General features: G+C 49.2%; 48 protein-coding genes. 31 read left to right on the top strand and 17 right to left on the bottom strand.

What is annotated here, in order from left to right:
* Positions 1 to 67: 67 nt before the first annotated feature.
* Complete coding sequence (locus DWX68_RS12975; RefSeq protein ID WP_117796620.1) at positions 68 to 988, bottom strand: LysR family transcriptional regulator; 921 nt, start codon at positions 986 to 988, stop codon at positions 68 to 70.
* A gap of 211 nt (positions 989 to 1199) precedes the next feature.
* Here DWX68_RS12975 and DWX68_RS12980 point away from each other — a divergent pair, with 211 nt between their 5' ends.
* The 3 genes from DWX68_RS12980 to DWX68_RS12990 all read left to right on the top strand — a co-directional run bounded on the left by DWX68_RS12980 (position 1200) and on the right by DWX68_RS12990 (position 4740).
* Complete coding sequence (locus tag DWX68_RS12980) at positions 1200 to 2063, top strand: DUF6282 family protein (RefSeq protein WP_117796621.1); 864 nt, start codon at positions 1200 to 1202, stop codon at positions 2061 to 2063.
* 13 nt (positions 2064 to 2076) lie between these two features.
* Complete coding sequence (locus DWX68_RS12985) at positions 2077 to 3390, top strand: SLC13 family permease (protein WP_117796622.1); 1314 nt, start codon at positions 2077 to 2079, stop codon at positions 3388 to 3390.
* Between the two features lie 351 nt (positions 3391 to 3741).
* Positions 3742 to 4740: an isocitrate/isopropylmalate dehydrogenase family protein gene (locus DWX68_RS12990; protein WP_118482328.1), complete on the top strand. Its 999-nt coding sequence runs from the start codon at positions 3742 to 3744 to the stop codon at positions 4738 to 4740.
* 141 nt (positions 4741 to 4881) lie between these two features.
* Here the strand turns inward: DWX68_RS12990 and DWX68_RS12995 are convergent, their stop codons facing one another.
* Positions 4882 to 6555, bottom strand: coding sequence for an AAA family ATPase (locus DWX68_RS12995; protein ID WP_118629796.1), 1674 nt, complete (start codon positions 6553 to 6555; stop codon positions 4882 to 4884).
* Between the two features lie 274 nt (positions 6556 to 6829).
* Entirely contained in the window at positions 6830 to 8830 is a 2001-nt protein-coding gene (locus DWX68_RS13000) for a LacI family DNA-binding transcriptional regulator (protein WP_117796625.1), read from the bottom strand.
* Between the two features lie 381 nt (positions 8831 to 9211).
* Between DWX68_RS13000 and DWX68_RS13005 the strand changes: the two genes are divergently transcribed.
* The 5 genes from DWX68_RS13005 (at position 9212) to DWX68_RS13025 (ending at position 15406) form a co-directional block, all read left to right on the top strand.
* Complete coding sequence (locus DWX68_RS13005; protein ID WP_117796626.1) at positions 9212 to 10240, top strand: sugar ABC transporter substrate-binding protein; 1029 nt, start codon at positions 9212 to 9214, stop codon at positions 10238 to 10240.
* 99 nt (positions 10241 to 10339) lie between these two features.
* A complete protein-coding gene (locus DWX68_RS13010) occupies positions 10340 to 11848 on the top strand; it encodes a sugar ABC transporter ATP-binding protein (RefSeq protein ID WP_117796627.1) in 1509 nt (502 codons plus the stop codon).
* Positions 11848 to 12834: an ABC transporter permease gene (locus DWX68_RS13015; protein WP_107001726.1), complete on the top strand. Its 987-nt coding sequence runs from the start codon at positions 11848 to 11850 to the stop codon at positions 12832 to 12834. Before DWX68_RS13010 ends, DWX68_RS13015 begins: the two co-directional genes overlap by 1 nt.
* A gap of 36 nt (positions 12835 to 12870) precedes the next feature.
* The gene (locus tag DWX68_RS13020; RefSeq protein ID WP_118629798.1) at positions 12871 to 14346 is read left to right on the top strand and encodes a glycoside hydrolase family 32 protein; all 1476 of its coding nucleotides are present in this window, start codon (positions 12871 to 12873) and stop codon (positions 14344 to 14346) included.
* A gap of 97 nt (positions 14347 to 14443) precedes the next feature.
* Positions 14444 to 15406 carry a carbohydrate kinase gene (locus DWX68_RS13025; protein ID WP_182432194.1) on the top strand — a complete coding sequence of 321 codons (963 nt, stop codon included), beginning with the start codon at positions 14444 to 14446 and terminating at the stop codon, positions 15404 to 15406.
* Positions 15407 to 15522: 116 nt separating this feature from the next.
* On the opposite strand, the gene DWX68_RS13030 is transcribed toward DWX68_RS13025, so the two are convergent.
* The 8 genes from DWX68_RS13030 to DWX68_RS13065 all read right to left on the bottom strand — a co-directional run bounded on the left by DWX68_RS13030 (position 15523) and on the right by DWX68_RS13065 (position 24585).
* A complete protein-coding gene (locus tag DWX68_RS13030; RefSeq protein WP_118629800.1) occupies positions 15523 to 17277 on the bottom strand; it encodes a [FeFe] hydrogenase, group A in 1755 nt (584 codons plus the stop codon).
* On the bottom strand, positions 17271 to 19112 hold the full coding sequence (locus DWX68_RS13035; RefSeq protein ID WP_107001723.1) for an NAD(P)-binding protein: 1842 nt from the start codon (positions 19110 to 19112) through the stop codon (positions 17271 to 17273). The genes DWX68_RS13030 and DWX68_RS13035 overlap by 7 nt, the downstream gene beginning before the upstream one ends.
* Positions 19113 to 19478: 366 nt before the next feature.
* Complete coding sequence (locus DWX68_RS13040; protein ID WP_118629802.1) at positions 19479 to 20666, bottom strand: J domain-containing protein; 1188 nt, start codon at positions 20664 to 20666, stop codon at positions 19479 to 19481.
* Between the two features lie 158 nt (positions 20667 to 20824).
* The gene (locus tag DWX68_RS13045; protein ID WP_118293946.1) at positions 20825 to 21343 is read right to left on the bottom strand and encodes an Hsp20/alpha crystallin family protein; all 519 of its coding nucleotides are present in this window, start codon (positions 21341 to 21343) and stop codon (positions 20825 to 20827) included.
* Between the two features lie 294 nt (positions 21344 to 21637).
* Positions 21638 to 22996 carry an MATE family efflux transporter gene (locus DWX68_RS13050; protein WP_118629804.1) on the bottom strand — a complete coding sequence of 453 codons (1359 nt, stop codon included), beginning with the start codon at positions 22994 to 22996 and terminating at the stop codon, positions 21638 to 21640.
* On the bottom strand, positions 22989 to 23438 hold the full coding sequence (locus tag DWX68_RS13055) for a MarR family transcriptional regulator (RefSeq protein ID WP_118629806.1): 450 nt from the start codon (positions 23436 to 23438) through the stop codon (positions 22989 to 22991). The genes DWX68_RS13050 and DWX68_RS13055 overlap by 8 nt, the downstream gene beginning before the upstream one ends.
* Before the next feature lie 153 nt (positions 23439 to 23591).
* A complete protein-coding gene (locus tag DWX68_RS13060; protein ID WP_117796635.1) occupies positions 23592 to 24032 on the bottom strand; it encodes a peptidylprolyl isomerase in 441 nt (146 codons plus the stop codon).
* A gap of 115 nt (positions 24033 to 24147) precedes the next feature.
* Entirely contained in the window at positions 24148 to 24585 is a 438-nt protein-coding gene (locus DWX68_RS13065) for a transcriptional repressor (RefSeq protein ID WP_118629808.1), read from the bottom strand.
* Positions 24586 to 24835: 250 nt separating this feature from the next.
* Here DWX68_RS13065 and DWX68_RS13070 point away from each other — a divergent pair, with 250 nt between their 5' ends.
* The 5 genes from DWX68_RS13070 to DWX68_RS13090 are packed head-to-tail and all read left to right on the top strand — an operon-like array spanning position 24836 to position 29798.
* Entirely contained in the window at positions 24836 to 25852 is a 1017-nt protein-coding gene (locus DWX68_RS13070; RefSeq protein WP_117796637.1) for a metal ABC transporter substrate-binding protein, read from the top strand.
* Positions 25853 to 25868: 16 nt separating this feature from the next.
* Positions 25869 to 26534, top strand: a complete 666-nt coding sequence (locus tag DWX68_RS13075) for a metal ABC transporter ATP-binding protein (protein WP_117796638.1) — start codon at positions 25869 to 25871, stop codon at positions 26532 to 26534.
* The gene (locus DWX68_RS13080; protein ID WP_118629810.1) at positions 26531 to 27334 is read left to right on the top strand and encodes a metal ABC transporter permease; all 804 of its coding nucleotides are present in this window, start codon (positions 26531 to 26533) and stop codon (positions 27332 to 27334) included. The genes DWX68_RS13075 and DWX68_RS13080 overlap by 4 nt, the downstream gene beginning before the upstream one ends.
* The gene (locus DWX68_RS13085) at positions 27331 to 28899 is read left to right on the top strand and encodes a permease (RefSeq protein ID WP_117796640.1); all 1569 of its coding nucleotides are present in this window, start codon (positions 27331 to 27333) and stop codon (positions 28897 to 28899) included. The genes DWX68_RS13080 and DWX68_RS13085 overlap by 4 nt, the downstream gene beginning before the upstream one ends.
* Positions 28896 to 29798: a TIGR03943 family protein gene (locus DWX68_RS13090; RefSeq protein WP_118629812.1), complete on the top strand. Its 903-nt coding sequence runs from the start codon at positions 28896 to 28898 to the stop codon at positions 29796 to 29798. Before DWX68_RS13085 ends, DWX68_RS13090 begins: the two co-directional genes overlap by 4 nt.
* A gap of 150 nt (positions 29799 to 29948) precedes the next feature.
* Here the strand turns inward: DWX68_RS13090 and bsh are convergent, their stop codons facing one another.
* A complete protein-coding gene (gene bsh, locus DWX68_RS13095; RefSeq protein WP_118629814.1) occupies positions 29949 to 30923 on the bottom strand; it encodes a choloylglycine hydrolase in 975 nt (324 codons plus the stop codon).
* Positions 30924 to 31213: 290 nt separating this feature from the next.
* Between bsh and DWX68_RS13100 the strand changes: the two genes are divergently transcribed.
* From DWX68_RS13100 to DWX68_RS13110, 3 genes are all read left to right on the top strand, one after another.
* Positions 31214 to 32356 carry a M20/M25/M40 family metallo-hydrolase gene (locus tag DWX68_RS13100; RefSeq protein ID WP_118629816.1) on the top strand — a complete coding sequence of 381 codons (1143 nt, stop codon included), beginning with the start codon at positions 31214 to 31216 and terminating at the stop codon, positions 32354 to 32356.
* A gap of 408 nt (positions 32357 to 32764) precedes the next feature.
* Positions 32765 to 33034, top strand: coding sequence for a hypothetical protein (locus DWX68_RS13105; RefSeq protein ID WP_118492978.1), 270 nt, complete (start codon positions 32765 to 32767; stop codon positions 33032 to 33034).
* Between the two features lie 59 nt (positions 33035 to 33093).
* On the top strand, positions 33094 to 33369 hold the full coding sequence (locus tag DWX68_RS13110) for a hypothetical protein (protein ID WP_107001717.1): 276 nt from the start codon (positions 33094 to 33096) through the stop codon (positions 33367 to 33369).
* 109 nt (positions 33370 to 33478) lie between these two features.
* Here DWX68_RS13110 and coaBC read toward each other — a convergent pair whose 3' ends face one another.
* A complete protein-coding gene (coaBC, locus tag DWX68_RS13115) occupies positions 33479 to 34672 on the bottom strand; it encodes a bifunctional phosphopantothenoylcysteine decarboxylase/phosphopantothenate--cysteine ligase CoaBC (RefSeq protein ID WP_118629818.1) in 1194 nt (397 codons plus the stop codon).
* Positions 34673 to 35274: 602 nt separating this feature from the next.
* Between coaBC and DWX68_RS13120 the strand changes: the two genes are divergently transcribed.
* A complete protein-coding gene (locus DWX68_RS13120) occupies positions 35275 to 35898 on the top strand; it encodes an ECF transporter S component (protein ID WP_107001715.1) in 624 nt (207 codons plus the stop codon).
* 6 nt (positions 35899 to 35904) lie between these two features.
* Positions 35905 to 36669, top strand: coding sequence for a type III pantothenate kinase (locus tag DWX68_RS13125; protein ID WP_107001714.1), 765 nt, complete (start codon positions 35905 to 35907; stop codon positions 36667 to 36669).
* A 389-nt stretch (positions 36670 to 37058) separates the two neighbouring features.
* Here DWX68_RS13125 and sstT read toward each other — a convergent pair whose 3' ends face one another.
* A complete protein-coding gene (sstT, locus tag DWX68_RS13130; RefSeq protein WP_118629820.1) occupies positions 37059 to 38282 on the bottom strand; it encodes a serine/threonine transporter SstT in 1224 nt (407 codons plus the stop codon).
* Positions 38283 to 38700: 418 nt separating this feature from the next.
* On the opposite strand from sstT, the gene DWX68_RS13135 reads away from it, so the two are divergent.
* From DWX68_RS13135 to DWX68_RS13155, 5 genes are all read left to right on the top strand, one after another.
* Positions 38701 to 39210 (top strand): QueT transporter family protein, encoded by a 510-nt coding sequence (locus DWX68_RS13135; protein WP_022359584.1) that lies wholly within the window; start codon positions 38701 to 38703, stop codon positions 39208 to 39210.
* Positions 39211 to 39435: 225 nt separating this feature from the next.
* Complete coding sequence (gene murC / locus DWX68_RS13140; RefSeq protein ID WP_118466999.1) at positions 39436 to 40827, top strand: UDP-N-acetylmuramate--L-alanine ligase; 1392 nt, start codon at positions 39436 to 39438, stop codon at positions 40825 to 40827.
* 548 nt (positions 40828 to 41375) lie between these two features.
* Complete coding sequence (locus tag DWX68_RS13145) at positions 41376 to 42440, top strand: DnaD domain protein (protein WP_118492973.1); 1065 nt, start codon at positions 41376 to 41378, stop codon at positions 42438 to 42440.
* Entirely contained in the window at positions 42427 to 43419 is a 993-nt protein-coding gene (locus DWX68_RS13150) for an ATP-binding protein (RefSeq protein WP_118482233.1), read from the top strand. The genes DWX68_RS13145 and DWX68_RS13150 overlap by 14 nt, the downstream gene beginning before the upstream one ends.
* Positions 43420 to 43528: 109 nt before the next feature.
* Positions 43529 to 44710, top strand: coding sequence for a ribose-phosphate pyrophosphokinase (locus DWX68_RS13155; protein WP_118466995.1), 1182 nt, complete (start codon positions 43529 to 43531; stop codon positions 44708 to 44710).
* Positions 44711 to 44832: 122 nt separating this feature from the next.
* On the opposite strand, the gene DWX68_RS13160 is transcribed toward DWX68_RS13155, so the two are convergent.
* The 3 genes from DWX68_RS13160 to asnS form a co-directional block, all read right to left on the bottom strand.
* Positions 44833 to 46692: an AAA family ATPase gene (locus DWX68_RS13160; RefSeq protein WP_118629822.1), complete on the bottom strand. Its 1860-nt coding sequence runs from the start codon at positions 46690 to 46692 to the stop codon at positions 44833 to 44835.
* A 5-nt stretch (positions 46693 to 46697) separates the two neighbouring features.
* On the bottom strand, positions 46698 to 47768 hold the full coding sequence (locus DWX68_RS13165) for a DNA repair exonuclease (RefSeq protein WP_118473002.1): 1071 nt from the start codon (positions 47766 to 47768) through the stop codon (positions 46698 to 46700).
* A gap of 127 nt (positions 47769 to 47895) precedes the next feature.
* Positions 47896 to 49287 (bottom strand): asparagine--tRNA ligase, encoded by a 1392-nt coding sequence (asnS, locus tag DWX68_RS13170; protein WP_107001706.1) that lies wholly within the window; start codon positions 49285 to 49287, stop codon positions 47896 to 47898.
* A gap of 350 nt (positions 49288 to 49637) precedes the next feature.
* Between asnS and DWX68_RS13175 the strand changes: the two genes are divergently transcribed.
* The 8 genes from DWX68_RS13175 to spoVG all read left to right on the top strand — a co-directional run bounded on the left by DWX68_RS13175 (position 49638) and on the right by spoVG (position 57516).
* Positions 49638 to 50501 (top strand): DUF6282 family protein, encoded by an 864-nt coding sequence (locus DWX68_RS13175; protein WP_107001705.1) that lies wholly within the window; start codon positions 49638 to 49640, stop codon positions 50499 to 50501.
* Positions 50502 to 50543: 42 nt separating this feature from the next.
* Complete coding sequence (locus DWX68_RS13180) at positions 50544 to 51623, top strand: TRAP transporter substrate-binding protein (RefSeq protein ID WP_118482237.1); 1080 nt, start codon at positions 50544 to 50546, stop codon at positions 51621 to 51623.
* A gap of 23 nt (positions 51624 to 51646) precedes the next feature.
* Complete coding sequence (locus DWX68_RS13185; protein WP_118482238.1) at positions 51647 to 52147, top strand: TRAP transporter small permease; 501 nt, start codon at positions 51647 to 51649, stop codon at positions 52145 to 52147.
* The gene (locus DWX68_RS13190; protein ID WP_243027794.1) at positions 52144 to 53433 is read left to right on the top strand and encodes a TRAP transporter large permease; all 1290 of its coding nucleotides are present in this window, start codon (positions 52144 to 52146) and stop codon (positions 53431 to 53433) included. Before DWX68_RS13185 ends, DWX68_RS13190 begins: the two co-directional genes overlap by 4 nt.
* A gap of 138 nt (positions 53434 to 53571) precedes the next feature.
* Positions 53572 to 54546, top strand: a complete 975-nt coding sequence (locus tag DWX68_RS13195; RefSeq protein WP_118629826.1) for a LysR family transcriptional regulator — start codon at positions 53572 to 53574, stop codon at positions 54544 to 54546.
* A 256-nt stretch (positions 54547 to 54802) separates the two neighbouring features.
* Complete coding sequence (locus DWX68_RS13200; protein ID WP_118629828.1) at positions 54803 to 56077, top strand: glucose-1-phosphate adenylyltransferase; 1275 nt, start codon at positions 54803 to 54805, stop codon at positions 56075 to 56077.
* Positions 56074 to 57195: a glucose-1-phosphate adenylyltransferase subunit GlgD gene (glgD, locus tag DWX68_RS13205; RefSeq protein ID WP_022359575.1), complete on the top strand. Its 1122-nt coding sequence runs from the start codon at positions 56074 to 56076 to the stop codon at positions 57193 to 57195. Before DWX68_RS13200 ends, glgD begins: the two co-directional genes overlap by 4 nt.
* A 36-nt stretch (positions 57196 to 57231) precedes the next feature.
* Complete coding sequence (gene spoVG, locus DWX68_RS13210) at positions 57232 to 57516, top strand: septation regulator SpoVG (protein ID WP_118467740.1); 285 nt, start codon at positions 57232 to 57234, stop codon at positions 57514 to 57516.
* Positions 57517 to 57671: the final 155 nt, after the last annotated feature.

Consider the following 57671-nt stretch of genomic DNA (forward strand, 5'->3'; position numbering starts at 1 on the left):
CAGAACGTTTGTTGAATGGGATTAACCCATCAACACGTTTTGTCCTATAACCCGCTTTTTAAGAAAATTACCTCCGCAGCAGCTCCGGCGCCATCTCCTGAAACAGCTTCGCGAGCGCCATCGCCGCCCGCGAGCGGTATTTTCCGGCGGGCCAGGCGAGCGCCAGATCGAGGAAAATACCATCTTTCCCGATCCGCAGATAGCGGAACTCATCCCGCATGATGCGGCAGGAACGGTAGGTAAACGCGAGTCCGACCCCCTCCCGCGCCATCGCCGCAGCAAAAGAGGCGGAGAGGTAGGTGTCGAGTCCCAGAGGTTCCACACCCGCCTCGCGCAAGGATCGGCGGGCAGTCCGTCCGAGGACGGTGCTGGGCGGGCCCAGAATATATTCAAATGGTGCGGTGTCCTTTAGGTCGATCCACATCTGTTCCGGATCCGATTCGCATGGCTTCGCAAACCTCATGACCGGGTGATCGGCGGTAGTGGCGATCATGATCTCATCCCGCATCAGGGAATCCACACCGTGTTTGATTCGAACCGGCGGCGCGGCGATCAGCGCCAGATCTAAAAGTCCCTCTAAAATCTTATTTTCCAGATCAATGCTGTCCATCTCACAGATCTCCACATGAACCCGTGGATACAGGGCATGGAATTTTTTCAGAACCGGCGGCAGCAGGTACGTCCCCCGGTAGGTGCTGATGCCGAAGATGACGGTGCCGCCCTTTAAATTTTCAATATCCGAAGCCTCACTGCGCGCCTCCTGGTACTGCTGTAAAATCTGTCTGGCATGGAAAATAAACGCCTCCCCGGCAGAGGTTGGACGGACTCCGCGGGCTGTGCGGACGAAAATCGGCGTTCCCAGATCCTGTTCAAATAGGCGGACTGCCTGACTTAAGCTTGACTGCGCCATAAACAATTTTTCGGCCGCGCGGGAGATGCTCCCCTCGTTAGCGACGGTTACGATATAGTCTAGTTCTTTTAAATCCATGAGAATCCCCCTCACGAGATATCGGAATTTTCGATATCTGGTATAATAAATCTTGCCTTTCTCCTATAACAAAAATAGTATAAGATAAAAACAAGCAAAAATCAATGGCAGAGACTGAAGCAGCGGCTGGAAAATCGAATAGGAATCCGGCGAGGGAACGCAGCTTTGAAAAAGCCTCTGTGGACGATTACAAATAGGAGGAATAAGCAAGATGAAGCAGGATTTAATGAAGGGCATTATAGATATGCACGTTCACACGAATCCCGATCTGCGTCTGCGGGCGTATGATGATTTCGAACTGATGGAGGCAGCTATCCGGGTTGGGGCACGCGCTATCGTCATCAAGACGCATCAGGGAACCACGATGGATCGGGCCTATCTGTGCAACCGCCACAACGAGATTGTACACGGGAAAACGAACAATTTTACGATGTTTGGCAGCATTACCTTAAACAAGGTAGTCGGCGGCATCAATCCGAAGGCAGTCGATGTGGCGCTTCGTCTGGGTGCTAAGGTAGTATGGCTTCCGACCCAGTCGGCAAAAAACCATATGCAGAAGATGAATCAGGATCTGAGCCAGTGTGTGGAAGTAGTGAAAGATGGTAAAATTGTACCGGAGCTGCGTTCAGTGTTGGAGCTGATTCGTGACCACAACGCTGTACTGGGAACCGCACATATTGCACCGGAGGAGATTTTCACTGTTGTGGAAGCTGCCCGGGATATGGGAGTAAAAAACATCGTTGTAACGCATCCGGAATGGTGGATTGTAGGCATGAGCCATGAGGATCAGCTTCGTCTGGTAAAGGATTATGACGTTATCTTAGAGCGCTGCTATGCACAGAACATGGGTGGCGGAAAGTACAAGAGCAATCTGGCAGATAACCTGGAGCTTATCAAAGAAGTTGGCTATAAAAATGTCATGGTTGATACCGATGGTGGCCAGACAGAAAACCCGCATTGGGAGCTGGCACTGGCGGAATATATGCAGTATCTGGTAGATCATGGAATTTCGGAGGAGCAGGTGTACCATATGACACACACTATTCCGGCAAAACTGTTGGGCATCGAAGAATAGGGGGACGCATCATATGTTAAGTGCAGTTTTGGTGGCATCCATTGCGGTTGCCGTTATATTGGGATATAAAACGAAAATCAATACGGGATTTTTCTGTATTGCCTTTGCATACTTGATTGGTTGTTTTGGCATGGGATTAAAAACAAAAGAGCTGATTGGCTTCTGGCCGGTCAGCACCATGTTTGTCATCCTGTCAGTATCACTGTTTTATAACTTTGCAGCTGTGAATGGAACACTTGAAAAAATGTCGGCCAGTCTTCTCTATATGTGTCGTAAATTTCCGGGTATGCTTCCCTTTGCGTTATTTTTTGTAGCAGTTGTGCTTTCTGTTATGGGCGCTGCATACTTTACCGTTCTGGCATTCCTGGCACCGATTACCATCCTTATCTGTGAGGAAGCAAAGATGGACAAGCTGACCGGTGCGGTGGCGATCAACTGCGGTGCACTGGCAGGCGGAAACTTCCCCACGGCTTCGCTGGGCGTCGTATTCCGCGGTCTGATTGATACCGCTTATGAAGCTGAACCGGCCATTGAAGCAACGAATTCCTTTGTAGATGAAATGAAAATTTTCGCCTTTGCAATTGTATTTTCCCTGATTCTGATTGCGATTTTCCGCTTTGGCTTCAAGAGTAACCGCGGTATCGGAAAGGGCGTAACCTTTAACCGTCCGGAACCGTTTGATAAAAAGCAGAAAACAACCCTGCATTTAATGATTCTGATGATGGTAATTGTCCTGGTATTCCCACTCTTAAAGATGGCAGTTCCTGGTAATGAACTGATTGGAAAAATTGCTGGAAAGGTTGATGTAGGACTGGTGGCATTCTGCTTTACCATCATTGCACTGCTCTTTGACCTGGCACCGCAGAAGGAAGTGATTGCACGTGTTCCGTGGAACACCATCCTCATGATTGCCGGAGCCGGCATGCTTATCGCCGTTGCAGTTCAGGCCGGTACCATTGATGCATTATCCGCATGGATTGGCTCTAATGTTCCGACAGCCCTGATTCCGCTGGCATTCAGCTTTGTAGGTGCATTTATGAGTTTCTTCAGCTCTACAACAGGTGTTGTAGCACCGGCCCTGTTCCCGCTGATTCCGGGACTTGCAGCAGCCACCGGATTAAATCCGGCAGCACTTTTTGCCTGCACAATTCTTGGTGCCCAGAGCAGTGCTATCAGCCCGTTCTCATCCGGCGGCAGCCTGATTCTTGGTTCCTGCGGAAACGAGGAGGACCGAAATCACTTATTCAACCGTCTTCTCTTTGTAGCAGTACCTATCAGCGTTATCTGCTGTGCGGTATATAACCTGATTGTAGCAGTTGTTCTGTAAGGGAAATTTTATCTCAGTCGAGAAGACTCCCACATCTTCAGGTGGTGAGTAATAGCAAATTTGTCTCAGTGGAAGCCTTGTCTCCGACTGAGATAAACGCTCCGCGAGGATGCGCAGTGATTCTGTAAAGAATATGTCAGCTTACGCTGACCAGAATCACGCGCCAAGTCTCACGGGCGTTCGACTTGAATGAGAAGATGTTTGTTCGAAAAGCTGTCAGCCTGTTCTGGCAGCTTTCGATGAAATATGAAGATTGGAAGTAACTGTTCAGTAGGTCTGCGCATTTACTGCGCGTGACTGTGAAGGTACTGAACAGTTACGATTGGGAAAATCAAGAAGGAGGATAAAGAAATGAGTCATAAAATTACAGTATTTCGCGGCGATGGTATCGGTCCGGAGTTAGTTGATAATGTGTTAAAGATTTTAAAAGCGGCAGATGCACCGCTGGAATATGAAATTTTCAATGTTGGTGAGGATGAGTGGAAACGCAATGGTGCCCTGATTCCAGAGGAAGCTTATGCTTCTTTCGAGCGCACCAAAGTACTCTTAAAATCCCCGATTACGACTCCGGTTGGAAAAGGATTCCGCTCCCTGAATGTAACACTTCGCGGACAGTATGATCTGTATGCCAATATCCGCCCGGTTAAGTCTAACGCGGCAGTAAAAACTCCATTTGAGAATGTGGATATCGTGATTTTCCGCGAAAATACAGAAGGTCTTTATGTTGGTGTAGAGGAGCAGGTAAATCCGGATACGGTTCATGCAATTAAGATTGTTACAAGACAGGCCAGCGAGCGCATTATCCGCGATGCATTTGAGTATGCGAAAAAGAACGGACGGAAGAAAGTAACCTGTATTCATAAGGCAAATATCCTGAAAATGTCCGATGGCATGTTCCTTTCCATCTTTAAGGAGATCACAAAGGAATATCCGGAGATTGAAGGCGATGATAAAATCATCGACAATACCTGCATGCAGCTTGTTATGAACCCGAACCAGTTTGATGTTATGGTAATGCAGAACCTGTACGGAGATATTCTTTCAGACCTGTGCAGCGGTCTGATCGGCGGGCTGGGTCTGGTTCCATCCAGCAACATCGGTTCTGACTATGCTATGTTTGAGGCCGTACACGGCAGCGCGCCGGATATTGCAGGAAAGCACCTGGCAAATCCGACTGCATTCCTGTGGTCTGCCTGCATGATGCTAGAGTACTTAGGTGAAAATGAGACCGCCGGACGCATCCGCAAGGCTGTGGATGAGGTTCTGGCAGAAGGCAAGCACCTGACAAGAGATCTGCATGGAACTGCAACCACCGAGGAATATGTGGACGCAGTGATTGCGAGACTGTAAGAATTTAATAAGTGAAGATGTAAGAAGGGGCTGTTGCACAAACCGTGCAGCAGCTCCTTTTGGCTATAAAATAGGGTTATCGGCCAGCATATTTGTAAATGCGACAGACGCCCTATTTGTGTATAAAAACAGATGCCAGCATTATTTACCTATCCCCTTTACCATACACCGTTTCTTGAAGAAAGAAATTCCATAACAGAAAATTTTATCATAATTTCCCTCAAATTCTTTTGCATACATGCGTTCATCGATCTGGCGCAGGGCTTTGTCGCAGTCATCGCTGAGTTTTTCAAATGTTTTCGAATATTTCGCCTCGAAAATCGCCATTCGTCCACCGTGCAGATCATATACAACCACATCGCTTCGTCCTTCGCCATGCTCACGGTTTGATTCTACCACATATCCGGCTCCGGCAAAAATTCCGGCTAAAAAGGCGTGATAAAAATCTTCTTTATAATCATGGTAGCTGATTGTCATACGCAGCAGGGCATTCATCTCCTGTGTGAGCAGGTCGGTGTTGCCGTGCCATACAGCATAAAATAATTGTTCCCGATTCCAGGTTTTGGCGCTGTCGTTAAACCATTTTAAAATGGTACTTTCGAAGATTTCCCGGATTTCAGCATTCGGAATCATCAGGGCAGTTAAACCATCTGGAAGGTTATCGATGCGAGCCTGCGTCAGATAGCCGGTAAGATACAGGATACTCCACAGATTATCTTCGGAGGAATGGAGGTAATCATACGTCAGATTTTCTTCCACATGCTGAAGAATATAGCCTCCGGAAAGAAGCGCCTCCAGCTTCATCGTGATATTGCTTCCGGCATAGTCGATAAACGAACGGATGATCGCGTTATCGCTGGTATTTTTCCAGTAACCGATGGGTCTTGCATCTGGCTTTTTCTGGCAGTCGAGAAGATAATTCATTACATCCCACGGACAGTAGACATCCGAAGCACCGAAGTGATAGCCGTCATACCACGCCTTGATTTGCGAAGCCCGATCAAGCATATCAGCATCCAGAAGAAGCTTTTCCATGTCAGCCTGGGTAAATCCAAAATATTCATCCAGTGAAGAAGAGGAAATAGTGTCGGAAACAAAATTGTTGGTTCCCGTAAAGATACTTTCCTTTGCGATTTTCAGACAGCCGGTAATAGTGGCAAAACGCAGGGTACTGTTATCTTTCAGTGCTGTACTCATGAGAGATTTCATCAGTTCCAGCATCTGTGGATAATAACCATTTGCGCTGGCTTTGGCAAGCGGCACATCATATTCATCCAGAAGCAGAATGACGGGTTTCTGGAAATGTGCCTGCATCATACGCATCAAGAGCAGAATGCTGGTTTTTAACATAGTATCTGTCGGCTTTCCATCGACAATATCGGCAAGCTGTATAAATTCTTTTCGATCATTTTCATTAACTGAAGGGCTGTCTGCCAGATAGCTGTGTTCATTGCAGAGACGGGCAATCTGGGAGCGGAGCATATCCCTGGCAGAAGCATAATCCAGTCCGTCTACATCCTTAAAGGTCAGAAAGAGCGTTGGAAATTGATTCATCCATGCCTGGCATAGATCTGGGCGAGATTCGATTTGAAGTCCGGTAAAAAGATTCTGGCTTTTTTTTCGAATATCAAAAAAATTGGCAAGCATACTCATCGCCAGTGTTTTTCCAAAACGACGCGGGCGGGTAATCAGGGTGACTTCCGAGTTATTCGTCAGAAGATCAGCGATCAGCCCGCTTTTGTCAATATAATAATAGCCGTTTTCGCGCAGCTTTTTAAAATCAGAAATACCAACAGGGATTTTTAAGGGTGTCATCGACGATGCTCCTTTCGGAAGATACGGAATTGTTACGAATAACTTTATCATATCATGGGGGGAGGTGGTTGGCAAGATTTTAAAAGAAAGCGGGATGCGCTCATGTTCGGAAGAGGTGTATGGGGTTGAAAAATAGCTACTGACCCATCTGCTTCTCCCGTTACTGTTCACACACGTGTGCCCAGCAACGGGATTTTGCCGATGCTACGCATTCCAAATCGGCAAAATCTGCTGTCGGAACTGTATCGTACGGAATTTTCAGTTCAGAAAATTCCTACCTGTGAACTGTTACCTTCTCCCCCAGCTCCTCCGGCAGTGCCTCAAAGAAAATATCCTTCCAGGCACGTTTCAGCTGTTTTTCATGAACCACATAGGGCTGCACGCCGATATATTTGGGGACGTTATTGCTGACAAGGGATTTGGCGACTGCAAGAGCAGCCGCTTTTCCCTGGTCATATGGTCTCTGGGTGCTGAGTCCTTTTACAAATCCTTGATTCATTTCTTCTGCAATCTCAAAATCCAGATCTGTGGTAAAGACAGCAATATCTGTCCGGTTCAAAGCTTTCAGGGCCTTGATGGCGAGCAGGGCGGGGCGGTCCCAGCTCACATAGAGCGCCTGGATATCCGGGTGCTCGTTTATCATCTCATAGCATACCTTGTAGGCATTTTCAATTTGAATAAATCCCTTTCTGGCAGTGATTTCAATGTCGGGATAGGATTCCCTTAATATTTTTTCGGCACAGTTATCACGCTCGGTAGTGCCGTAAAACATGGCGCCGTGGATGATGAAGCCGACTTTGGCGTGCGGTTTTTCTTTCAGGTATTCGCCGATCATGCGCCCTGTATTGGTGCCATTTTCCCGCTCATTGACGGAGATACAGGAGACGTAATTGTTCCGGCTGAAATTCTGCGGGACATTGCTTAAAAAGACCAGCCGCGTCATTTTGGACAATTCCTGAAATGCCGGACCCGTCTGGACATCGTCGGTGGGGATGGCGATGACGGCGTCCGGGTGTTGCATTTTGATGCTTTCGAGCTGCATATTCTGGAGGGCAGGATCAAAATGGGCGTCCATGGTGGAAATAATATCGATTCCGTACTGTTCCAGTTCATCCCGGATGCCTTTCTGATGCAGGGCAGCCCAGGCGGTTCCAGTGTAGTGGAAGGAGATGGCGACGCGGTAATTTCCAGTTCGCAAAAGCTGTTTTTCCTCCTTGGAGAGGCGGATGCTGTCCGGGGAGACGGCGTGTTCACCGAGCGGACCGTTGTCGATGATCCGGGTGGAATCACGCAAAATCAGCTCTACATCTGCATAGCGGGTCAAAGGCGCGCCGGAGAGGTGGTTGATCTCGTCAAAGAGTGCCTGCGAGGCGAGTTCTGCCATCTGGTCGATGTCCCGGTGGATGCAGGATAGCGGTGGGGCGGTCAGCTCGCACCAGAGCATATCGTCAAATCCGATGATGGAAATATCGCGCGGACAGTCTTTTCCCAGCTCCCGCAGCGCCTTGAGAAGAAACATAGTCAGCCGGTTTCCACCGGCGATGATAGCGGTGGGGAGATACCGGGTGATGCTTTTCTGAATATTCAGGCTGATGGTATCACTGGACTGATACAGATTGATCTCCGCGATGCAGGAACTGCTCAGGGTATGGTTGGCGGAGAGAAGCGCCCGCTCATATCCGGCAATCTTGTCCTGTTTGGCGAGGCTGTCTGTTTTTTCTACCAGAAACAGCACATTTTCGTGTCCGCTCTCAAAAAAATAGGAAGTAGCGGAGTGAAATGCTTTGGTGTAATCAAAAAGGATCCGTGGAGTGACATCGTCATCGATGAATCGTTCGACACAGACAAACGGGATACCGGATTCATAGAGAAATGAATAGGCAGCCGGATTGCTGCTTGCCGGGGAGAGAAAGATGCCGATGGTCTTGGCACTGGAGATTAAGTTTTGCAGGATGCTTTTCTCCTCTTCCAGGTTGTCGTTGGTGACGGCGGTGTAAAACTGATAGCCCTGGCTGGTCGCGTAGGACTGCAGCTGATTGCACAGATCGCAGTAGAGCGCGCTCTTGATATTTGGAAAGACAGCGACAATCTGTGAACTGCGTCCGCTGCGGATTTTACGCACCTTTTTTTTGATTTTTTCAGAATATCCACTTTCTTCAATAATAGCTTCGATTTTATCCACCAGTTCCGGGCTGACATAGCGCGTATGGTTGATAACATGGGAAACGGTGGCGATGGAGACGCCTGCCTTTGCGGCGATTTCTTTGATGGTCATAAAACTCCCCCTTGCTGGTACGGATTTAGTCCGGCGGTTCCTGCGCGGCTGGATTTGGATTTGCCGCAGTTTTATATTTCTGTTTTTGATTATAGCACAAAAATTGGGGTAAAACGATAAGATGAATGAAATTTACGTAAAAAATTAAAAGGAACGGTAGAAATGCATAAATATCAATAAAACAGGATGAATATATCGCTGAAATTAGTGCAATATGCCACAAGAGTATTGACGAAAGGGCATGGAATAGAGTAATATCTAGATATCAGACAGGGAGACTCCTTCCAGAGAGAAAAATTTTTACGTAAAAATAAAAAGAAAACTATAACAATCCGTTTGAAATGCACTAAACAGTGACGAAGTAAGAGGAGGATCAGATTTATGAAAAAAAGTCTTAGATTTACAGTAGCAGGTCTTTCAGTTTGCATGATGGCAGCAATGCTGGCAGGATGCGGCTCTTCCGGCAGTACCGATACAACAGCGGCAGCTGATGCTTCTGAGGCAGCGGCAGATACGCAGGAAGCTGAGGCAAAGACCAGCGATTTATCGTTTGCATTCTGTACGAATACTTTAAACAATACTTTCCAGAGTTCCATTGATGCAAAGCTCAGCGAGCTGTGCAAGGAAAACGGCATTTCCTACACCTGCCTGGATCCAGATTATGATTTAAACAAGCAGCTCAGCCAGTTATCTGACTGTGCAAACAGCGGTTACGATGCAGTGTTTGTTATCCCGGTTGACTCCGCAGGTATTACCTCCGGACTGGCTGAGATTGCAGACGCAGGCATTCCGATTTTCAACGTAGATACCGCAGTCATCGATGATGATATCGAACAGTTCGTGACACAGTTCGTTGGAACCAACGCATACATGGCAGGTCAGTTAGTGGGCGAGCAGATGACGAAAGATTATCCGGATGGCGCAAAGATTGCAGTTCTGGATTTCCCGTCCAATGAAAGCTGCGTGGATCGTGTCAATGGTTTCCTTGAGGGTCTTGGCGATCAGAAGGATAAATTTGAGATTGTAGCACAGCAGGATGGCGGTGCAGCGCTGGATCAGTCGATGGGACTGGCTGAGGATATCATCACAGCAAACCCGGATCTGGAAGCATTCTTCTGTATCAATGACCCGTCTGCCCTGGGTGCGGCAGCAGCTATCAAGGCAGCAAACAAGACCGGCGAGATCGGTGTATATAGCATCGATGCATCCCCGGATGGAAAACAGGCACTCTTAGACGGCGAGTTCACCGCAGTTGCATGCCAGGTTCCGCTTCAGATTGCAGAATATGCATTTGACGCAGCCGAGAAATATGTAGGCGGCGACACCACAATCGATGAGAAGAAAGTATATCTGGATTCCCATCTGGTAGAGAAAGAAGAGGCAGAGAAGACTCTGAACGATTGGCAGTAATGGACTGCGAGGAAGTTTAACAGTTACGTGAAATAAAATAAAACATGGAAAATGCGGCGATGGGGTTCATTGCCGCATTTCTAAAAAACGGAGGGTTCTATGGGAAAAACAATTCTGGAAATGATAGATATCAAGAAAAGTTTTTCCGGGATCTATGCATTGTCAGGGATCAATTTTTCCCTGGAAATGGGCGAGGTTCATGCGCTTCTGGGAGAAAATGGAGCGGGTAAATCAACGCTTATCAAGGTCCTTGGAGGAATTTATAAACCGGACAGCGGAACAATCAAGATTAATGGTCAGGAAGTTGAGATAAATGGTGTTTCGGATGCCCAGGAGAAAGGAATCGGAATCATACATCAGGAGATCGTCCTGGTTCCGTATCTGACGGTCGCGCAGAACCTGTTCCTGGGACGGGAGATCAAGACGAAATTCGGCACCGTGGATATGCGGGAGACGAACCGCCGGGCAGGCGAGATGCTGGCAAACCTCGGGGTCAATATCCACCCGGATACGCTGGTAGAATCTTTGACGATCGCCCAGCAGCAGATGGTTGAGATTGTAAAGGCGGTATCCTTCGACGGACGGATCATCGTCATGGACGAGCCGACGTCCTCCCTTTCCAATGACGAGGTAGAACAGTTATTTGGAATCATTGAGAGATTAAAAGCAAAACAGGTAAGCATTATATATATTTCCCACCGTATGGAAGAACTGTTCCGGATCTCGGATCGGGTTACCATCATCCGCGATGGCGCCTATGTGGGAACGAAAAAAACATCGGAGACGAATGCGAACGAGCTGGTAGCCATGATGGTAGGACGGGAGTTAGAGAGCTTCTATGCCAGAGATTACAACGATCTGGGACATGCAGAAACGGCGTTGGAAGTGAAGAATTTAACCTGTGAGGGTGTGTTCTCAGATATCAGCTTCCGGGTAAGAAAGGGAGAGATCCTGGGATTTGCGGGTCTGGTCGGAGCCGGACGAAGCGAGATCATGGAATGTATCTTTGGAGCCAGAAAATACCAGAGCGGAACCATTCTTTTAAATGGAAAGGAAGTCCGCTTCACGACACCGATCCAGGCAATCAAGGCGGGCATCGGACTGGTGCCGGAGGATCGGAAAAAACAGGGACTTGTCCTTGGCAATACGGTCGGTTTTAACCTCACGCTGGCATCGATTGACTCTTATATTAACGGAATTGCCATCAGCGACCGGAAATGTCAGGAAGTGATTGATTATTATAAAGAAAAGCTTCATATCAAAGCAGTGGCAGACCGGGTGGAACTGGTGGAAGCGGGAAGCCTTTCCGGCGGAAACCAGCAGAAGATTGTCCTTGGAAAATGGCTGGCAATCAAGCCGGATGTCCTGATTCTGGACGAGCCGACGAGAGGCGTCGATGTCAATGCGAAGTTTGAGATTTATTCCGTTATTAATGAGCTGGCGAAGGCGGGTATCGCCGTTATCATGGTATCCAGCGAGCTGCCGGAGATCATTAATATGTGCGATAACGTATGTGTCATCAAGGCGGGAAGAATGACGGGAATGCTTGGAAGAGAAGAACTGGATCAGGAGAGAATCATGCAGTATGCAGCAGGAGGCGAAGAGTGATGAACGGAAAGAAAAGTACAGCAGGCAATTCGGTACTCTCGGTATTTACCGGAAATACAGGAATTATTGGAGTGCTGGTTATCTTATGTGTGGTAGTCGCACTGGCAACCGATAAATTTTTGACACCGAGCAATATCATTTCAGTGCTCAGACAGATTTCCATTAATACATACATTGCACTGGGAATGACGTTGATTATTATTCTCGGACACATCGATCTGGCAGTTGGCGCGATCGTAGCGATGAGTGGAACTCTGACGGTAGGATTTGTAGTTAATCAGGGACTTCCGATTGGCGTGGCGATTGCGGCTGGAATCATCATCGGTGTTGTGGCTGGTCTGATTGATGGTATGGTTGTATCGAAATTCCGTGTTCCGGCATTTATCATTACGATGGCAATGATGAATGTCTGCAACGGTATCGCGTATGTATATTCGGGCGGACAGTCCACCCGTATTACGGATAAGTTTTTCATTGCAATCGGAACGGGTTATCTGTTTAACATTATTCCGCTGCCGGTTGTCTATATGGTTATTTTAATTATCGTATTTAGTTTTCTGCTTTCTAAAACAAAATTTGGTACCTATGTGTATGCAATCGGCGGAAACCGTGAGGCGGCGCGTCTCTCAGGTGTTCCGATCAAGAAAGTCGAGATCATCGTGTTTACATTGTCGGGCGCCCTGGCGGCGTTTGCGGGTCTGGTTCTGGCATCGAGAATGTATTCCGGACAGCCGTCCGTCGGAAGTGGCTATGAGATGGATGCGATCGCAGCCTGCGTCCTCGGCGGAACCTCGATGGCAGGCGGACGCGGACGTATCAGCGGTACAGTATTCGGCGCGATGGTAATCGGTATTATTTCCAATGGTCTGAATCTGATCGGTGTCAGCTCCTACTGGCAGCTGATTGTAAAGGGTCTGATCATTGCCTGCGCGGTTGTACTGGATTCCCAGAAGGGCAATCTGGCACTCCTCAGAAAAAAGAAATGATTCCAAGAGCACATTTAGAAAGGCAAGGAGAGAAGAATGGACTTTTTCAGAAAAATGTCATTTGCGGATTCGACCGGTGACGCGATTCCGTTTTATCATGAAGGTAAATATCATATTTTTTCACTGACATCCCCGCCAGGAACCACGGTATATCCGGCGAGACTGCGTACTACATGGAGCCACTCTGTTTCGGAGGATCTGGTGCACTGGGAGGAGCTGCCGACAGCACTGTATCCGGGCGAGGGCGATGAGCCGGATGCGTCCGGCGTGTGGACGGGATCGGTTATCTACGGCGAAGGAAAATATCACGCATTCTATACGGGTTACTGCCTGACGGCAGAATATCAGCAGACGATCTGCCATGCGACGAGCGAGGATGGTATCACCTGGACGAAGGACGCGGCAAACCCGGTTATCACGCCGATGATAGAGTTATATGAAAAGCTGGACTGGCGTGATCCGTATGTATTTTATAATGAGGAAGATAAATGCTACTGGATTCTGATCTCGGCGAGACGGCTTGATATGCCGGTGACAAGACGCGGCTGTATTGTCCTGTACCGCTCGAAAGATCTGGTAAACTGGGAGTATTATGGTCCGTTGTATTCGGCAGGCAATACGAATTGTCCGGAATGCAGCGAGATGTACAAGATAGGCGATACCTGGTATCTTTCCTATTCCCGCTTTTCCGAGTTTGTCAACACGATTTACCGCACTTCCAAATCTCCGTTTGGACCGTGGAAAAAGCCGAAGAAAGACGGCATCGGCGGACGCCGCTTCTATGCAGCTAAATCCATGCAGGATGACAACGGGCGCCGTTTCTACTTTGCCTGGGCGCATGACCGTGCAGAAAACAGCGACCGCGGCGAGTGGTACTGGGGCGGCACGTTCTGTATTCCGCATGAGGTCGTTGCAACGGCAGACGGACAGCTGGACGTGAAGCTTCCGGAAGAATATGTAAACTGCTTTAAAGAGAAAGTTGACTGGAAATACCTTCCGGTCATGGGAGAATACAAGCTGTATGGAGATACAACGGTTGAGCTGGATGGATGCGGGACAACCGCGTATGGTTTCCTGGAGCAGCCGGAAGAAAAGTTCCTGTTTACCGGCACGGTGATCCCGAAAGAAGCGAATGATTCCTTCGGAATCCTGTTGAAATCCGACTGGGAGGCAAGCGGCTGCCTGTTCTTAGAGTTTGATGTAGCGATGCAGCGAGTGTCCCTTCTGTCCCTGCCGATGGGAGTTGACCCGTTCTGGGAGCAGTCCTGCCAGGCGGTTCCGAAAGCAACGGAACCGGGACCGGATGGCGTTCGGGTGGCTGAGAAGACCTTTGAGATTAAAGATGGACAGACAATTGATGTAAAGATTTCGGTGGACCATGATATGGTTGAGGTGTTCGTGGGCGAGCAGGTGGCGTTTACCTATCGTATTTTCCGGAAACCGGAGTACGAGATCGGTCTGCTGGCACAGGATGCGAAAGTAGAATTTGCAAATATTGCGATTCGGAAGTAAAATTCCTTGTGAGAGACGAACGGATGTGGCTGTCCGCCTGTGAGAGGGCTGGATGGCGGCACCATTGATATAACTTGTAATACGGAGGATGATTCGTATGAGAATAAAAACAGACATCACAGCGCTGGGAGAGCTTCTGATTGATTTTACTCCAGCAGGCGTTTCACAGCAGGGAATGCGTCTGTTTGAGCAGAATCCGGGAGGTGCGCCGGCCAATCTGCTGGCGGCGGCTGCGAAATTTGGAAGGAAGACAGCATTTATTGGCAAAGTGGGTAAGGATATGCACGGCGATTTCCTGAAGGAAACCCTGATCCGGGCAGGTATCAATACGGACAACCTGATTCAGGATGAAAAGTATTTTACTACGCTTGCATTTGTAAGCCTGAAAGAAAACGGAGAGCGCGAATTTGCCTTTGCGAGAAAGCCGGGGGCAGATACGAATCTGTGCATGAAAGAGATCGATCCGGAGATTCTGGAAAATACGAGAGTATTTCATGTCGGTTCCCTGTCGCTGACCGATGATCCATCCAGGACGGCAACCTATGAGGCGCTCAATATTGCTAGAAACAGCGGTGCGGTGATTTCCTACGATCCGAACTACCGGGCGGCGCTCTGGAGCGATCCGGAGACCGCACAGCTTCGGATGCAGTCGCTGATTCCCTATGTAGATATGATGAAGATTTCGGATGAAGAAACCTCGCTTCTGACCCCGTATCAGGATCCGGAGGAAGCGATTCAGTATCTGCTCCGTCAGGGCGTGCACCTGGTGGCAGTGACGCTCGGAAGAGATGGCGCACTGATCGGCAATGAAAATGGAATCGTAAAGGCGGAGGGCTTTTCCTCCCATGCGGTCGATACAACCGGCGCTGGTGATTCCTTCTGGGGAGGTTTTCTCGCCTCCTATCTGCAGGAAGAAACCTCGCCGGAACACCTGACCCGGGCGCAGATGATTCAGTTTGGCAGGGTCGGCAACGCAGTGGCAAGCCTGTGCGTCGAACGCCGCGGCGGAATCTCGGCAATTCCGGAGATGGAGGAGATTGAAGAGAGGCTGAGAGGCTAGAAGAAAAGATAGAGTAAGTAGTTGGTAACTAGCCTCAGATTGGTCATCTGTGAATGACACAAAACCCCAGAGAGCGGCAACTCTCTGGGGTTTTGTTGTGTGACCGTTTGGATATATTAATATTCCTCCACATGCAGCAGATGATGTGCACGATCGGATAACGGAGCTTCAAGATACTCGTCATACAGTGTCTGAACCGCCTTGTTTTCATGGCTGAACCGGATGGCGCTGCGGGCGTCGTAGCCGCGCAGGCACTGGTCGCGGTCTGCGCAGTCCTTCGGCTTATTCTGGAAGGATGGGCGGATCGGCTGACCGCCGCCGTTGATACAGCCGCCCGGACATGCCATGACTTCAACGAAATCATAGTGGCATTCGCCGCGTTTCATCGCCTGAATGAGGCGTCTGGCCTCTCCTAGGCTGCTGAGTGCTGCACAGTGCAGTTTTACACCCTTGATATCGATTTCCAGTTCCTTAAAGGAACCGATCTGGCGCAGAACCTTCAGCGGACTCTGTTCGCCGATCTCCGGATTTTCACCGGTTACGGTGTGGTAAGCGGTACGAAGAGCTGCCTCCAGTACGCCGCCGCTGGCACCGAAGATAACACCGGCTCCGGTTGCTTCGCCGAGAGGATCGTCAAAATCGCACTCCGGAAGTCTGGATACATCGATATGATCGGCCTTGATGAGACGGCAGATTTCACGGGTGGTCAGAACATAATCAATATCCTGTCCGGTTCCGGCGCTGTCCATGCCCGGAAGAGTCAGTTCACGCTTCTTGGACATACACGGCATGATGGAAACACAGGTGATATTTTCCGGTGCAATGCCTTTTTTCTGTGCAAAATAAGTTTTGATGACAGCACCGAACATCTGCTGCGGGGACTTGGCAGTGGAAAGCTGCGGCAGAAGCTCCGGATACTGGCTCTTTGCAAAGCTGACCCAGCCAGGGCAGCAGGAGGTGAACATTGGCCAGCTGTATTTATCCGGCTGCTGTAAACGGGCTAAAAGCTCGTTGCTTTCCTCCATGATGGTCAGATCGGCTGCAAAGTCAACATCGAATACATAGTCAAATCCAACGGATTTTAAGGTGGATACGAAACGTCTGTCAGTAGCAAATTCCGGGGAAAGACCAAATTCTTCACCCCATGCGGCCCGGACAGCCGGAGCGACAACCGCTACGGTTACCTTGTCATCATTTGCCAGTTCACCGTGGATACCATTGATGGCTTCCACATCATCCCGCTCCTGGAGAGCGGCAGTCGGGCAGTGGGTAACGCACTGTCCGCAGAGAGAACAGTCGGATTCTTTGATTTCCAGATTGTGGGAAACATCGACGGTTGTATGGGAACCGGTTCCGGACACATCCCAGATATTTAAGGTCTGGAGCTTGTCGCAGATCTGGACGCAGCGCATGCATTTGATACATTTTCCTGCATCACGGATCAGTGGGAAAGTAGAAGTCCAGATCATTTCCGGATATTCGTTTTTATAACGGTCAACGGTCAGGTTCAGATCACTTGCCACCTGTTTTAATTCACAGTTGGAACTGCGCACACAGGTGGGACAATTGGTGTGATGCTGGGAAAGAAGCAGTTCCACGTTGATCTTGCGGGCTTCGCGGACCCGCGGGGAGTTTGTGAGAATCTCCATGCCTTCCTGAACCTGGTTGTTGCAGGAGGTAACGAGATGGTGGATTCCCTTCACTTCTACAACGCAGACACGGCAGGCACCGATCTCATTGATATCTTTCAGATAGCAAAGATAAGGAACGTGAAAACCGTTGTCGCGACAGGCGTCCAGAATCCGGGTTCCTTCTGGAACCTGCAGTGGTATATTATTAATTTTGATGGATACAAGATTCGTATTTACCATGATGTGGTCCGCCCTCCTTTGAAGTTTCCATAACCGAAGTGATCACAGCGCAGGCAGCGTCTGGCTTCCTGGCCAGCCTCCTTGAGGCTCATGCCGCATTCGGTAAGTGTAAAGTCACATTTGCGTTCTCCGGCAGGACGCTCTGTCAGGTTGACACGTCCGCAAGGAGTACGGTCGGAGAGATCCGGTTCCGGAATCTTCACATCGCAGGTAATCTCGTGGTTGTAGCCGAGATACTGGTCGATGTTGGCTGCGGCTACCTTGCCGGCAGCGATTGCACGGATCACGGTTGCCGGTCCGGTTGCACAGTCGCCTCCGGCGAAGATACCCGGCATATTCTGAATGGAGGTCCATCCGGTTGCCTGGATGATGCCCCATTTTGCGTCGATACCCTGTTCTACGAAGTAACGGCTTTCGATGCCCTGCCCCACAGCTGCGATGACGATATCACATTCAACCGGGATAGAGTCGGTGCCGATAGCCTTCGGTGAAGGACGTCCGCCGCGGATTTCTCCCGGCATCTGCTGGCTTACCCAGAGAGCTTTTACCTGGCCGTCCTCGTCTGCTTCAATCCGTTCCGGTGCGTAAAGTTCCATGATCTCTACGCCTTCAGCCATGGCACTTTCAACCTCTTCCGGAAGAGCTGTCATATCAGCTTTGCGGCGTCTGTAGGCAACTGCCACCTTGTCTGCACCCAGGCGGACAGAAGAACGGGCTACGTCCATGGCTACGTTGCCGCCGCCGATGACACAGACCTTCTTTCCGGTAAGATCCGGATATTTGCCGTCGCCGATAGCACGGAGGAATTCGACAGCGGAGATAACACCGCCGGCATCTTCTCCCTCAATACCAATCTTTTTATCACTATGAGCGCCGATGGCGATGTAGATAGCATCATATTCTTTGCGGAGTTCATCCAGAGACAGCTGTCCTGGATCGTTTCCGACCGAAGTTTCAAGACGGACTTCCACACCGGTTTCCAGAATGACATTGATATCATCCTGCAGGCGCTCTCGTGGCAGGCGGTAGCTTGGAATTCCGTACAGCAGCATGCCGCCGAGTTTCTTGCGTTTTTCAAATACAGTGGTCTGATGTCCCATCAGCTGCAGATAATAAGCAGCGCTCAGGCCGCTGGGGCCGCCGCCGATGATCGCGATGCGCTTACCGGTGGAGGTTGGACAGACCGGTGCCGGTACATATCCTGCCATATCCACAGCTACACGTTTGATACCGCGGATATTGATAGAATTATCCAGCATGTTGCGGCGGCAGCGGGACTCACATGGGTGCTCGCATACCAGCGCACAGGCGGTTGGGAATGGGTTGTCCTTGCGGATCAGGCGGACTGCATCGGCATAGCGTCCTTCGCCGGTCAGGGCGATGTAACCCGGAATATCAACTCCGGCCGGGCACAGAGCTACACAGGGAACCGGCTGATCAAGATTACTGCGGCAGCGGTTGTGTAAGATATGTTCCATAAAATCCTCTTTGAAGCCGTCCAGTCCTTTTAAAACCATCTGGGCAGCGGTATAGCCGATGGCACAGTCAGCCGTGCTTTCGATGACACGGGCTGTTTCCTCCAGCATGGTTAAATGCTTCATGGTTCCTTTTCCGTTTAGGATGTCTTCCAGAAGATTGGAGAGCTGCGCGAGACCGATTCGGCAGGGAACGCATTTGCCGCAGGTCTGTGCATGGCACATTTTTAAAAATGCAGCGGTCAGGTCGACGGGACAAAGACCTGGCGGGCTGGCGATGATGCGCCGTTCCAGATCCTTGTAAAGCCCTTCTACGACATTCTGAGCCTCGCTGTTAGTAGGTATAACGAGTCTGCTCATAAGGTGTAAACTCCTTTCATAAATGTGAAATAAAATGCGTTATATTTTTCGATGCAATTATGTGTTTACTATAACATAAAACGAGCGAAAAATACAAGATATTTATTGCAAAATATCTAAAAAAAGAAATGAAAGTGAGGTAAAAACAGATAAAATAGATAAGAAAGATAGGTATAAAGTGTGAAAAAATGTTGAATATATAGCTGCGGTAATTTCATGACAATTAAAAAGTGATGAAATTGTGGATTGCCCGCAATTAAAATATCATATTTGTGAAAATCACAACCATATATATGAAAATAATAGGGCGAAAATTCTATGATATTTTTGGCTTTACAGACGTTCAGTAAAAAACGGCAGGAGCCGTCAAGCTGCGCTCCTGCCGTTGGGTCCGCCCTGACTGTTTTTGTTCAGTCCGCAGGCGTGTTCAAATTCGCGAAGTTTCTGTTCTGCCTCGGGGGTCAGATGGTTCGGGACATCGATCTGGACCGTCACGTACTGATTGCCATGGATGGACGGATTCTTCATGGAAACAATGCCTTTTCCCTTTAATTTAATCTTGGTTCCCGACTGCGTCCCGGCTGCGATCTTGCACAGGACATTGCCGTACAGGGTGGAAACCAGCGCCTCACCGCCGAAGACTGCGGTGGTAAACGGAATGCGGACAGTCGAGTAAACATCCATCTCCTTGCGCTCCCATCCCGGTTTCGCGGTGACGGTGATATTTAAAAGAAGATCGCCCGCCTCGCCGCCGCCCGTTCCCGGCATGCCTTTTCCTTTCAGACGGATAGATTTACCGGTATCGATGCCCGCTGGGATGTGAACCTGTAAAGACTGGCGCTTGCCGGTCTGTGGGTTCTGCAGAGTGATGAGCTTCTCGCAGCCGGATACGGCTTCATCAAAGCTTATGGTTACATCGGACGTGAGGTCAGAACCTTTCTCACGGAAATCGGCGCTGTGAAAGCCCTGACTGCCGCCGAAGGCGCCAAAGCCAGACCCGCCGCCAAAATGAGCGCTAGAACCGCCAAAACTGGAACCACCGGTAAAATGAGTCCCAGAGCCGCCAAACCCGGAACCGCCCGTGAAATGTCGGCTGCGGGAACTGCCGCCCGAACTCTTGCCGTGGAACATGCCGCCAAACATATCTCCAAAAATGTCACCCATATCGTCCATGTCATCCCCGGTAAAATGGTATTCTGCATAACCGCCCGGACCGCTCTGATAGTGCCAGGCACCGCCCTGACCGGTACCGCCAAAGCCGGAGCCAAATGGACCATTTCCAGAAGCGCCGGCACCGCCAGCTCCGCCGTATGCGGCGCTGTTCGGGTCAAATGCGGCGTGACCGAAGCGATCGTAGAGTTTCTTTTTTTCTGGATCACTTAAGATCGAATAGGCTTCGTTGACATCCTTAAACATCTGCTCTGCCTGGGGATTACCGGCATTGGAATCCGGGTGATACTTTTTGGCAAGTTTCCGGAATGCCTTTTTGATCGTCTCCGCACTGGCGTCCCGCTTTATCCCCAGTATGTCATAATAGTCTCTTTTCTCTGCCATCGATTATCACCTCCGTAGATGCAGTGATTTAAGTTTCAATTATTTAGGTTATGATAAAAGATTGGGTATGATAGAAGCTGCCGCATCCCTGCGACAGCTCCTGAAGCTATCTGGCTGCTGGCAACACAATGTGTGAGCCGCAGCTGCCTATCTGATTATTAACCTTCGATGGAAACGAAATGCTTCTCTTCAACCGCTTTCTTTTCCAGCTCTTTCGGGAAGGTCAGGGTCAGAGTGCCATTTTCAAATTTGGCATGGATATCCTTTTCTTCCAAGTTCTCGCCGACGTAGAAGCTTCTGCTTACATTGCCGCTGTAGCGTTCCTGGCGGATATATTTAACGGTTTTCTGCTCGGCTTTAGCGTTCTTCTTGGAAGCATCTGCTTCTGCGGTCGTTGCATCTTTCTGATTCTCCTCCGGCATATCTTTCGATGTGACTTCTTTCGAACCGCTGACGGTCAGATAGCCATCTTTCAGCTCAATCTGAAGTTCGTCTTTCTTAAATCCCGGCAGGTCGATGGAAACTTCATAATCCTTATCGGTTTCCTTGACATCCGTCTTCATCAGCTGGGAAGAGGAAGCGCCATACAGTCTCTGGTTAAAGCTCGGGAAGGAAAAATCCATCCAGTTATCAAAGTTATCAAATACACTATTATTAAAAATACTCGGCATATACATAAGTCATCTCTCCTTTTAGTTATCTGTAAATGTCTTTGTAGTTATCATCTATGTAAAAACATTGGGAGGAAAAGGGGAACTCATTCATTTCCTTGTCTTTTCCTTTGTTCTAGCTGTAATATAACACACATAATTAGCACTGTCAAGAGGTGAGTGCTAATTTTCTGTGAAGTTTTTGTGAACAACGCAATTATTCACGGGTAGGCACTTTTGGAACCGAAAGTACCGTAATGATAACAGGCAGACACCTTCGCTCTGAAAGTGCCTGCCTGTTACGGAGCAGTTCCTATGTTTTTATATGATTTCTTCCACTGGCGGGTGCTGCTGTTTCCGGGTCCAGTAGATATAATATCCGATATTTAGTACAATGCCGACGATCGTAGAAACGGGGGCTGCGAGACCGATCTTGGTCAGGCTGGCGTCCGGCTGGATACTCATGAAATACGCTAGCGGGAGACGCACCAGAAGTGTCTGGATGAGTCCCTGTGTCATAACCCAGAGTGTCTGGTTATTTCCGTTGAAATATCCGATCATGCTGAACAGAACCGCGGTCACGATGGACTCAAGTGCGAATCCTTTCAGGTAATCATAGCTGTTCTGGATGACCGCCGCATCCGTCGAGAAGAAGCCGGACAGGATATCGCCCTTTAGGAGAACCAGGGTAAAGACGATACAGCCGACGCACAGACCGACGCCGATTCCCGTAAAAAGGGTGTGCTTGGCACGCTTGACTTTCCCTGCCCCTACGTTTTGGGAGACGAAGGAAGCCATCGACTGCATCAGGGCGCTCGGGACGAGCATGGCGAAATTGACGATCTTGCAGGCTACACCGTAACCGGAGGATGCCTCCAGTCCCAGGCGGTTGACGAACGCGCACAGGGCTAAGAAGGAAAGCTGGGTTAAAAATTCCTGGAGCGCGAGCGGCAGCCCGATGGAAAGAAATTTCGGGCACTGGGTGTTGAACCGGAAATCATGCCGGGTGATCGTAAATGGCAGTTTTTTCTTAATTAAAAGAAGAATAGCAAATATGACGCTGAGCGCCTGCGCGGAGACGGTCGCGATGGCGGCGCCGGCGGCGTCCATATGAAGACCAGCTACCAGTGCGAGATCGCCGATCACATTGACGATGCAGGCAACCAGGACAAAGAGAAGCGGCGACTGGCTGTCACCGAGCCCGCGGAAGATGGCGGACAGCAGGTTGTAGGCGACGATGAAGAAAATGCCGCCTCCGCAGATGCGGATGTAGCTGGCGGTCAGATCCACCGCCTCCTCGGGTGCCTGCATGAGAATGGCGATCGGGCGGGCAAAAAAGACCATGACGACGAATAAAACGGCGGAAATGAGCGTAAACACGATCGAAGCTCCGCCGACAACCGCGCCGATCTGCTGCGGTTTCTTTTTACCGAGATAGCGGGCGATCAAAACCGTGATACCCATAGCGAACTGGATTACGACGAAGGTGACGAGGTTTAAGACCTGGCTGCCGGTGGAGACAGCGGAAAGGCCGGAAGTCGAACCGAACCGTCCAACCACCAGCAGATCGACCGCGCCGTATGCCGCCTGCAGAATCAGTGCGCCGAGTACCGGAATCATGAAGGCAATCAGTTTTTTCAGAATACTGCCTTGTGTAAAATCAGCTTTATCATTATTCATGGGAATCCCTCCGTTTGCACATAATCTGATAAAATGTCTCCATCGTCTGAACCATCTGGCGGGCATCTTCCTCAGAGATGGTATCTAAAGATGGGGCGAGCGCGCTGAAGTATTCGGCGTCATACGTCTGTGAGAGCGCCCTGCCCGCTTCGGTGATGGAAATGTAGGTAACACGCCCGTCGTTCTGCGAGGCTTTCTTTTGGAGATAACCGCCCGCTTCCATCTCCTTGACAGTCCGGGTCACGCCTGGGCGAGGCAGGTTCAGCGCATCGCTGATGTCCGATATTTTTACATGGATGCCGTTTCGCTCCAGCGACTGGATGACATCCAGATATTGAATATAGGAGGAAGTGACTCCCTTCGGCAGCGGCGGAAGCATATCCCGGATTCGTTTGCCCTGATAACAGGCGTCCAACATCCGCTTGATTGTTTCGATGGTCATATGGAAAGTCTCCTTATCAAATAGTTACTTGTGATAATTACCGTGGGTAATTATAGTGGAGGAGTGAGAATTTGTCAAGAAAAAATACCGCCAGCTCCCGGGATGGGCGCTGACGGCGCGTGTTGTTATAATGTAAGGGCAGTTATGTTACGGTTATTTTACTTCAACCAGCTCAATCTTAAAGTTAAGCTCCTTACCAGCCATCTCATGATTGGCATCAAACGTGATATTTACCTCATTCTTTGCGATAACCTTGACCGGGAACGGCTGTCCCATCTGGTTGGTTAAGTATACCTGCTGTCCAACTTCCAGTTCCTCGGAACCTGGCAGTTTAGCGATCTCCAGTTCCAGAATGGCGTTCGGATCCGGCATGCCGTAAGCTTCCTCCGGCATCAGGTGAATCTCTTTCATCTCGCCTACTTCCATATCAGCGACAGCGGCATCGAAGCCTTTGATCATCTGACCGGCACCGCAGACAAACTCAAGGGGTTCGCCACGATCGTAGGAAGAATCAAACTGTGTTCCGTCATTAAAGGTTCCTTTGTAATGAGTGCGGCAGGTTTTGCCGACATTGCGTCCTGTGATTTCAGACATGATAAAATCCTCCAAAAGATATTGATATGCGGTAATGGGAAAATCCGCCTCAAACGGCCGTTTTCCGGTAAATTCGTGTGCATATGCTACCAGTATACTAAAAAATGCAGGAACATTAAAGCTCTTTTTCAGAACCTTCTTTGGCGGCGCATTCCTGGCAGAGGCCATGCAGCAGATCACCGCTGCATTGGAGCAGAAAGCCATGCTCTTCTAGGAGATGCTGACGGAGTTCATCCATGAAATCGCAGTCAAGGTGAAACAGGCGTCCGCAGCGGGTACATTTAAGATGAAGATGCTCCATACAGTGGGCACCTTCTCCGGCATATTGGTAAACGGCTTTGTCATTTTCAGCATCTGGATATTTGATAACGATGTGCTCTCGGCACAGTTTGTCTAAAAATCGGTAAATGGTGGTAGTATTGGTTTCTGCCCGTTTTTCTTTCAGATAATTTTGTATATCGGCAACGCTTACCGTGCTGGAAGCGTGCTCTTTCAGGAATTCGAGAATCTCAGTCCTTGTTTTGGTTGTATATGGTTTTCGGATCGAAGTCATACGGCAATATCTCCTTTGTCTGTTAGCTCCTATTTTAGCGGTGAAGGGAGGAAGCGTCAAGCCGCATAAGAATAAAATGCAACTCATTTGCAAATTAATCTTGACGATGTAAAAAAAGGGTGCTATATTAATAAACGCAAATTACTTGCATTTATTAATGTGTAGAGCAGAAGACACAAAGCCTGCTGTTGACAGGCAGGTGCTTCTGCAAATGCTATGCGATAACCTACAGCTGAAAGGAGCAGACAGAATGAAAAAGAAAAGTGTGTTTATGGGAATGATAGCAATCTCTGCACTCGTGTGGATGACGGGCTGTGCCGGAAGGGCGGTGGAATCGTCCGATATAGAGACCGAACAGGAGGAGAAAGACGGAAGCGGGGAAACAGAGACGGATGTAATAAGCATCGATGGAGACAAGTTAAAGGTCATGGCGAGCTTTTATCCGATGTATGATTTTGCCCAAAAGATAGGCGGCGATCGGGTGGAGGTGACGAATATGGTGCCGGCGGGAACGGAACCTCATGACTGGGAACCGGCAGCTTCTGACATCAAGAAGTTGGAAGAGGCAGATATTTTTATATACAACGGAGCCGGAATGGAGCACTGGGCTGCCGATGTGCTTACGTCGCTGGACAATAAAAACCTGATTGCGGTGGAAGCATCTACGGGAATTGATCTGCTGGAAGGCTCAGAGCATGAGGAGGAAGAAAACGGAGAGAAGGATGAGCATGCAGAAGAGATTACCTATGACCCCCATGTGTGGTTAGCGCCGGAAAATGCGAAGAAGGAAATGGAAAATATAAAAGATGCACTTGTATCAGCGGATCCAGATCATCAGGAGTATTATGAGAAAAACTACCAGACCTATGCGAAGAAGCTGGATGATCTGGATGCAGAGTATCAGGAAAAATTATCGGATGTGAAAACACGGGATGTGATAGCTGCACATCAGGCATTTGGGTATCTGTGCCAGGCATACGGTTTAAACCAGAGCGGAATCGAAGGATTATCCGCAGATTCAGAACCGGATGCAGCCCGGATGAAGGAGATTGTGGATTTTGCAAAAAAACATCAGGTTAAGACCATCTTCTTTGAGGAGCTGGTAAGTCCGAAGATATCGGAAACGATTGCAAAAGAGATCGGAGCGCAGACAAAGATGTTAAATCCATTAGAAGGGCTTAGTGATGAGGAATTAAAAGCAGGGGCGGATTATTTTTCTGTAATGGAATCAAATCTTGAGACATTGGTGGAAGCACTGAATCAGTAAAGAAAAGGGAGCGGGCATGAAGATAGTGGATGTAGATCATCTTTCATTTGAATATGGGAACCGCAGAGTGTTACATAATTTAAATTTTTCAATCCGGCAGGGCGATTATGCAGTGCTGACAGGGGAAAATGGAAGCGGTAAAAGCACATTGATGAAAGTATTGTCGGGAGAGTTGGAGTCGGCAAAAGGAAGGGTTGTGATAGCAGGAAGTGATTCTTTGACAGCAGCGCTTCATCGAATCCGCATCGGCTATATGCCGCAAAATGGAACCAGCCGCAACGCATTTTTCCCGGCAACGGTGGAGGAAATCATGGAAACCGGAATGTATCATCCATTCTGGAAAAAGTGGGCTGTTAAAGATAAAAAGGAAAGAATATGCCGGACATTGGAAGAAATGGGAATGAAAGATGCGTTAAACCGGCGGATAGGGGAACTTTCCGGTGGCCAGCAGCAACGGGTTATGTTGGCACGTGTGTTGATTTCCAAACCTCAGCTTCTCCTTCTGGACGAACCGGCTGTCGGAGTGGATCAGGAGTCCCTTCGGCAGTTGGCAGCGGTATTAAAACGCAGAAATCAAGAAGAGGCGATGACAATTTTTTTGATTACCCACGGAAATCAAGCTGTATTTTCCGGAGCAAATCGCTTTTTTAAGATGGAAGAAGGAGGGGTAGAGGAAAAATGAGTATTTTCGAGTATGGATTTATGCAGAGGGCATTTTTAGTAAGAATTTTGCTGGCTGTTATTACGCCGCTGATTGGCATGACGGTAGTACTTAAACGGATGTCGATGGTGGGAGATGCACTGGCCCATGCTTCTTTAGCAGGGGTAGCGATCGGAATGCTGTTTGGAATCAACCCGGTAGCTGGAGCAGGCGGTATCTGTGTGGTGGCAGCGCTGGCAATTGAGGCGATTCGGCGTCGTCTTCCCCGGTATTCAGAAAATGCGATTGCGATCGTTATGTCTGCTGGAATAGGTCTTGCCGGAGTATTGTCCGGATTTGTTAAAAACAGTGCTAACTTTAACAGCTTTTTGTTTGGAAGTATCGTGTCAATCAGCACAGCGGAACTTTTGGGGGTATGTGCTGTCAGCGCAGCGGTACTGCTGCTTCTTATTTTATTTCGGAAGGAACTTTTTTATATAGGATTTGATGAAAATGCAGCCAGAATCTCGGGAGTTCCGGTGCGTAAGGTGAATTTTCTATTTACTGTTTTAACAGCATGTACCGTATCGATCGCATCAAGAACCGTGGGAACCTTAATTATTTCTTCGATGCTGGTGGTTCCGGTAGCGTTTGGAATGCAGATGGGAAACAGTTATCGGATGACGGTTCTGTGGTCTGTTTTGGCAGCGGTCGGGACAACGATTCTTGGATTGTTTATCTCGTACTATTGGGGAACAAAACCGGGTGGTACAATTGTACTTCTGGAAGTCGCGTGCTTTGTGGCAGCTCTTGGAATCAAAGGAAAGGAGATGGGACGATGACAACACCGGTTTATATCGTAGAAGGGTTTCTGGGCAGCGGAAAGACGAAACTGATAGAAAATAGTCTTCGTCTCAGACATTGCCGGAATGTACTGATTTTTCAGTTTGAAGAAGGAGAAGAGGTACTGGATACAAAGGAGGCAGAGAGGTGCAGTTGGAAAATCCGGAGCTGGGATCGGGATGAGCTGGAGACACATCTGGAAGAGGTAGCAGACAGAGTGGAGGTGGAGCTTGAAATCCACCGCTATGAAGAGATCTGGGTGGAGTGGAACGGAATGGAACGTTTTGGAACACTGGAGAAGCTTCTCCTGTCCAATGCGCTCCGACGAAGGATTCATATCGAAAGGGTAATGTATCTGGCAGATGTGGAAATGGCGGGAATGATGCTTGGACAGACCGGGGAAGGTCCGATTTCACAGGTAGCTTCTAGTGATGTGATTTACTTGAGAAATACGGAAGATGAAAACGCGGTAAAGCAGTTGGAGCATATGTGCAAAGCACTGGCGCCATCGACAGAAGTCTGGGAATATTCAAAAGAAGCCCTGTTGGATGAATTGGGAAAACAGAAGGGAAGCCCGCTGTTAGAATGGCTCGCTTTTGCGCTGCTTGCCTGTTTTTTACTGATGGTAGTGGCACTGGCAGAACAGCGAGGCGTGCCGTTGATCCGCTATTTTACTATTTTTATGGGAGTGTTTTTGCAGGCGGTTCCATTTTTACTCTTGGGTGTCCTGATTTCCTCGGCCATTCAGGTCTTCATTCCGGTAGGGGTTCTGGAGCGGATATTTCCGTCTAATCCGGTCTTTGCGATGGGAATGGGAATTGGAGCCGGATTTTTTTTGCCGGTGTGTGACTGTGCGTCGATCCCTGTTTTCCAAGGATTACTGAAAAAAGGGGTTCCGCTTCCGGCTGCCATCTGTTTTATGACGGCAGCACCAATTGTAAATCCCGTTGTACTTCTTTCAACGTATTATGCTTTTAATGGGAGTTTTCGGGCAGTTTTTTACCGGACCGGTCTGGGAATCCTCTGTTCCTTTTTGATTGGCACCAGCTTTTTCATCCGGAAACCGACGGATTATTTGAAAGGAGAAGCTGGAAACACTTCATTTTGTACCTGTGGCTGCTATCGGGAGAGCAGAAGCGGAAGGCTGGGCAGGGCAGAACAATTTTTGTGGCATGCCCGCATGGAATTTTACTCGGTTGCCAGGTATCTGGTTGTGGGAATTGCGGTATCCACCCTGTTTCAGGCGGTGAATCTGGGAGTTTTAAAAGAATGGGGGGCTTCCTGCCTTCCGGTGGCGTTGTTTGCGGCGATTCTGCTGGCATTTCTGCTTTCTCTGTGCTCGTCCTCGGATGCAGTGGTGGCGAGAAGCATGGCGGGAACTTTTTCAACGGTTCCGCTTCTTGGATTTCTCGTATTTGGACCCATGATGGATATCAAAAACGTGATGATGCTGCGAGGATATTTTAAAGCATCGTTTATTGTCAGGCTGGCGCTTACGGTATTTGCAGTCTGCTTTGGAGTGGTGCTTACAGCAGGACTTCTGGGAGGAGGAATGGCAGGATGAGAAGGCATTATATCAATCCGGGGGCACTCATTGAGGCAGTGATAAGCCTCCTCTTTGGACTGAAACTCTTCTGGATGGCGTATACAGTCCAGTATCTTCTCTTTGTGACTCCCAGGATGAAAGGGTATCTGTATTTTGCGGCGCTGGTAATGGCAGTCTGGGCATTTTCCTGCTTTGCCCGGACCGGGATACCGGAATACCGGCAGCATCTGAACCGGACGCTGGTTCTTCTAATCCCACTCATGGCGCTGCAGCTGCCATATCAGGCGCTGGGGGCATCGGGGAATATGTCCTATTCCAGCCAGGGACTGGTACAGGCGGGGCGTCCGAGAGAAGAAAGCGGACAGAATGAGAAGACGGATAAGCAGGCTGTGTCTGGCGAGAGTGAAGCGGCAGTGACACAGGCAGCGGATATGTATACCGGCTCGTCTGATGACGGGACAGAATCCCTAGAAGAAACACAGGGCGGCAATATAGATGAAACAGCAGGAGCACAGGAAGATTCAGAAAGGATCGAAACGCCTCCTGGGCTGGATACAGAAAACAGGCGGATTGTCGTGGATGATGCCAGTTTTTATCCGTGGCTGGTGCAGCTCAGCTATTATCCGGAGATGTACGAAGGATATGAAATCCAGATGCATGGAACTGTTTACCGGGATGATACACTCACAGTGGGGCAGTTTGGCTTGATCCGTATGCTGATGAGCTGCTGTGTGGCAGATCTGCAGCCCTGCGGACCGCTATGTATCTGGGATCAGGCGGAAACTCTTTCACAGGATGAATGGGTGACAGTCACAGGAACCTATCATTATGATGAAGAGAAAGGAATGGAGATTCAGGTCTTGAAGGTAGAAAAAGCAGAGGCGGCAGAGGATGAATACGTATATCCGGTTTATTGATGTCGGCCGTTCGGCTTGAACAGGGAGAGGAAATGTTTGCGGAATATTTCCTCTCCCTGCTTTTTGCTTTATAGGAACGTGTGTCCGGAGTCTTCATACGGTGGGCTGCCTGCCATGCGTGAAGAAGAGGATAGAAGAAAATGCTTCGTCCTAATTCTCCCACCGTATCTGTTCCCCCTGTACCAGCGGAAATCTTGAAAGAGTCTCCCCGTCCAGGTTCTCCCGGTTCATATCCACTGCCGTGATCTGATGGTTTTCATATGTCGTGTAGTAGTAAATCCCCTTATCCGCGTTGCAGCAGGAGGTGTAGAGTGTGATTTCATATTTTCCATCGGAGACCTCGCAGCATCCGCGCTGCTGGTCAACCGAACCTAGGATATGGAAAAACTGGCTGACACTTTCTAGCTCGGATGCGCCGGAGCGGGCATTTGATTTTGTAAAAGCGACCCGTGCAAACCGGGAAGCGGAGGAGAGGTCTCCCGGAAGTCCGAGAGCGCCCATGCCGCGGCTGTAGGTTGTAAGCGGCAGATCGGCAGAAAATGTATTCTGCGGCTGCTTCGGGGACAAGTTCATGTAATTGTTGAGGGAGAACAGCTGCTGCGGGAACGGCGGATTGTTTGTCAGGACACCCACCGGATTGTTGTAGATATGCAGCCCGTCCGCCATCGGCTCGATGACGATGCATTCATTTTTATCGGCAAGAATCCAGTGAAGCTGCGCCGGGGCAAACTGCTCGTTGAATGGGGTGTCGGTCAGTAGCATCTGGGAGAGGCGGATGCGAGCCTCTTTCACGGACGCGCACTGGCTGAGAATCCAGGGGATGAACTCAAACTGTGCGATGTTGTCATGATCCTCCTGCGGCTTCTGGTAGGAAGCATTGCCGACGAAATTCAGTCCCGCCATGCAAAGCCCCTTCTCATTAAAAGCATCATAATAAAGCGGATAATCCCCCGCCACATGTGCCATGCCGATGATGGCATAGTGGGTAGAAACCGCGCTTGCGTGGCGGAAAGTAAGTGGATAGTTGCGAGGTGTGACGGTTACTTCGTCCCCGTAAGAAAATTCATAATCTAAGGTTCTGCCGAAGTAGAAATCGGCGGTTTTGTAAGTTGCGGCTGTACACATATATGGTCTCTCCTTTTTATCTCAGTCGAGAAGACTCCCACCTCTTCAGGTGGTGAGTAATAGCAAATTTGTCTCACGGACGTTCGACTTGAAATTAAAATTTTTTGTATTTTTAGTATAACAGATTTTTCAGCGAATATAAAAAAGAATATGAAAGTACATTTAAAAATTTCCGCGTTGCTTACAATCATGTTCCGGTGTATAATACACAAAACAGAGAAAAATAGTAGGAATTAGCGGGAGAGTAAAAAATAGATAGAAAAAAGAATGGAAAACAGGAGGAAGTCATCATGGCACAGATTGAGATAAACGAAGCCCGCATCCGCGCCGAATTCGGCGAGCTGGCGCGGATCGACTCGGAAAGTTTCGGGGAACGCGAGCTGGCGGATCGCCTGAAGGAAAAGCTCACAGAGCTGGGAATCCAGGCAAAGGAAGATGACACAGCCGAGAAAATAGGAGGCAATGCGGGAAATCTGTTTGGAACGTTAAAGGGCGGGCTGCCGGGCACGCCGATCCTGCTGTCCGGGCATATGGACACGGTCGCGCCGGGAATCGGAAAGAAGCCGGTTTTTCATGAGGACGGAACCATCACTTCGGATGGAACCACCGTGCTTGGCGCGGACGATCTGACCGGGGTAATCGCCATCTTAGAAGGCATCCGTGCCGTGCAGGAGGCAGGAATCCCGCACCGGGATATCGAGATCCTCTTTGCGGTGGCGGAAGAGCCGTTTACAAGAGGAAGCTCGGAGTTCGATTTCAGCCAGATGAAAGCGAAGGAATCTTACGTTTTGGATGTAACTGGACCAGTCGGGACAGCGATCCTGCAGGCACCGACGATCCTTTCCTTTGAGGCGGCAGTCAAAGGGCGTGCAGCACACGCCGGATTCGAGCCGGAGAAAGGCATTCATGCGATCCAGACGGCGGCCCGCGCGATCGCCGCGTTACGGCTGGGACATGTGGATGAGGAGACAACCCTGAATGTGGGGCTGATTTCGGGCGGCTCGGTCGTGAATGCAGTGCCGGAACTCTGCACCTGCCGGGGCGAGATCCGCAGCTACAGCCATGAAAAGGCGATAGAGACCCTGGAAGATGTCCGCCATGTCTTTGAAACCGCCGTCAAAGAGGCGGGGGCAGAGCTTTCCTTCACACACCGCCTCCATGTCAAAGCCTTCCATCTGGAACCGGACTCGCCGGTGGCAGTTCATTTTGCCGGGGCCTGCCGCACCCTGGGAATCGAGCCGAAATTCGGCAGCACCTTCGGCGGCAGCGACGGAAACACGATGATGCAGCACGGAATCCCATGCGCGGTGCTTTCATGCGGTATGTACGATGTTCATTCCGTGCGGGAGTATGCGAAGGTGGGGGATATTGTGAATGGGGCGAGATTGATCGCGGAACTGATTACGCAGGGGCAAGAAGCGAGTATAGAGTAAAACTGAAAAATGTTGACATAGCCGAACGGCTTTATTATTTCACCAAAACAATTATATAGCCGTTCGAACAAAAAATAGGGTGATTTGGAATGAAAATAACATCGACAAGCGCTGAATGAAATGTCCATCCAGCTTATGGAAGAAGGATATCCAAAGGCAAGGGATATTCGAGAGCAGATATTAAAAGAGGGCGGATATTCTCATTTATAAAAGTACCTTTTCATTTTGGTAGAGTTATTTTTGTAACTATTTTGTAAGAAAAGTAAGAAAATGTCTATATATTTTGGAACATAAATCTGATATTATTAGAATAAATAAGAGACATGTCTGGTTTTGCAAAAATAAAGAGAGGTTGCTGTTTTGTGAGATTTCAGCCCTGTCAGGATAGTGAATCGAGAGGTAATCGATATGAAGAAAAAATTCTGGCTGATATTATACCATTTAGGCGGTTCGGTGGTACTTTTATTGTTACTGTACACGTCTCTTCAAGGCTTGACAACGGTGACCTTATGTTTAGCGATACCGGTATTGGCAGCAAGTATTATAGAGGCAAAATTTGAATGGAAATTTTTACGAGAGAATCCGGAAATCAAAAAGGATAAAACCTATCGGATCGCAAAAACACTCGGATATCTTTGTGGTCTTATTTTGGTGGTAGGAGTATGGCCTCGTCATTAGAACATTTTTGCTTAATAAAAGACTCTGTTACACTTGGATTGAATCGAGAGGTGATCGATATGAAGAAAAAATTCTGGCTGACATTATACAATATAGGCGTCTCTATTTTATTCTTACTGTCATTGTACAGTTATGCAAAAGGCATGGCAGGCTTTTCTTTATTTTTAGCGCTGGCAGTTTTTGGAGAAATTGCGGCAAGGGCTTTTATTGAATGCAAATACTTGCAGGAGAGTCCAGAGATAAAAGAGGATACAGCTTATCGAATCACGAAAGTATTGCGATTGCTTTCTGAAATTATCTTGATCATAGGAGTATGGCGGATTCGTTTTAAATAGCCACATTCTAAAAATAATGCTTATGATATATTCCATATTCAATGAAAGAGGAGGCATCCGTCCATCAACCTCGGTTGCTTCCTCTTTCTCTATCTATTTCAATCAAAATCTATTTCATCATATCGCGTAAAACCGTCAATATTTCCATCGCCGCTGCTTCCTTACTCATCTGCTCCAGATGGCGGGTCTGCTGCTTATCGATCAGCGTGATGACGTTTGTATCGGTTCCGAATCCGGCGCCGGCTACCTTTAAGTTGTTGGCAGCGATCAGATCCAGATTTTTGCGTTCCAGCTTGCCGCGGGCGCGTTCCTCGAGCTGGGAGGTCTCCATCGCGAAGCCGCAGAGCAGCTGTCCCGGACGTTTGTGTGCGCCGAGGTAGCTTAAAGTGTCCTCAGTACGCTCCAGCGCCAGGCTCAGATCGCCGTCGGATTTCTTGACCTTTTCATCAGAAACGACTGCCGGACGGTAGTCAGCGACGGCTGCCGCCTTGATGATAATGTCCTGTTCCTCACTCCGGGAGGTGACTGCTTCAAAGAGGTCGTGTGCGCTTTTGATGTGGACAGTATTGACAAATGGAGGCGGAGTCAGTGAAGTTTCGCCGGTGACGAGTGTCACGTCGGCACCGCGCAGCATCGCCATCCGTGCCAGCGCATAGCCCATTTTTCCGGTCGAATGGTTCGTGAGGTAGCGCACCGGATCGACCGCTTCCTGGGTCGGACCGGCGGTCACAAGGATCTTCTTTCCAGCGAGATCCTTCGGGTAGGCGATCGCGCGGAGAATATATTCCAGGATCAGCCCCTCATCCGGGAATTTGCCCTTTCCGGAATCGCCGCAGGCGAGCAGACCGCTTGCCGGTTCGATGATGGTAAAGCCGTAATGTTCTAACAGGTGGAGATTATCTTGGGTAATAGGATTCTCATACATCCGTGTGTTCATCGCCGGAGCAATGATGTGCGGGCACTGGCAGGCTAAGAGCGTGGTCGTCAGCATATCGTCGGCAAGTCCGTGTGCCAGCTTGGCGCAGACATTGGCAGTCGCCGGGGCGATGATCGCGAGGTCGGCTTTCTTTGCCAGTTCCACGTGCTCTACTTCAAATTTAAAATTCCGGTCAAAGGTGTCCGTCAGGCACTTATTGACCGTCAGGGTTTCAAACGTCAGCGGTGTGATAAACTCCATCGCATTTTTTGTCATGATGACATGCACATCGGCGTGCTGTTTCTTTAAAAGGCTGGCAAGGTTTGCCGCCTTGTATGCGGCGATTCCGCCGGTTACTCCCAAAATAATTGTTTTTCCGGTTAACATAATACATATCCTTTCGGTTTGCACTCTGGTTTTCTGGATCATTTTCGAACAGCATAGCATCTGGAGGAAAAATTGTAAACCCTTTTTGGCTTCCGTGCCCTGCTGGGTTCTTTGGTAAGCGCACATAACAGGAGAGGAAAGAAACATGTATTTTGTGAAAAGACAATAAAAAACAGCACATATTCTGGTAGAATTGTTGGTTGTATGTTGAAAAGTGATGTGATATAGTGTGGAGGTGTCTGCTGGCTGACCTGGTTTTCACTGGATGTGAACAGGGACAGGCGGCAGCAGTTGTATTGTATCCCATAGAAAACAGGCACCGAACGTGCTGGCAGCAAATCTGCGGAAAGCGGCAGAAGAAAGAAACTTCTGCCGGAATGTGCGTATCTGCATACGGATCTGTATCTGAGATGGAGAATCATACCGGAAGAGACGGGGAATTAAAATGCCCTGGCTCGCGGCTTTTCTGGATGGTATCGCCGGAAAGAACGGAATTTGTAAGGATTTTATGCACATGATATTGGTGCAGGTAAGCGGCAGGCTGGTGAACAAAAGGTGCAGCAGGTTTTCAAACCGGGAATAATAACAAGGAGGAAAATTTCATGAACACAACAAACAACACATCTAAACTTGTCATCTTAGGTCTTATGACCGGCATTCTTCTGCTGATGGCGTACACTCCCCTCGGATATCTGAATATTGGGCCGCTGGCGATTACATTTAATGTGATTCCGGTTGCGATCGCGGCGATCACGCTGGGACCGGCAGGCGGCGCAGCGATCGGTGCAGTTTTTGGCATGACCAGCTTTTTACAGTGCATCGGCATCGGCGGCAGCAGTGCGATGGGCGCGATGCTTTTCAGCATTAACCCGTTTCTGGCATTTGTGCAGAGATTCGTTCCACGTATGCTGGATGGTCTTCTGTTAGGCTACATTTTCCAGTTTGTACGCCGCAGAACCGATGCGTACATGGCAAGTCTGGTAACCGGATTCTGTTCCGCGTTTTTAAATACAGTTTTCTTTATGACGGCTTTAGTCGTTCTGTTTGGCAATACCGAATATATGCAGGGGCTGATCGGCGGAAAAAATATCATCCTGTTCGTATGCGGTTTCGTAGGAATCAATGCAGTATGCGAGATGGTATCGTCCACAATCATCACCGGTGCAGTCGGCGCAGCGCTTTACCGGGCAAAATTTGTACCGGCTCTGGAAAAAAGCAGGGGGTAAGACAGTATGATTTTGGCATTGGATATCGGAAATACGAATGTGGTTCTCGGTTGTATTGCGGATGGGGAAATCCTCTTTACCGAGCGGATGGCGACAGACAGCGGGAAAACAGAGCTTGACTATGCGATTTCCCTGAAAATGGTGCTGGAGCTGCGGGAAATCAAGGTAAGTGAGATCACCGGCGCGATCATCGGTTCGGTAGTACCGCCGGTTACCTCCCTGATGCGGGAGGCGATCCGCAAGGTGACGGGGCAGGAAGCTCTGGTCGTCAATGTGGATATGAATATCGGTCTGGAAGTGCTGATGGACAATCCGTCCTCCGTCGGTACCGATCTAATCGTCGGTGCCGTCGCGGGAATCAACCGGTATCCGGTGCCGCTCATTCTGATCGATATGGGAACGGCAACCACCATTTGTGTGGTGAATGAGAACAAGCAGTACATCGGCGGCATGATTCTGCCGGGAATAGGTGTATCGATGAATTCCCTGACCAGCCGGACCGCCCAGCTTCCGCGCATCAGCCTTGACCCGCCAAAGCGCCTGATCGGCAAGAATACGGTTGAATGTATGCAGAGCGGCGCTCTCTATGGCAATGCGTCCTGCATCGACGGCATGGTAGACCGGATTGAAGAGGAACTCGGCCAGAAAGCCACCGTTGTAGCCACCGGAGGTCTTGCCAGAAAAATCATTCCGCTGTGCCGGCATCAGATAGAATTAGATGATGAATTGTTATTGCGGGGGTTGTGGATTATCTATAAGAAGAATAAATAAGATAAAAGCGGCTGGAAAAAATCTAGCCGCTTTTAAAATGCAATTAAAAAAGATGCAGAAGCACAAATATAGTGCGAGTGATTAATTTCTGTGTTATACTGATACAGCTACCACCCCTAGACAGGTGCGGAAAGGGGGTGTACTGTGTGGGAGGAATACTGTCATTCGTGCTCTCTGTGATAGCCAGCATTGTGGCTTACTATATTTGTAAGTGGCTGGATGGAGATGAGTAGGTAGCAAAGGTTTAAGCCTCCTTTTCAAAAAAGGCGAGCCCCCGGTGTCAGCACACACCGGGGGCTTTTTGTGTACTCTGTGAGTACTGTCATTCGTTTGCCTATTGGCATTATAGCATATGGAAAAATTGATTTCAATATGCATATAATATAATTTTAATAGGTAATCTCCCGTCCTTCTTTTCTCCACTCCCTAAACTGTGCCGCTGCGGAAAGCAGAAGATCGCAGGAAGAGTTGAGTGCTGTCTCGACCGAATCCTGTACTACACCGATGATAAATCCAACACCGATGACCTGCATGGCCACATCGCTGGAGATGCCAAACAAGGAGCAGGCAAGCGGAATTAAGAGCAGGGAACCACCGGCAACACCGGATGCGCCGCAGGCGGAAAGTGCCGACAGGACGCTTAAAATGATGGCGGTCGGAATATCCACCGGAATTCCCAGCGTATTGGCTGCCGCCAGCGTCATGACGGTGATGGTAACAGCCGCACCGTTCATATTGATGGTCGCACCGAGCGGGATGGTAACGGAGTAGGTATTTTTGTCCAGTCCCATTTCCTCGCAGACTTCCATGTTGATCGGGATATTTGCTGCCGAGCTCCGGGTAAAGAAGGCGGTGACCGCGCTTCGTTTCAGACACTTGAAAATCAGCGGGAACGGGTTTTGGCGGATGCACCAGTATACGAGAATCGGGTTGGTCACGAAGTAGATAAACAGCATCGAACCGACCAGGACAGCCAGAAGACGTCCATATTCGGTAAATACCTGCAGACCGTTGGTAGACACGGTGTCAAACACAAGGCCGAGGATACCAAACGGAGCAAAGTTAATGATCCAGGTAACTACCTTTGAGAGTGCACCGGCGAAATTATCCATGATTTCCTTGGTTCGCTCACTGGCGCCGCGCATCGCCACGCCGAAGAGAACCGCCCACGCCAGTATACCGATGTAGTTTGCCTCTGCGATGGAGGAGATCGGGTTCTTTACGACATTTAATAAAAGTGTCTGCAGGACTTCTGCGATTCTCTGCGGGGCAGAGGTTTCTTCTGCAGCCTGTGCGAGTGTCAGGGTGATCGGGAACAGTTTACTTGCGACGACCGCGATCACAGAGCCGAGCAGTGTGTTGAACAGGTAAAGGCAGACAACGGTGCGGATGATGCCGCCGTGGCTCTGCTTTGCCTGACAGAGGGAACTGATAACAAGGAAAAATACGAGCAGGGGCGCGATGCCCTTTAATGCGTTGACAAATAGATTTCCAAGGATTGAGATTCCGACTGCCTGCGGAATCACCATTCCTAAAACGGCACCGATGATCATGCCGCCCAGAATTCGTTTAGGCAGGCTGATGGCTGTCCAGCGTTCATAGAGTGCTTTCATAAAATACATACTTCCTTTGTGATGATGAAATGGGGTTGACGAGTGTCGGGGAGCTGATTCAAATGTGCAAATGCAATATCTCCCGAATGAGTGAGCTGTCTGTGCAGCATCCGGCACAAAATCACGTAGATTCTATTATACAGGAGATAGAAAGAAAGGGAAAGTGCTTTTTTATGGCAAAGTGGTAGAGAGATAGAAAAAATGATTTTTGTCCGTTACTGTTCACGCATGTGTGAACAGTAACAGTGGCGATAAGCGAAAAGAAAACTTGTATTTCTATCTGCTCTATGTTATACTCATACCCGTTGCAAAGCCCGCAAAAACAAGGTCTTACAGGGCTGCCGCCGATTTCCGGCGTAAAATGAATCGAGTGTTCGTGACCTTCCACTCGTAAAACAAAACTAAAGGAGAATTGAATATGAAAGAAAACAACCTGAAAAACACGTATTTTCTGGCGTATGGCGCGGCGATCGCGGCCATCTACGTAGCGCTGACGATGGCATTCCAGCCGATCAGCTTCGGACCGGTGCAGTTCCGTATTTCGGAAGCACTCTGTATCCTGCCGTTCTTTACCCCGGCAGCGATTCCGGGACTCTTTGTCGGATGCTTTTTATCCAATCTGTTCTGCGGGGCAGCCGGACTGGATATCGTATTCGGAAGCCTGGCAACCCTGATCGGGGCAGTCGGCTCCTATGCGCTCCGCAAGAGTAAGGTTTTAGTATGTGTACCGCCGATCCTGGCCAACACGATCATTGTACCGTGGGTGCTCCGCTTTGCATACGGCTCTGAGGATCTGATTCCGTTCATGATGCTGACCGTCGGGATCGGCGAGGTGCTGGCAATCGGTGTGCTGGGAAGCATTCTTCTGGCGGCGTTAAACCGTTATAAAACCATGCTGTTCGGCAAGTGTCTGGCAACGGGACGCTAAGAAAAAGACATAACTTAAATGATATAAAAGATGCATGTTACAGACGGATCGCAGTGCGATGGCTGGCGTGTATCTTTTATTTTTTTTTGCCTTATATTGACAATTTCATGTAAAAGAAGTTAAATTAAAAGGACGTGAAAACACAATGCCTCGCGGTTCCATATCGTTTTTCTATGGCGTCTGCGAAAACAAAAACCGCCTGCGGCGGGGAAGGAATACACAAATATGAGTGAGAATGTATATCAGATTGATTTTAATAAACCAGAATCCGTCCATTTCATCGGAATCGGCGGTATCAGCATGAGCGGACTGGCAGAGATTTTGATGGACGAGGGATTCACTGTGTCCGGCTCGGACGCACACCGTTCGGAGCTGACCGATAACCTGGAGGCGCGCGGCGCGAAGGTATATATCGGACAGAAAGCGGAGAATATCCAGGATGGCATCGATGTGGTAGTCTACACGGCGGCGATTCACCCGGATAACCCGGAATTTCAGGAAGTAAAACGGCGCGGCATCCCGATGCTGACCCGTGCGGAACTCTTGGGCGAGATGATGCGGAACTATAAAAATGCGATCGCGATTGCCGGAACCCACGGCAAAACGACAACCACTTCGATGGTGACGGAGATTTTCTTGCAGGCGAAAAATGACCCGACGATCTCGGTCGGCGGCATCCTTCCGGCGATCGGCGGCAACATCCGCGTCGGCGGACCGGAATTTTTCGTGACGGAGGCGTGTGAGTATACCAACAGCTTCCTATCCTTCTACCCGACGATGGCGGTCATTCTTAATATAGAAGAAGACCATCTCGATTTCTTCAAGGATCTGGCGGATATCCGTCATTCCTTCAAGCTGTTTGCCGAGCGCGTACCGGCTCAGGGCGCGATTGTCATCAACGGCGATATCGAGAACTATCAGGAGATCATAGAAGCGGCAAAAGGCAAGGTTATTACTTTTGGTCACAGCCGCGGCAACGATTACAGTGCCGGTGATATCCAGTATGACGATTACGCGCATCCGTCCTTCGATCTTTATATCGGCGGTGAGAAGAAAGAGCGCCTGACGCTCGGTGTGGCAGGTGAGCACAATGTATACAATGCGCTGGCAGCCATCGCTGTTTCCTTGGAAAATGGCATCTCCATGGACGCCATCCGCGTGGGACTGGCACATTTTACCGGAACCAACCGCCGGTTCGAAAAGAAGGGTGAGGTAAATGGATTTACCATCATCGACGACTATGCGCATCATCCGCATGAGATCGAGGCTACCTTAAAGACGGCGCAGAACTATCCACACAAGACACTCTGGTGCATTTTCCAGCCGCACACCTACACGCGGACGAAGGCATTTCTGCCGCAGTTTGCCGAGGCGCTCTCACTGGCAGATAAAGTCATTCTGGCGGATATCTACGCGGCGCGCGAGACGGACACGCTCGGCATCAGCTCAGAGGATATCGTGAAACTTCTAAAAGAAAAAGGAAAAGAAGCATGGTATCTGCCGACGTTCGATGAAATAGAAAAATTTGTCATGGAACATTGTACACAGGGCGACCTGTTGATAACCATGGGCGCCGGAGACGTTGTAAATGTAGGGGAAAACCTCCTTGCGAAATAGATGCACTCCCAGAGTACATATAGTTATCCACATTATCCACATAGTTTTCAACATATTATGTAAAGGAACTATGTGGATTTTTTGCGCCTAAATGCGGAAATGGGGAAATGCCGAAAATGTTGATAAAATAAGGATTTTGTCGGAGGAAGGGTTATTTTTTGAGGATTTTTGAAGGCTTTTTCCACATTATCCACATTATCCACAATCAAAATAGTGGAAAAATTGGTCTAAAAGTGTCGGCCGCGAACCATAATTAGGAGTATTTCTTTTTAAAAAAAGGTATGTTATGATAGGAACAGACGCAGTGAACCTGTGATAAATGGATGAAAACTGTCTTGTCCGGAGCAAAATTGTGGAAAAGTCCGGAAACAAAATCAAAACGGTGGAAAAGTAAGAAAACAGGAAGATTTGGATGGAACAAATAGAGAATATTTCAAAATAAAAGTAAAATACAGCAGTTTGAATGGTTTACACAGCCGCAGGCTGCTGATAGATAAATGGTAACAGGAAATGTGAGGACACAGAATGGCTAAGAGGGAAATTAGACGATGGGAATAGGATTCAAAAACCGGCTGGCGGTGGGCGCGACGCCGGTTCCGGACGTATTTATTGATACATATATGGCGGGAGCCAGTGGAGAATATGTGAAGGTATATCTGTACCTGCTCCGCCACCAGCAGGAGGAAGTCTCGATCGGACAGATCGCGGACGCGCTCAACCACACGGAGGCGGACGTGCAGCGCGCGCTGGCATACTGGCAGAGAGCCGGGGTGCTGGGAACGGAAGTCGGTGAAGAGGCACAGCGATCGTTTCAGGAGACGCCGGGACAGCAAATTTCACCGGTTTTTGCTTCAACGGAATCCCTGGCAGGCGCTGGTTCCTTTGCGCCATCTACAAAAACTGCCGCCCGGGAAGCCGCAGCCTGCGATATGTCACGCCTGACCTCGGATGAGTCGTTTAAGCAGCTCATTTATATTGCCCAGCAGTATTTAAACAAGCTGCTCACACCGACGGACTGCCAGATTCTTGGAAATCTCTATTCGAATCTGGGATTTTCCGGGGAATTGCTGGAATACCTGATTGAGTACTGCGTGCAGAACCATCACACCAGCCTGCGCTATATGGAAAAGGTGGCGCTCGGCTGGCATAAGCGCGGCATCAAGGATGTGGAACAGGCGAAAGCGAGCGGCAGGGGCTACACGAAGGGTTCATTCGCGGTTATGCGGGCGATGGGGCTTTCGGACCGGAGCCCGGCGGAGGTCGAGAGTGAATTTATCGAAAAATGGTTCTGGGAGTACGGTTTCACGCGCGAGCTGATCGTCGAGGCGTGCAGCCGCACGATCCGGCAGATACATAAACCGTCGTTTGACTATGCAGACAAGATCCTGCGGGATTGGAAAAATGCCGGGGTCAAGAGCTTCCGGGATGTGTCAGAGCTAGATAAAAAACGGAAGGAAGAAGGCGGGGCGAAGCGCCGGCAGGCGTCTGCAGGCAGCAGCCGTTCTTCCAACCGGTTCCACAATCTGGAGGAACACGGATATGATTACGACGAGATGGTATGGAGCATGATAAACGGAGCGCAGAAGACAGGAGGGGACGATGGCACTCAGTAATTCGCAGTATGAATCGATCATGCGTGTTTATAACCGGACACAGCTTCAGAAGAAACATGAGCTGGACGCGCGGGTTGACGAGGTCTATGAGAAAATACCGGCGGTCCGGGAGATGAACGACGCGATCGCCGCCGCGGCGGTTAAGAGCGCGAAAGAGCTTCTGGCGGGCGATGCGGACGCGGTGAAACGTTTGCGAGGGACAATCGCAGACCTGAAAGAGCAGCGCCAGGTGCTGATGAGCGCCTACGGCTATCCGGCAGACTATCTGGAGATGCAGTATAATTGTCCGGACTGTAAGGATACCGGGTACAAAGACGGCATAAAATGCCACTGTTTCCGTCAGCGGGAGATCGATCTGTTATACGCCCAGTCGAATATCCGGGAAGTGCTGGAGCGGGAGAATTTTTCTCATTTTTCCTATGATTATTTTGATGACACGAAGATCGATCCGCGTAGCGGCAAGACTGCCCGCGCGTATATGGAGCAGGTGACGGCGTTCTGCCACCGCTATGTGGACGGATTTAAAGAAGAAAAGGGAAATATCTTATTTACCGGAAAAACGGGGCTTGGAAAGACGTTTTTAAGCAACTGCATCGCGAAAGAGCTGATTGAGCGCTGTTTCAGCGTCGTGTATCTCCCAGCGGTGGAGATGTATGAGATATTTTCAAGGGACCGCTTCGCAAATGATGCGACCGATGAGGATCGCGACCGCTCCCAGTATTTATTAGAGTGCGATCTGCTGATCATCGACGATCTGGGGACGGAACTGGTGAATACGTTTACGACTTCCCAGCTCTTCTATGTGGTCAACGAGCGCTTAAACCGGAAGAAAGGCACGATCATTTCCACCAATCTGCCGGTCAATGAGATGCGCGACGAGTTTACCGACCGCGTCATGTCACGGATCATAAGCCAGTATCAGATCATTCCGCTCTACGGCGAGGATATCCGGATACGAAAAAAGCTGGAAAACCGGTAATGGGTTGACTTATAAGGGACATAATGATATAAAAGAGACGTTAGAATGCGCTAACATATGCAAAAAAAGCGAATTAACAGAGAGTAAACAGGCTGGAGGAAAATGGAAAATGCTGTACGAAGAGAAAATCATTGAGACGATACCGGTAGGTCCGCTGGGACTGATTCCATTAAAGGGATGTGAGGAACTGGTAGGCAAGGTAGACAAATATCTGGTGGACTGGAGAAATGAGCGCGAGAGCGAGCACAAGACGACGATCGCATTTTCAGGTTATCAGAGAGACTCCTACATCATCGGGGCAAACACACCGAGATTTGGTTCCGGCGAGGCAAAGGGCGAGATCAAGGCGTCGGTGCGCGGCGATGATCTGTATCTGATCGTGGATGTCTGCAACTACAGCCAGACATATTCTCTGTGCGGCATGGTAAACCATATGTCCCCGGATGATCATTATCAGGATCTGAAACGTGTCATTGCGGCAGCAGGCGGAAAGGCACGCCGTATCAACGTAATCATGCCGTTCCTGTATGAGAGCCGCCAGCATAAGCGCTCCGGCCGTGAGTCCTTAGACTGCGCGCTGGCACTGGAAGAGCTGGTAGATATGGGCGTTGAGAATATCATTACCTTTGACGCACACGATCCGCGTGTCCAGAACGCGATTCCGCTCAAGGGTTTTGAGACCGTTCAGCCGATTTACCAGTTTATCAAATATCTGCTGAAAAATGAGAAAGAGCTGGAGATCGACAGCGATCACATGATGGTCATCAGCCCGGATGAGGGCGGCATGTCCCGCGCTGTCTTCTTCTCCAACGTGCTGGGACTCGACATGGGTATGTTCTACAAACGCCGCGATTACACCAGGATCGTCAACGGACGCAACCCGATCGTTGCCCATGAGTTCTTGGGATCCAGCGTAGAGGGCAAGGATGTCCTGATCATCGATGATATGATCTCCTCTGGCGAGAGCATGTTAGATGTAGCGAAGGAATTAAAGAGCCGCAAGGCGAGAAAGGTATTCGTGTGCGCGACCTTCGGTCTGTTTACCAACGGACTGCAGAAGTTTGACGAGTACTATGAGAACGGTCTGATCGACCGCGTCCTGACCACCAACCTGGTATACCAGACACCGGAGCTTCTCTCCAGACCGTACTATATCAGCGTCGATATGAGCAAATACATCGCGCTCATCATCGATAACCTGAACCACGATGCCTCCTTAAGCGAGCTGTTAAATCCGACTGGACGTATCAATAAGCTGCTGGCGAAGTATCGGGCGGGAATACGGGACTAAAAATAGACCTTTAAAATAGAAACAAAAAGAACGTCATTTCCGGACCAATACATGTCAGAAAATGGCGTTCTTTTTAATGTCATAGGAAACAGGCAATGTCACGGTTATGTACGAAAAGAGTCCTACAACCGCACTTCATGCACCGCAGCTCCTTCTTCCTTCAGCACCCGCATCTCCCTCTCATGACAAGTAAATACAAGAATCTGCCCGGAATAGGCGGTTGGCAGCCATTTGAGGACGGTTCTCAGGCGCTCGTCGTCGTAGAGGACGAAGCTGTCGTCAAAGATGAGCGGCAGCCTGTCTGCATCGCCCTGGATAAAGTGGGCGGCGGCGAGGCGCAGCGCCAGATAGATCTGGTCGGCGGTGCCGCTGCTGACCTGTTCAAGCGGGATCAGTTTCCGGCGGGTGTTTAAAAACGCATTCAGGTTCTCATCGATGCTGATGCTGGAATAAATTCCGCCGGTAATTCCGGCGATCAGGTCGGACGCAGTCTTATTTAAGTACAGGCCGAAAGAATCCCGGATGGTCGTGGAAAGCTCTTTTAAGGTATCAAGCGCCAGATCCACGGAGGCGATCTCCTGATGGATGCGCTCATTTTCATTTAAAATGTGTTTGAGCGCCGCTGCCCGGTCTTTGCAGGCAGATAGGTGCTCCAGCTTTTTCTCTAACTCCCACTGGACGCGCTGTTGTTCCTCGATGACAAGGCTGCAGTCATTCTGCTTTGCCATCAGCGCCGAGATCTGTTCGGAACGTTTTACCAGTGAATCCTCCGAGTTTGTAACGGCGTGGCAGAGCGTGATGAAGCGGTCCAGCCGCTGGGACAAAAGCTTCATGGATTCATCCGAAATCTCGGATTCGCCCAGGTGGCGGCGCAAAATCTCCGATAAAACAGAGGCACTTTTCTCCGCCTCCTGCCTGCGGCGGCTCCGGTGCCGTGTGACGCAGATTCCCAGCATGAGAAGCACAAGAGCGGCGACGCCAAATATGAGGGCGGTGGGACCAGCTCCCAGCCACGGGGACGGAAGCGGGAAGAACGCCAGATATCCGCAGTATGCCGCGCAGATAGCGCAAATTGCTGCTGCGACAAAGAAAAACACCTGGAAAAACCGGGATCCCTTGCTGGAGGAAGACACCTGTGCATGCTGATAGTCCTGGTAGAGTGTTTCAGCCTGACTGCGGTACGCCTCGATGGACGCCTCGTCCGTAAAGGAAAACTCATCCAGTACCTGACGGCTCTTCTGCAGCCGGTCGGATAAATCTTCTTTTTCTATTTTCTGATGTTCCAGTTCATTTCGGACCGAGTCACGCAGTTTTGAGTATTCCTGTAACTGATTCTCATATTTTGGCGAAGAAAGCTCGCGTTCCAGCGCGCGGATCTCGCTAAGAAGGGAGGTATAGTTGACCGAAGCCTCCGGGCTTAACTGGGATTCAAATTGTTTGCGCTGATTTTTCAGATAGGCGGTCGCCTTAGTGATATTGAGCGCCATATTGCCAGAGGTATTCATGTTAGCAATATAGTTTTTCAGTTCTGAAACCATGCCTTCATCGGTCGCACTCTTTAACTGGCTGATGCTGATGGTGTTGTTGTACATGGTTTCACTCATGCCGCCCAAAATTTCCTGCAAAACGGCGCGGCCGTCCGGTTCCTCGCGTCCGGTCGTCTCGTTGATGACGGTAAATTCCTTCTTATTTTTCTGGAACGAGCGCTCGATCCGGTAAATGGTGCCGTCGTCGGATTCAAGCCGGAGCTGCCCCTCGTAGGTGCCGCTGTTTTCCCACGGCTCATATTTGCTGTAGATGTCGTTTCTGGCGGCGCGCCCCCTCTGACGCTCGATGCCGAAGAGCATGCCGCGGATAAAGGTGTGGATCGTGGATTTGCCGGCTTCATTTTTACCGTAAATGACGTTTAACCCGTCCTCAAAGGAGACGGCTGTGTCATGAAATTTTCCAAACCCACTGATATAAAGATCAAGAAAACGCATGGAAGCTAACTCCTTTCATCGGTGGTGAGAAGCAGGGCGTGGATGCCGTAAAACAGCGCCTTTTTCTCCACCGGACTCATGTCCGGTTTTTTCAGTGCCTGGATGTAAAAGCCGATCATATCGCTTGGATGCTCGGCAAACAGGGCGGAAAAATCGTATTGCGGTTCCGTCTCATCGATGATATCCGCGATGCGGAAACGCAGCTTTAAGGCGTCCAGATCGAAGGAAATATCGGGATCGCGCATGCCCTGCACCTTGAAGCGGAAAATATTGTCATTGCCGCGCTGTTCGATCTCATGGGCGATTTTTAAGTACAGCTCCGTGTTGGTCGTATCCGGCGTGACGCGGACGATGAGCGGGATGTAGCGGAGCTTCGCCATCGGAATAAAGTCCAGTGTCGTTACCTGACAGCTTTCCGGGTCGATCTCGCCGTAAAGGATGCCGTGCCTGCCGGTCTCGGTCTTATCAAGCGGCTCCGGGGAACCGCAGTATGCCATCTTTTTGTCCAGTAGGATCTCTGGCCTGTGGATGTGCCCCAGTGCGATATACGAAAATCCGGAGGAAGCCAGCGCCGCCCGGTCAATCGGGACGTGGTTCGCGTCGCCGCCGTGCCCCAGCAGAATGTGGATTTTTCCATCCTCCGGCGCTTCAAGAGTATCGAGGCGCGGCTCCGGGATCTCCGCAGTATAGTAAGAAAAGCCGGTCACCTCGGTGTTGATATCCTCAAAATAGACGGATGAGACATCCTCACTTTCCAGAAACGTCACGTTGGAAGCCCAAGAAAAGCTTAAAACAGCTGAATTTTTGCGGATCCGGTCGTGATTGCCCGCGATGATGATAACCTGTGTCTGCGGGATCGTGGAAAACAGGTAATTGACCTCTTTCAGGTCGCGCAGCAGCGGCTGGCGGTGGAACAGATCCCCCGCGATGAACAGGCAGTCCACGCGCAGTTCCTTTGCCTTGGCGATGATGGCGGTAAACGTATCGCGGATATCGCGGCTGCGCTCCCGGCTCCAAGGCTTGTCGCTGTCCGGGGACATGCCCCAGTGGATATCGCCGGTATGGATAAATTTCACATTCTCTCCCCCTTTCAGGAGTCTGTCACTCCGTATGTACATATTGAAATAATAATAGAAAAGGGACTGCTGCAAATAGCAGAAAGCAGATTCCAGTATTTGCGACAGCCCCATAGTTGCTTATTGTTTACAGTTCACAGTTGTTTACGGTTCTCGGGAACGGAATGACATCGCGGATGTTGGAAACGCCGGTTAAGTACATCACGCAGCGCTCGAATCCAAGACCAAATCCGGAGTGTCTTGCGGAACCGTATTTACGCAGATCCAGATAGAAATCGTAGTCCTCCTTCTTGAGTCCAAGCTCGTCCATACGCGCCTCTAGCTTCTCTAAGCTGTCCTCACGCTGGCTGCCGCCGATGATCTCGCCGATGCCCGGTACGAGACAGTCCATCGCTGCAACGGTCTTGCCGTCCTCGTTCATCTTCATGTAGAATGCCTTGATCTCCTTCGGATAATCGGTAACGAAGACCGGTTTCTGGAAGATCTTCTCGGTTAAGTAGCGCTCATGCTCGGTCTGTAAGTCACAGCCCCAGAATACCTTGTAGTCGAATTCGTCGTTGTGCTCTTCGAGGATGCGGACGGCCTCGGTGTAGGTTACATGACCGAACTCGGAATTTAATACGTGGTTTAAGCGGTCAAGGAGTCCCTTGTCGATGAACTGGTTGAAGAAATTCATCTCTTCCGGTGCGTGCTCTAAGACGTAGCGGATGACATATTTTAACATATCCTCAGCAACTTCCATGTTGTCGTTCAGATCCGCAAATGCCATCTCCGGCTCGATCATCCAGAACTCAGCTGCATGACGGGTCGTGTTGGAGTTCTCTGCGCGGAAGGTCGGCCCGAAGGTGTAGATATTGCGGAATGCCATCGCGTAGGTCTCGCCGTTTAACTGACCGCTGACAGTTAAGTTAGTTGGTTTTCCGAAGAAATCCTGAGAGTAGTCAACCGTGCCGTCGTCCTTTTTCGGAACATTGTTCAGATCCATCGTGGTAACCTGGAACATCTCACCGGCGCCCTCGCAGTCACTTGCGGTAATCAGTGGAGTGTGGACATACACGAAATCGCGCTCCTGGAAATACTGATGGATCGCGTAAGCTGCCAGGGAACGTACACGGAACACAGCCTGGAAGGTGTTAGTTCTCGGACGCAGGTGGGAGATGGTACGCAGATACTCAAGGCTGTGGCGTTTCTTCTGAAGCGGATAATCCGAAGCGGACGGTCCCTCAACGGCTACCTCGGTCGCCTGAATCTCGAACGGCTGCTTTGCCTCCGGGGTCGCAACCAGGGTACCTTTTACGATAATGGATGCGCCTACGTTTAACTTGGAGATCTCCGCAAAGTTCGGCATTGTATCATGGTAAACAACCTGAAGCGTCTCAAAGTAGCTGCCATCGCTCACAACGATGAAGCCAAAGTTCTTGGAACCGCGCACGCTTCGTACCCAGCCGCCGATCTGAACTTCTTTGTCCAGATACGTCTCTCTGGAACGGTAAATTTCTCTTACAGTGGTTAAATTCATCTCAGTAAACTCCTTATTTTGCAAAATAAACTTTCTCATGCGGACTGCCCTGCAGTGTGCAGACCGTGTTTAACTTTCATTATACTGTATTTTTCTTGTAGATTCAAGGGACGGAGGGAAATTTGCGGGGGAAGAAACCTGCCCGTATAAAAAGTGACAGCTTTAAAAATTAACAGAAACAAATGCAAAAACAGAAGGAAAGGGCAGAAAACAAGCTGGGTATTGTGTCAACTCTGTGAATACTTGTTTTACAGAGACAAATGCCCGGTGTTAGAATGGGGATAAAGAAAGAAAACCGCGGAATACTTTCAAAGAGTCTATCAAACGGAAAGGGTGTAGACAGAAGAATTATGACTGAACTTGACGCAAATAAAAAAGCGGAAGAGCTTCTGAAAGGTGCGTACGATTTACATGTACATTCATCGCCCTCTGTTTTTCCGAGAGAATTGGATGGATTCCAGTTGATCCGGGAGGCAGACGCGGCAGGAATGGCGGGAGTGATGCTGAAAAGTCATTATGAATCAACGGCTTTGCGGGCAGAACTGATCAACCGCTACAGCGGCTGTAAGGCGAAAGCGTATGGCGGGCTCTGCCTCAACTGCCCGGCGGGCGGCTTGAATGTATACGCGGTGAAAAATGCATTGCGGGCGGGGGCAAAAATTGTATGGATGCCGACCCGGGATGCGAAAAACAGCCTAGTATTCGGAAACATGGAGGGAGATTTCTTCGACCGCAGGGGTATTACCATTCTGGAACAGGATGGAACATTAAAAGAATGCGTCTACGACATCATGGATGCTATCAAGGAAAAAGACGCATTTCTGGCAACAGGACATATCAGCCCGGAGGAATCCCTGATTTTATGCAGGGAAGGACGGAAACGGGGGGTCAATATGATTTTGACACATCCAGAGTTTCCAAGGACGAGGATAGGAAGAGACGATCAGGCGGAACTGGCGAAGCTGGGGGTTGTGATTGAGAAGAACTGGTTTAATCTGGCACAGAAAAGTGTGATGCCGGAAGAGATGGCAGAGACGATTCGGACCGTTGGAAGTGGACACGTATATCTGGCAACGGACCGAGGGCAGAAAGGGGCGCCGACACCCGTTTCGGAATTGAAACGGTTTATCGCCGTGATGCTGACCTGTGGGATTGCGGAAGCACAGATACGGGACATGGTCCAGAAGGTACCGGAAGAAGTGGTATGCAGATAAATTTATATAAATGCACATTTTTTAGAAGGAGGATTTTACATTATGAGGAAAGACAGAGTATTGGCAGGGGCATTAGCAGCAGTGACAGCGCTCAGCATGACAGCGTGCGGCGGCGGACAGGCAGGTGGTACCACACAGGCAGCGGCGGCAGGAACACAGGCGGCAGCCGAGAACACCGCTAACCCGAATGCCGAGACAACACTCAGCATCGGTTATACGACCGCAGCAAACGCGGATGATCCGTATCACTTTACTGCAACCAAGTTCAAAGAGATCGTGGAAGAGAAATCCGAGGGTAGAATTGCAGTCAACCTGTATGCGAGCAGTCAGCTTGGTTCCGAGCCGGAGATGTGGGAAGGCATGCAGACCGGAACATGCGACATGGCAGTCATGACGAATGCATATGTTTCTTCTTATGTACCGGCAAACGGCGCACTGGATCTTCCGTTCATTTTTAGCGATCTGGCACAGGCACGTGAGATCGTAGACGGCGATTTCGGTCAGTCCCTGATCGACAATATGGACGGAACAGGCGTTACATGTCTTGCATTTTCTGAGGGCGGATTCCGTCAGTTGTGTACAAAGGACAAAGAAATCAAAGCACCGTCCGATTTGAATGGACTGAAGATCCGCTGCATGGAGACAAAGATTTATCTGTCTGCTTACAAGGCGCTGGGTGTAAATGCAACCCCGATGGCATGGGGCGAGCTTTTAACCGCTCTGCAGCAGGGTACCGTAGATGGCTGTGACGCACCGTTAAGTGTATTATATACCAACGGTTTCCCGGATATCTGCAAATACATTGATAATGTAAACCTGTTCTATTCTCCACTTCCGGTATGTATTTCTACCAGCGTATATGAGTCCTTATCTGAGGAAGATCAGGCGATCTTAAAAGAAGCAGCACAGGAAGCAGCCAAAGAAACACGTGAAAATAACGATGCAACCGCTGAAAAGATGGAGTCGGATCTGACGTCTCAGGGCATGACGATTGTATCCTCTGAGGATGTAGATACAGAGGCATTCCAGAGTGCCGTACAGCCGTGCTATGACGAGATGGAATCCTACATCGGTTCTGAGTGGGTGGATCAGATTAAATCCCTGACCGGCACGGAGAGGTGATTGCAGAAAGAGGGTTTGACAGCATGAAAAAATTACAGCAGGTTTCAGACATAATTAATAAGTGCGTCAGTTACATAGGAATGGTGATTTTTATTATCCTGATTGTTGCCTGTGTGGCACAGGTGTTTTTCCGCTTCATTCTGAATAATTCATTGTCCTGGAGCGAAGAACTTGCCCGGTACTGCTTTATCTGGATGCATATGCTGGGGGCTTCCTTGTTGATTGAGGGAAGCGGACATGCTACAGTAACAGCAATCCTGGATCTGATGCATGGAACACTTCGAAAAATTGTCGATATTATCATTGAATTAGTTATCTTTTTTGATGGAACCGTAATGCTGTACGCAGGCTTAAAGCTTGCGTACAGCTCCAGAACCAACTTGAGCACCGCGCTTTCTGTCCCGATGTGGTGTATCAATTCCTCCGTGGCAGTCGGCGGAATCCTTTTGATGTTCCAGGCATTTGTAGCGATTGCGATGATCGTATCAGCGACAGAGAGAAAGGAGGATAAACCGGTATTATGACACTTGTATTAGTAGTATTATTCGGTCTGATGCTTTTGGGTATTCCGGTTGCATTTGCAATCCTTTCTGCCGGAATGGCATATCTGGCGACAACGGGGGGGAGTATGCTGGTAGTCGCACAGCGGCTGATTTACGGTCTTAACTCCTTCACACTGCTTGCAGTCCCACTGTTTATCTTGGTAGGAAACCTGATGGATTTCGGTGGTATTTCCAAACGTCTGACCGATTGGGCGAAGAGTATTTTAGGCTGGCTTCCGGGTGGCCTTGGAATTGTAACCGTATTCAGCTGCGCGATTTTTGCAGCGCTGACGGGCTCCGGTCCGGCGACGGTAGCGGCGATCGGTTCGATCATGCTTCCGTCTATGTTAAAGGCGGGTTATTCAAAAGATACCAGCGCCGGTCTGGTTGCATCGGCAGGTGCGCTGGGACCAATCATTCCGCCGAGTATTCCGATGATTATTTACGGCGTTACGATGAACCTGTCGATTCCGGCGATGTTCATGGCGGGCGTTATCCCGGGACTTGTCATTGCACTGGCGTTATCGTTAGTCAATGTCGTATTCGCATACAGGAATCCGGAGGTTCTGAAACATGCGAAGACGATGAAGTTTGATTTTAAAGAATCCATGAAATTGTTCTGGAAAGCGCTGGGCGCTCTGGGACTTCCGGTTCTGATTCTAGGCGGTATTTATGGCGGTATCTTTACCCCAACCGAATCCGCAGCGGTCGGCATTGTTTATGCGCTGATTCTGGGTTTTGCATTGAAAGAACTGAAAGTAAAAGATTTACCGAAGATCCTGATCAATTCCCTGAAAACATCGACAATGGTCAATTTCATCATCGCGGCGGCGTCCCTGTTCTCCTGGGTTGTATCGAAATCCCAGATCGGAATCGTGATTTCCAATGCATTTATCAGCTTCGTAGGTGGCAGCCAGGCACTTTATCTCTTCGTACTAGTTGTAGTGCTCTTAATTGTAGGCTGTCTGATGGATAACGTAGCGGCAACTCTGATTCTGGCACCAATTTTAATTCCGGTTGGAATTGCACTCGGATGTAATGAACTCCACATCGGTATGCTGTTCTGTATTTGCCTGGTAGTTGGATTCGTAACACCTCCGTTTGGATATAATCTGTTTACGGCGGTTTCGATTTCAGGCTTGAATTTTAAACAGATTGTAAAGGGAGCGCTTCCGTTCCTTTTGACGGAAATATTGCTTCTGTTTGTATTTGCATATGTACCGGGAATCATCACATGGCTTCCGAGACTAATGGGGTACGGATACTAAGTATTAGAAAAATACGTAAGAAAAAGGGGCTGTGAAAAGACAGCAGAAGAGACTTGAAAGGTCAATGCGCTGTTTTTTTACGGCTCCTTTTGGTTAGAATAAGAAAATAGATAGAACTGAGAACTGGCGGAGGAAACAATGAAAATAGGATTCGAAGTTTTTTTGGTGGTAGCCAGAGAAATGAGTATTACAAAAGCTGCAAATGAGCTTCATATTACACAGCAGTGCGCCAGCGATCATATAAAGAGGCTGGAAAAAGAGTATAATGTCGTGTTGTTTGAGCGGCGTCCCAAATTCCGTCTGACACAGGCGGGCGAGATCATGCTTCATAACCTGTTAAATATCCAGATTATGGAGACGAGTATGAGCCGGAGCCTGGCGGGGATAGCGGAGGGGACGGTGGGCGGTTTTACCTTGGGAATCAGTACATCCCGCGCGCCGATCATACTGCCCCGTGTGCTGCCGCGATATTACCAGTGTTACCCGAAGGTAAATATATCCTTTACGGAGGAGGACACACAGATTCTGGAGGAACGCCTGTTGAACGGACAGGTAGATTTATTTATCGGGGTCAATACGTCACCGCATCCGGATTATAAAATCCAGACCCTGACGACGGATGAGATCATCCTGGTTATCTCCGCCAAGCTTTTGAGGCGGGAATTTAGCGAGCAGGAGATCCGGCAGATGGAGGATGGGATTGATCTGAAACGGTTTTCCAACATTCCGTTTACGCAGAGTTTCAAGACCGGAAAAGTCAACCATGCGATTCAGGAATATCTGGACAGTTATAATGTAAAGCTTAATGTCATCTATAACATCAGTGATAGTGAGACGCAGATTCTGCTCTGCGCGTCCGGCATCTGTGCGGCGCTGTGCCCGAAAATGCTGCTGGCAGCCGCGTACCGTCACAATCAGACCTGTAAACCGGAGGATGAACTCTATATGTTCCCGATCCGGAACTTGGGACGGGAGTTAAAGATCGAGCTGGTCAGCCATCGGAATGCGATGCATCCGATGTATATACAGGACTTTGTCCATATCTTACAGGAGGAGTTGCCGCGGATTGCAGATTCGATGAGTCTGGAAGAATTGAGAAAGAGTATACAGTAAAAAAGCCTTGAATCGGAAATGCTTTTGAGTCAAAAGTGTCTCAGATTCAGGGCTTTTTTCAGTTCGCGGGAGGTTCACTCTCAGATTCCACATCCCGGAATTACGAAAATATTATGTAAAAGGAACGAAAAATGTCGGAAAATGTACAAAATTGGGACAAATTCTATTAAAAATTTGTTCACTATTTTCGTGAAGTATGTTATAATAAAAACAGGTTTAAAATACACATTATATGTGAGCATCGAGGGGTGATATCGTGATTAAAAAGGAAATGATAGCTATGCTGTTGGCAGGCGGACAGGGCAGTCGTCTGGGTGTCTTAACTCAAAAAGTAGCAAAACCTGCGGTTTCTTTCGGAGGAAAGTATCGAATCATCGATTTTCCGTTAAGTAACTGTATCAATTCGGGAGTGGACACGGTAGGCGTTCTGACCCAGTATCAGCCGCTGCGGCTGAATGCACATATTGGAATCGGTATTCCGTGGGATCTGGACCGCAACGTAGGTGGTGTGACGGTACTTCCGCCGTATGAGCGGAGCAAAGGAAGCGATTGGTACACCGGTACGGCGAACGCGATCTACCAGAATCTGGAATACATGGAAACGTACAATCCAGAGTATGTGCTGATTTTGTCCGGCGACCACATCTACAAGATGGACTACGAGGTAATGCTGGAATACCACAAAGCAAACAATGCGGATGTGACGATCGCGGCGATGCAGGTTCCGATGGAGGAGGCAAGCCGTTTCGGTATCGTTATAACCGATGACAACAACCGCATTACGGAGTTTGAGGAGAAACCGGCGAATCCGCGCAGCAATTTAGCTTCCATGGGTATTTACATATTCAGCTGGAAGGTGCTCAAGGAAGCGCTCATCAAGCTCTCGGACGAGCCTGGATGTGATTTTGGAAAGCACATTATCCCGTATTGCCATGCAGCTGGAAAACGTATCTTCGCATACGAGTACAACGGCTACTGGAAAGATGTCGGAACCCTTGGCTCCTACTGGGAGGCAAACATGGAACTGATCGACATCATTCCGGAGTTCAACCTGTATGAAGAATACTGGAAGATTTACACGAAGAGCGATATTATTCCCCCACAATTTATATCGGAGCAGTCCAAGATAGAACGCAGTATCATCGGCGAGGGCACCGAGGTATACGGCGAAGTCATTAACTCGGTCATCGGAGCAGGCGTTACGATCGGAGAAGGTGCGGTGATCCGTGATTCGATCATCATGAAGGGCACGACGATCGGCTCTGGCACGGTTGTGGATAAGGCGATCGTGGCGGAGGACGTTACCATCGGTGAGAATGCCGAGGTCGGCGTCGGAGAATATGCCGAGAGCAAGTACGACAAGAAGGTATATCAGTTCGATCTGGTAACGATCGGAGAGCGCTCCGTGATACCGGATGGAGTGAAGATAGGACGGAACACAGCGATTTCCGGTGTGACGACGGCAGACGATTATCACGGCGGCGAGCTGGAGAGCGGCGATTATATCATAAAGGCAGGTGGAATACAATGAGAGCGATCGGGATTGTTTTAGCTGGCGGCAACAGCAAGAGAATGAGAGAATTATCCAATAAGAGAGCCATCGCAGCGATGCCTATCGCAGGCAGCTACCGCAGTGTCGATTTTGCTCTGAGCAATATGAGCAATTCCCACATCCAGAGTGTGGCGGTACTGACGCAGTACAACTCCCGTTCCCTGAATGAGCACTTGAGTTCTTCCAAGTGGTGGGATTTCGGACGTAAGCAGGGCGGCATGTATGTATTCACACCGACGATCACGGCAGAGAGCAGCGACTGGTACCGCGGTACCGCAGATGCGCTGTATCAGAACCTCGATTTCTTAAAGAAAAGTCATGAGCCGTATGTGGTCATTGCAGGCGGCGACTGTGTCTATAAATTGGATTACGGCAAGGTACTGGAGTATCATATTGAAAAGAAAGCGGATATTACCGTAGTATGCAAGGAGATGCCTCCGGAGGAGGACGTTACCCGCTTCGGTCTGGTGAAGTTAAATGATGACGGACGTATCACAGATTTTGAGGAAAAACCGATGCTGGCGACCTCCAGCATGATCTCCTGCGGTATCTATGTAATCCGCCGCCGTCAGCTCATCGAACTTCTGGAGCGCTGTGCAGCAGAGGATCGGTATGATTTTGTTACCGATATTTTAGTCAGATATAAGAACCTCAAACGCATTTACGCGTATAAGTTAGGAACTTACTGGAGCAACATCGCTTCGGTTGATTCGTACTACAAGACGAACATGGATTTCCTAAAACCGGATGTACGCCACTATTTCTTCAAGGAATACCCGGAGATCTACTCCAAGGTAGATGATCTTCCGCCGGCAAAATACAATCCGGGTGCAAATGTCAAGAACAGCCTGGTATCCAGCGGCTGTATCTTAAATGGTACGGTGGAGAACTCGGTTCTGTTTAAGAAGGTATATGTAGGCAATAACTGTATCATCCGGAATTCTGTTATTTTAAATGATGTTTACATCGGGGACAATACAGTGATTGAGAATTGTATTGTAGAGAGCCGTGATACGATCCGCGCCAACACGACGCACATCGGTACGCCGGAAGATGTAAAGATTGTCATTGAGAAGAACGAGCGGTTTACATTATAGGGTACATCAAAGAACAGACGGAAGGGGTAAATGGGTATGCAGATTACAGACGTAAGAGTGCGGCGGATAGAGAAGGAAGGTAAGATGAAAGCCATCGTATCCATCACACTTGACAATGAATTTGTGGTTCATGATATCAAGGTTATTGAGGGAGAGAAAGGACTTTTTATTGCTATGCCGAGCCGTAAGGCTGCGGATGGAGAATACCGGGATATTGCCCACCCGATTAATTCGGGAACCAGAGACATGATTCAGAATGTCATTCTTGCCAAATACGAGGCGACAGCTCTGGAACTGGCAGAGCTGGAGAAAGCAGAATAAAAAGCAGGAAAAGAAAGTAAAAAGAGAGAAAATATGAAAAAATGTCCCCGGACACGCTGGACAAAGTGCCCGGGGGCATTTATTATGTAGATACAGTATGCTCAAAAACGGGCGGAATTTGCCCGAATGTGTACAGATAATCCATAAGGGGGTAA

The sequence above is a fragment of the Clostridium sp. AF20-7 genome, from assembly GCF_003479275.1.
GTDB classification, from domain to species: domain Bacteria; phylum Bacillota; class Clostridia; order Lachnospirales; family Lachnospiraceae; genus Otoolea; species Otoolea fessa.

What these genes read in the sequence shown, in the direction of transcription:
- DWX68_RS13150 (WP_118482233.1), top strand. Translation starts at nt 42,427, where the DNA reads ATGGCACTCAGTAATTCGCAGTATGAATCGATCATGCGTGTTTATAAC.
- DWX68_RS13075 (WP_117796638.1), top strand. Translation starts at nt 25,869, where the DNA reads ATGAAGATAGTGGATGTAGATCATCTTTCATTTGAATATGGGAACCGC.
- DWX68_RS13045 (WP_118293946.1), bottom strand. Translation starts at nt 21,343, where the DNA reads ATGTATATGCCGAGTATTTTTAATAATAGTGTATTTGATAACTTTGAT.
- DWX68_RS13090 (WP_118629812.1), top strand. Translation starts at nt 28,896, where the DNA reads ATGAGAAGGCATTATATCAATCCGGGGGCACTCATTGAGGCAGTGATA.
- DWX68_RS13050 (WP_118629804.1), bottom strand. Translation starts at nt 22,996, where the DNA reads ATGAATAATGATAAAGCTGATTTTACACAAGGCAGTATTCTGAAAAAA.
- DWX68_RS13070 (WP_117796637.1), top strand. Translation starts at nt 24,836, where the DNA reads ATGAAAAAGAAAAGTGTGTTTATGGGAATGATAGCAATCTCTGCACTC.
- DWX68_RS13135 (WP_022359584.1), top strand. Translation starts at nt 38,701, where the DNA reads ATGAAAGAAAACAACCTGAAAAACACGTATTTTCTGGCGTATGGCGCG.
- DWX68_RS13010 (WP_117796627.1), top strand. Translation starts at nt 10,340, where the DNA reads ATGGGAAAAACAATTCTGGAAATGATAGATATCAAGAAAAGTTTTTCC.
- DWX68_RS13125 (WP_107001714.1), top strand. Translation starts at nt 35,905, where the DNA reads ATGATTTTGGCATTGGATATCGGAAATACGAATGTGGTTCTCGGTTGT.
- DWX68_RS13110 (WP_107001717.1), top strand. Translation starts at nt 33,094, where the DNA reads ATGAAGAAAAAATTCTGGCTGACATTATACAATATAGGCGTCTCTATT.
- DWX68_RS13030 (WP_118629800.1), bottom strand. Translation starts at nt 17,277, where the DNA reads ATGGTAAATACGAATCTTGTATCCATCAAAATTAATAATATACCACTG.
- DWX68_RS13080 (WP_118629810.1), top strand. Translation starts at nt 26,531, where the DNA reads ATGAGTATTTTCGAGTATGGATTTATGCAGAGGGCATTTTTAGTAAGA.
- DWX68_RS13065 (WP_118629808.1), bottom strand. Translation starts at nt 24,585, where the DNA reads ATGACTTCGATCCGAAAACCATATACAACCAAAACAAGGACTGAGATT.
- DWX68_RS13035 (WP_107001723.1), bottom strand. Translation starts at nt 19,112, where the DNA reads ATGAGCAGACTCGTTATACCTACTAACAGCGAGGCTCAGAATGTCGTA.
- DWX68_RS13020 (WP_118629798.1), top strand. Translation starts at nt 12,871, where the DNA reads ATGGACTTTTTCAGAAAAATGTCATTTGCGGATTCGACCGGTGACGCG.
- DWX68_RS13025 (WP_182432194.1), top strand. Translation starts at nt 14,444, where the DNA reads ATGAGAATAAAAACAGACATCACAGCGCTGGGAGAGCTTCTGATTGAT.
- coaBC (WP_118629818.1), bottom strand. Translation starts at nt 34,672, where the DNA reads ATGTTAACCGGAAAAACAATTATTTTGGGAGTAACCGGCGGAATCGCC.
- DWX68_RS13060 (WP_117796635.1), bottom strand. Translation starts at nt 24,032, where the DNA reads ATGTCTGAAATCACAGGACGCAATGTCGGCAAAACCTGCCGCACTCAT.
- bsh (WP_118629814.1), bottom strand. Translation starts at nt 30,923, where the DNA reads ATGTGTACAGCCGCAACTTACAAAACCGCCGATTTCTACTTCGGCAGA.
- DWX68_RS13155 (WP_118466995.1), top strand. Translation starts at nt 43,529, where the DNA reads ATGCTGTACGAAGAGAAAATCATTGAGACGATACCGGTAGGTCCGCTG.
- DWX68_RS12985 (WP_117796622.1), top strand. Translation starts at nt 2,077, where the DNA reads ATGTTAAGTGCAGTTTTGGTGGCATCCATTGCGGTTGCCGTTATATTG.
- DWX68_RS13085 (WP_117796640.1), top strand. Translation starts at nt 27,331, where the DNA reads ATGACAACACCGGTTTATATCGTAGAAGGGTTTCTGGGCAGCGGAAAG.
- DWX68_RS13185 (WP_118482238.1), top strand. Translation starts at nt 51,647, where the DNA reads ATGAAAAAATTACAGCAGGTTTCAGACATAATTAATAAGTGCGTCAGT.
- spoVG (WP_118467740.1), top strand. Translation starts at nt 57,232, where the DNA reads ATGCAGATTACAGACGTAAGAGTGCGGCGGATAGAGAAGGAAGGTAAG.
- murC (WP_118466999.1), top strand. Translation starts at nt 39,436, where the DNA reads ATGAGTGAGAATGTATATCAGATTGATTTTAATAAACCAGAATCCGTC.
- DWX68_RS13000 (WP_117796625.1), bottom strand. Translation starts at nt 8,830, where the DNA reads ATGACCATCAAAGAAATCGCCGCAAAGGCAGGCGTCTCCATCGCCACC.
- DWX68_RS12990 (WP_118482328.1), top strand. Translation starts at nt 3,742, where the DNA reads ATGAGTCATAAAATTACAGTATTTCGCGGCGATGGTATCGGTCCGGAG.
- DWX68_RS13055 (WP_118629806.1), bottom strand. Translation starts at nt 23,438, where the DNA reads ATGACCATCGAAACAATCAAGCGGATGTTGGACGCCTGTTATCAGGGC.
- DWX68_RS13160 (WP_118629822.1), bottom strand. Translation starts at nt 46,692, where the DNA reads ATGCGTTTTCTTGATCTTTATATCAGTGGGTTTGGAAAATTTCATGAC.
- DWX68_RS13105 (WP_118492978.1), top strand. Translation starts at nt 32,765, where the DNA reads ATGAAGAAAAAATTCTGGCTGATATTATACCATTTAGGCGGTTCGGTG.
- DWX68_RS13195 (WP_118629826.1), top strand. Translation starts at nt 53,572, where the DNA reads ATGAAAATAGGATTCGAAGTTTTTTTGGTGGTAGCCAGAGAAATGAGT.
- sstT (WP_118629820.1), bottom strand. Translation starts at nt 38,282, where the DNA reads ATGAAAGCACTCTATGAACGCTGGACAGCCATCAGCCTGCCTAAACGA.
- asnS (WP_107001706.1), bottom strand. Translation starts at nt 49,287, where the DNA reads ATGAATTTAACCACTGTAAGAGAAATTTACCGTTCCAGAGAGACGTAT.
- glgD (WP_022359575.1), top strand. Translation starts at nt 56,074, where the DNA reads ATGAGAGCGATCGGGATTGTTTTAGCTGGCGGCAACAGCAAGAGAATG.
- DWX68_RS13180 (WP_118482237.1), top strand. Translation starts at nt 50,544, where the DNA reads ATGAGGAAAGACAGAGTATTGGCAGGGGCATTAGCAGCAGTGACAGCG.
- DWX68_RS13175 (WP_107001705.1), top strand. Translation starts at nt 49,638, where the DNA reads ATGACTGAACTTGACGCAAATAAAAAAGCGGAAGAGCTTCTGAAAGGT.
- DWX68_RS12995 (WP_118629796.1), bottom strand. Translation starts at nt 6,555, where the DNA reads ATGACACCCTTAAAAATCCCTGTTGGTATTTCTGATTTTAAAAAGCTG.
- DWX68_RS13120 (WP_107001715.1), top strand. Translation starts at nt 35,275, where the DNA reads ATGAACACAACAAACAACACATCTAAACTTGTCATCTTAGGTCTTATG.
- DWX68_RS13190 (WP_243027794.1), top strand. Translation starts at nt 52,144, where the DNA reads ATGACACTTGTATTAGTAGTATTATTCGGTCTGATGCTTTTGGGTATT.
- DWX68_RS12975 (WP_117796620.1), bottom strand. Translation starts at nt 988, where the DNA reads ATGGATTTAAAAGAACTAGACTATATCGTAACCGTCGCTAACGAGGGG.
- DWX68_RS13100 (WP_118629816.1), top strand. Translation starts at nt 31,214, where the DNA reads ATGGCACAGATTGAGATAAACGAAGCCCGCATCCGCGCCGAATTCGGC.
- DWX68_RS12980 (WP_117796621.1), top strand. Translation starts at nt 1,200, where the DNA reads ATGAAGCAGGATTTAATGAAGGGCATTATAGATATGCACGTTCACACG.
- DWX68_RS13040 (WP_118629802.1), bottom strand. Translation starts at nt 20,666, where the DNA reads ATGGCAGAGAAAAGAGACTATTATGACATACTGGGGATAAAGCGGGAC.
- DWX68_RS13015 (WP_107001726.1), top strand. Translation starts at nt 11,848, where the DNA reads ATGAACGGAAAGAAAAGTACAGCAGGCAATTCGGTACTCTCGGTATTT.
- DWX68_RS13005 (WP_117796626.1), top strand. Translation starts at nt 9,212, where the DNA reads ATGAAAAAAAGTCTTAGATTTACAGTAGCAGGTCTTTCAGTTTGCATG.
- DWX68_RS13145 (WP_118492973.1), top strand. Translation starts at nt 41,376, where the DNA reads ATGGGAATAGGATTCAAAAACCGGCTGGCGGTGGGCGCGACGCCGGTT.